The organism is Pseudonocardia halophobica, assembly GCF_027922425.1.
Lineage (GTDB): Bacteria > Actinomycetota > Actinomycetes > Mycobacteriales > Pseudonocardiaceae > Pseudonocardia > Pseudonocardia halophobica.
In genome coordinates, this window is sequence record NZ_BSFQ01000040.1 from 1 (window position 1) to 56468 (window position 56468).

At 75.3% G+C, this 56468-nt stretch carries 53 protein-coding genes and 1 pseudogene (1 of these 54 running past the window's edge); 11 read left to right on the forward strand and 43 right to left on the reverse strand.

Annotation, left to right across the window (positions count from 1 at the left end):
• The 4 genes and pseudogenes from PKE99_RS30695 to PKE99_RS30710 form a co-directional block, all read left to right on the forward strand.
• Positions 1 to 99, forward strand: a pseudogene (locus PKE99_RS30695) (1,4-dihydroxy-2-naphthoyl-CoA synthase); the annotation flags it as partial.
• A gap of 87 nt (positions 100 to 186) precedes the next feature.
• A complete protein-coding gene (gene menE / locus PKE99_RS30700) occupies positions 187 to 1338 on the forward strand; it encodes an o-succinylbenzoate--CoA ligase (protein ID WP_037053022.1) in 1152 nt (383 codons plus the stop codon).
• A 139-nt stretch (positions 1339 to 1477) separates the two neighbouring features.
• Positions 1478 to 3169: a DUF8814 domain-containing protein gene (locus PKE99_RS30705; protein ID WP_156068061.1), complete on the forward strand. Its 1692-nt coding sequence runs from the start codon at positions 1478 to 1480 to the stop codon at positions 3167 to 3169.
• A 9-nt stretch (positions 3170 to 3178) separates the two neighbouring features.
• Positions 3179 to 4060 (forward strand): 1,4-dihydroxy-2-naphthoate polyprenyltransferase, encoded by an 882-nt coding sequence (locus PKE99_RS30710; protein WP_037053020.1) that lies wholly within the window; start codon positions 3179 to 3181, stop codon positions 4058 to 4060.
• Here the strand turns inward: PKE99_RS30710 and PKE99_RS30715 are convergent.
• Positions 4016 to 4447, reverse strand: coding sequence for a DUF4229 domain-containing protein (locus PKE99_RS30715; RefSeq protein WP_063739888.1), 432 nt, complete (start codon positions 4445 to 4447; stop codon positions 4016 to 4018). The genes PKE99_RS30710 and PKE99_RS30715 overlap by 45 nt on opposite strands.
• Positions 4448 to 4776: 329 nt before the next feature.
• Here PKE99_RS30715 and PKE99_RS30720 point away from each other — a divergent pair, with 329 nt between their 5' ends.
• Entirely contained in the window at positions 4777 to 4998 is a 222-nt protein-coding gene (locus PKE99_RS30720; protein ID WP_037053018.1) for a BldC family transcriptional regulator, read from the forward strand.
• Between the two features lie 174 nt (positions 4999 to 5172).
• Positions 5173 to 5400 carry a hypothetical protein gene (locus PKE99_RS30725; RefSeq protein ID WP_037053017.1) on the forward strand — a complete coding sequence of 76 codons (228 nt, stop codon included), beginning with the start codon at positions 5173 to 5175 and terminating at the stop codon, positions 5398 to 5400.
• A gap of 10 nt (positions 5401 to 5410) precedes the next feature.
• Here the strand turns inward: PKE99_RS30725 and PKE99_RS30730 are convergent, their stop codons facing one another.
• From PKE99_RS30730 to hemB, 10 genes are all read right to left on the reverse strand, one after another.
• Positions 5411 to 6709 carry a MinD/ParA family ATP-binding protein gene (locus tag PKE99_RS30730; RefSeq protein WP_156068063.1) on the reverse strand — a complete coding sequence of 433 codons (1299 nt, stop codon included), beginning with the start codon at positions 6707 to 6709 and terminating at the stop codon, positions 5411 to 5413.
• A 702-nt stretch (positions 6710 to 7411) separates the two neighbouring features.
• Positions 7412 to 8431: a c-type cytochrome biogenesis protein CcsB gene (ccsB, locus tag PKE99_RS30735; RefSeq protein ID WP_037053015.1), complete on the reverse strand. Its 1020-nt coding sequence runs from the start codon at positions 8429 to 8431 to the stop codon at positions 7412 to 7414.
• A complete protein-coding gene (gene resB, locus PKE99_RS30740; protein WP_051738232.1) occupies positions 8431 to 10092 on the reverse strand; it encodes a cytochrome c biogenesis protein ResB in 1662 nt (553 codons plus the stop codon). The genes ccsB and resB overlap by 1 nt, the downstream gene beginning before the upstream one ends.
• Positions 10093 to 10132: 40 nt before the next feature.
• Positions 10133 to 10909: a cytochrome c biogenesis CcdA family protein gene (locus PKE99_RS30745; RefSeq protein ID WP_037053014.1), complete on the reverse strand. Its 777-nt coding sequence runs from the start codon at positions 10907 to 10909 to the stop codon at positions 10133 to 10135.
• Between the two features lie 177 nt (positions 10910 to 11086).
• Positions 11087 to 11689: a TlpA family protein disulfide reductase gene (locus tag PKE99_RS30750; RefSeq protein WP_037053011.1), complete on the reverse strand. Its 603-nt coding sequence runs from the start codon at positions 11687 to 11689 to the stop codon at positions 11087 to 11089.
• Entirely contained in the window at positions 11686 to 12366 is a 681-nt protein-coding gene (locus PKE99_RS30755; RefSeq protein ID WP_051738231.1) for a histidine phosphatase family protein, read from the reverse strand. The genes PKE99_RS30750 and PKE99_RS30755 overlap by 4 nt, the downstream gene beginning before the upstream one ends.
• Complete coding sequence (hemL, locus tag PKE99_RS30760; protein WP_425566511.1) at positions 12363 to 13685, reverse strand: glutamate-1-semialdehyde 2,1-aminomutase; 1323 nt, start codon at positions 13683 to 13685, stop codon at positions 12363 to 12365. Before hemL ends, PKE99_RS30755 begins: the two co-directional genes overlap by 4 nt.
• Before the next feature lie 65 nt (positions 13686 to 13750).
• Positions 13751 to 14404, reverse strand: a complete 654-nt coding sequence (locus PKE99_RS30765) for a hypothetical protein (RefSeq protein ID WP_156068060.1) — start codon at positions 14402 to 14404, stop codon at positions 13751 to 13753.
• 17 nt (positions 14405 to 14421) lie between these two features.
• Positions 14422 to 14712 (reverse strand): DUF4282 domain-containing protein, encoded by a 291-nt coding sequence (locus PKE99_RS30770; RefSeq protein ID WP_037053007.1) that lies wholly within the window; start codon positions 14710 to 14712, stop codon positions 14422 to 14424.
• 4 nt (positions 14713 to 14716) lie between these two features.
• On the reverse strand, positions 14717 to 15691 hold the full coding sequence (hemB, locus tag PKE99_RS30775; protein WP_063739887.1) for a porphobilinogen synthase: 975 nt from the start codon (positions 15689 to 15691) through the stop codon (positions 14717 to 14719).
• Positions 15692 to 16037: 346 nt separating this feature from the next.
• Between hemB and PKE99_RS30780 the strand changes: the two genes are divergently transcribed.
• The gene (locus PKE99_RS30780) at positions 16038 to 16958 is read left to right on the forward strand and encodes a hypothetical protein (RefSeq protein WP_051738230.1); all 921 of its coding nucleotides are present in this window, start codon (positions 16038 to 16040) and stop codon (positions 16956 to 16958) included.
• A gap of 619 nt (positions 16959 to 17577) precedes the next feature.
• Here the strand turns inward: PKE99_RS30780 and PKE99_RS30785 are convergent.
• The 8 genes from PKE99_RS30785 to PKE99_RS30820 all read right to left on the reverse strand — a co-directional run bounded on the left by PKE99_RS30785 (position 17578) and on the right by PKE99_RS30820 (position 26872).
• A complete protein-coding gene (locus PKE99_RS30785; RefSeq protein ID WP_037053006.1) occupies positions 17578 to 19119 on the reverse strand; it encodes a bifunctional uroporphyrinogen-III C-methyltransferase/uroporphyrinogen-III synthase in 1542 nt (513 codons plus the stop codon).
• Positions 19116 to 20123, reverse strand: coding sequence for a hydroxymethylbilane synthase (gene hemC / locus PKE99_RS30790; RefSeq protein WP_231498422.1), 1008 nt, complete (start codon positions 20121 to 20123; stop codon positions 19116 to 19118). Before hemC ends, PKE99_RS30785 begins: the two co-directional genes overlap by 4 nt.
• On the reverse strand, positions 20120 to 21547 hold the full coding sequence (locus PKE99_RS30795) for a glutamyl-tRNA reductase (RefSeq protein ID WP_037052998.1): 1428 nt from the start codon (positions 21545 to 21547) through the stop codon (positions 20120 to 20122). Before PKE99_RS30795 ends, hemC begins: the two co-directional genes overlap by 4 nt.
• A complete protein-coding gene (locus PKE99_RS30800; RefSeq protein ID WP_037052996.1) occupies positions 21544 to 22329 on the reverse strand; it encodes a redox-sensing transcriptional repressor Rex in 786 nt (261 codons plus the stop codon). Before PKE99_RS30800 ends, PKE99_RS30795 begins: the two co-directional genes overlap by 4 nt.
• Positions 22330 to 22639: 310 nt before the next feature.
• Complete coding sequence (locus tag PKE99_RS30805; protein ID WP_051738229.1) at positions 22640 to 23311, reverse strand: fasciclin domain-containing protein; 672 nt, start codon at positions 23309 to 23311, stop codon at positions 22640 to 22642.
• A 93-nt stretch (positions 23312 to 23404) separates the two neighbouring features.
• The gene (locus PKE99_RS30810; protein WP_037052994.1) at positions 23405 to 24982 is read right to left on the reverse strand and encodes a molybdopterin-dependent oxidoreductase; all 1578 of its coding nucleotides are present in this window, start codon (positions 24980 to 24982) and stop codon (positions 23405 to 23407) included.
• Positions 24983 to 25022: 40 nt separating this feature from the next.
• Positions 25023 to 25262, reverse strand: coding sequence for a glutaredoxin family protein (locus PKE99_RS30815; protein ID WP_037052991.1), 240 nt, complete (start codon positions 25260 to 25262; stop codon positions 25023 to 25025).
• Positions 25259 to 26872, reverse strand: coding sequence for an AMP-binding protein (locus tag PKE99_RS30820; RefSeq protein ID WP_438865921.1), 1614 nt, complete (start codon positions 26870 to 26872; stop codon positions 25259 to 25261). The genes PKE99_RS30815 and PKE99_RS30820 overlap by 4 nt, the downstream gene beginning before the upstream one ends.
• Positions 26873 to 27499: 627 nt before the next feature.
• Between PKE99_RS30820 and PKE99_RS30825 the strand changes: the two genes are divergently transcribed.
• The 3 genes from PKE99_RS30825 (at position 27500) to PKE99_RS30835 (ending at position 30915) form a co-directional block, all read left to right on the forward strand.
• Entirely contained in the window at positions 27500 to 28117 is a 618-nt protein-coding gene (locus PKE99_RS30825) for a sigma-70 family RNA polymerase sigma factor (RefSeq protein ID WP_037053070.1), read from the forward strand.
• A 193-nt stretch (positions 28118 to 28310) separates the two neighbouring features.
• Positions 28311 to 29699 (forward strand): DUF5667 domain-containing protein, encoded by a 1389-nt coding sequence (locus PKE99_RS30830; RefSeq protein WP_051738228.1) that lies wholly within the window; start codon positions 28311 to 28313, stop codon positions 29697 to 29699.
• A 343-nt stretch (positions 29700 to 30042) separates the two neighbouring features.
• The gene (locus tag PKE99_RS30835; RefSeq protein WP_037053058.1) at positions 30043 to 30915 is read left to right on the forward strand and encodes an HAD family hydrolase; all 873 of its coding nucleotides are present in this window, start codon (positions 30043 to 30045) and stop codon (positions 30913 to 30915) included.
• 10 nt (positions 30916 to 30925) lie between these two features.
• Here the strand turns inward: PKE99_RS30835 and PKE99_RS30840 are convergent, their stop codons facing one another.
• From PKE99_RS30840 to PKE99_RS30925, 18 genes are all read right to left on the reverse strand, one after another.
• Positions 30926 to 32044: a lysophospholipid acyltransferase family protein gene (locus tag PKE99_RS30840; protein ID WP_425566509.1), complete on the reverse strand. Its 1119-nt coding sequence runs from the start codon at positions 32042 to 32044 to the stop codon at positions 30926 to 30928.
• Positions 32045 to 32122: 78 nt separating this feature from the next.
• The gene (locus PKE99_RS30845) at positions 32123 to 33208 is read right to left on the reverse strand and encodes an NAD-dependent epimerase/dehydratase family protein (protein WP_051738227.1); all 1086 of its coding nucleotides are present in this window, start codon (positions 33206 to 33208) and stop codon (positions 32123 to 32125) included.
• 97 nt (positions 33209 to 33305) lie between these two features.
• Positions 33306 to 33407, reverse strand: a complete 102-nt coding sequence (locus tag PKE99_RS30850) for a 30S ribosomal protein bS22 (RefSeq protein WP_010241351.1) — start codon at positions 33405 to 33407, stop codon at positions 33306 to 33308.
• A gap of 246 nt (positions 33408 to 33653) precedes the next feature.
• Positions 33654 to 33887, reverse strand: a complete 234-nt coding sequence (locus tag PKE99_RS30855; RefSeq protein WP_037052988.1) for a helix-turn-helix domain-containing protein — start codon at positions 33885 to 33887, stop codon at positions 33654 to 33656.
• Between the two features lie 172 nt (positions 33888 to 34059).
• Positions 34060 to 34872 (reverse strand): pyrroline-5-carboxylate reductase, encoded by an 813-nt coding sequence (gene proC, locus PKE99_RS30860; RefSeq protein WP_037052984.1) that lies wholly within the window; start codon positions 34870 to 34872, stop codon positions 34060 to 34062.
• Positions 34873 to 34921: 49 nt separating this feature from the next.
• Positions 34922 to 35761, reverse strand: a complete 840-nt coding sequence (locus tag PKE99_RS30865) for a thioesterase family protein (protein WP_037052981.1) — start codon at positions 35759 to 35761, stop codon at positions 34922 to 34924.
• Positions 35762 to 35811: 50 nt separating this feature from the next.
• Positions 35812 to 36672 (reverse strand): sugar phosphate isomerase/epimerase family protein, encoded by an 861-nt coding sequence (locus tag PKE99_RS30870; protein WP_081924696.1) that lies wholly within the window; start codon positions 36670 to 36672, stop codon positions 35812 to 35814.
• Positions 36669 to 38138, reverse strand: coding sequence for a Yip1 family protein (locus tag PKE99_RS30875; protein ID WP_037052978.1), 1470 nt, complete (start codon positions 38136 to 38138; stop codon positions 36669 to 36671). Before PKE99_RS30875 ends, PKE99_RS30870 begins: the two co-directional genes overlap by 4 nt.
• Positions 38135 to 39145: a Ppx/GppA family phosphatase gene (locus PKE99_RS30880; protein ID WP_037052975.1), complete on the reverse strand. Its 1011-nt coding sequence runs from the start codon at positions 39143 to 39145 to the stop codon at positions 38135 to 38137. The genes PKE99_RS30875 and PKE99_RS30880 overlap by 4 nt, the downstream gene beginning before the upstream one ends.
• Before the next feature lie 105 nt (positions 39146 to 39250).
• A complete protein-coding gene (locus PKE99_RS30885) occupies positions 39251 to 41125 on the reverse strand; it encodes a hypothetical protein (RefSeq protein WP_271214947.1) in 1875 nt (624 codons plus the stop codon).
• Positions 41116 to 41739 carry a gas vesicle protein GvpO gene (locus PKE99_RS30890; RefSeq protein ID WP_156068062.1) on the reverse strand — a complete coding sequence of 208 codons (624 nt, stop codon included), beginning with the start codon at positions 41737 to 41739 and terminating at the stop codon, positions 41116 to 41118. Before PKE99_RS30890 ends, PKE99_RS30885 begins: the two co-directional genes overlap by 10 nt.
• Positions 41740 to 41744: 5 nt before the next feature.
• On the reverse strand, positions 41745 to 42053 hold the full coding sequence (gene gvpJ, locus PKE99_RS30895; protein WP_197040871.1) for a gas vesicle protein GvpJ: 309 nt from the start codon (positions 42051 to 42053) through the stop codon (positions 41745 to 41747).
• Between the two features lie 285 nt (positions 42054 to 42338).
• Positions 42339 to 43700: an HNH endonuclease signature motif containing protein gene (locus PKE99_RS30900; RefSeq protein WP_271214948.1), complete on the reverse strand. Its 1362-nt coding sequence runs from the start codon at positions 43698 to 43700 to the stop codon at positions 42339 to 42341.
• A 152-nt stretch (positions 43701 to 43852) separates the two neighbouring features.
• Positions 43853 to 45391, reverse strand: a complete 1539-nt coding sequence (locus tag PKE99_RS30905; protein ID WP_037052969.1) for an FMN-binding glutamate synthase family protein — start codon at positions 45389 to 45391, stop codon at positions 43853 to 43855.
• Between the two features lie 55 nt (positions 45392 to 45446).
• A complete protein-coding gene (locus tag PKE99_RS30910; protein WP_037052966.1) occupies positions 45447 to 46136 on the reverse strand; it encodes a response regulator in 690 nt (229 codons plus the stop codon).
• A gap of 1 nt (position 46137) precedes the next feature.
• Complete coding sequence (locus PKE99_RS30915; protein WP_037052963.1) at positions 46138 to 47346, reverse strand: sensor histidine kinase; 1209 nt, start codon at positions 47344 to 47346, stop codon at positions 46138 to 46140.
• A gap of 162 nt (positions 47347 to 47508) precedes the next feature.
• Positions 47509 to 48243, reverse strand: coding sequence for a phosphoglyceromutase (locus PKE99_RS30920; protein WP_425566508.1), 735 nt, complete (start codon positions 48241 to 48243; stop codon positions 47509 to 47511).
• A gap of 41 nt (positions 48244 to 48284) precedes the next feature.
• Positions 48285 to 48788 carry a MarR family winged helix-turn-helix transcriptional regulator gene (locus PKE99_RS30925; RefSeq protein WP_037052960.1) on the reverse strand — a complete coding sequence of 168 codons (504 nt, stop codon included), beginning with the start codon at positions 48786 to 48788 and terminating at the stop codon, positions 48285 to 48287.
• A gap of 84 nt (positions 48789 to 48872) precedes the next feature.
• On the opposite strand from PKE99_RS30925, the gene PKE99_RS30930 reads away from it, so the two are divergent.
• Positions 48873 to 49373 carry a VOC family protein gene (locus PKE99_RS30930; protein ID WP_037052958.1) on the forward strand — a complete coding sequence of 167 codons (501 nt, stop codon included), beginning with the start codon at positions 48873 to 48875 and terminating at the stop codon, positions 49371 to 49373.
• Positions 49374 to 49388: 15 nt separating this feature from the next.
• Here PKE99_RS30930 and PKE99_RS30935 read toward each other — a convergent pair whose 3' ends face one another.
• The 6 genes from PKE99_RS30935 to PKE99_RS30960 all read right to left on the reverse strand — a co-directional run.
• Positions 49389 to 50150, reverse strand: coding sequence for a GntR family transcriptional regulator (locus PKE99_RS30935; RefSeq protein ID WP_037052954.1), 762 nt, complete (start codon positions 50148 to 50150; stop codon positions 49389 to 49391).
• Positions 50151 to 50231: 81 nt separating this feature from the next.
• A complete protein-coding gene (locus PKE99_RS30940) occupies positions 50232 to 51179 on the reverse strand; it encodes a DUF4349 domain-containing protein (protein WP_051738225.1) in 948 nt (315 codons plus the stop codon).
• A gap of 85 nt (positions 51180 to 51264) precedes the next feature.
• Positions 51265 to 51735, reverse strand: a complete 471-nt coding sequence (locus PKE99_RS30945; protein WP_037053045.1) for a type III secretion system chaperone family protein — start codon at positions 51733 to 51735, stop codon at positions 51265 to 51267.
• A 32-nt stretch (positions 51736 to 51767) separates the two neighbouring features.
• Complete coding sequence (gene mshA / locus PKE99_RS30950) at positions 51768 to 53087, reverse strand: D-inositol-3-phosphate glycosyltransferase (RefSeq protein ID WP_197040870.1); 1320 nt, start codon at positions 53085 to 53087, stop codon at positions 51768 to 51770.
• Between the two features lie 30 nt (positions 53088 to 53117).
• Positions 53118 to 56024, reverse strand: coding sequence for a sacsin N-terminal ATP-binding-like domain-containing protein (locus tag PKE99_RS30955; protein ID WP_051738223.1), 2907 nt, complete (start codon positions 56022 to 56024; stop codon positions 53118 to 53120).
• A gap of 20 nt (positions 56025 to 56044) precedes the next feature.
• Positions 56045 to 56468: the 3' end of a DUF3027 domain-containing protein gene (locus PKE99_RS30960; RefSeq protein ID WP_063739885.1), read on the reverse strand. Its footprint extends 758 nt past the window's final position; the window shows 424 of its 1182 coding nt (coding positions 759-1182); its start codon lies off the right edge, out of view; the stop codon is at positions 56045 to 56047.

A 56468-nucleotide genomic window follows, 5' to 3' on the forward strand; every position in this document is an offset into this window, starting at 1 on the left:
ACCCGCCTGGCCTACATGACCGACGAAGCCGTCGAAGGCCGCGACTCCTTCCTGCAGAAACGCGACCCCGACTGGTCGCCCTACCCCTGGCACTACTAGCGCTGACGCGCCTGTGCGCGGTAAGTGGTGCTCCGGCACCACTTACCGCGCACGGGCCGGAGGGCACGGGGTGGGATCCTAGGGATCATGCGGCCCCTGCACGCACTCCCGCTCGACGGCTCCCCGAAGTCGCTCGACGCCCTCGTCCGCGCCCTCGACGCCGCGCTCGACGGCACCGGCCCGGCCGTGGTGCCGGGCGCGGCGACCGCGCCGGCGCCCGAGGTGCCCGAGGAGGTCGCGGTCGTCATCTCCACCTCGGGGTCCACGGGCACGCCCAAGCACGTGATGCTCAGCTCGGCGGCGCTGACGGCCTCGGCCCGGGCCACCGAGGCGCGGCTCGGCGGGCCCGCCCGCTGGGTGCTGGCACTGCCCGCCGAGCACGTTGCCGGGGTGCAGGTGGTGCTGCGCTCCCTGCTCGCCGGCGCCCCGCCCGTGGTCCAGGACCTGCGGGAGGGCTTCCGGCCCGCCGGGTTCGCCCGCGCCACCGGCCGGCTGCCGCACGGCACCCGCCGCTACACCAGCCTCGTGCCCACCCAGCTCGGCCGGGTCCTCGACGAGGGCGGCGCCGGGATGTACGCCCTCGCGGGCTACGACGCCGTCCTGATCGGCGGGGCGGCGCTCGCCCCGGCCCTGCGTGCGCGGGCCGAGGAGGTCGGCATCCGCGTCGTCACCACGTACGGGATGAGCGAGATGTGCGGCGGGTGCGTCTACGACGGCGTGCCGCTCGACGGCGTGCGGGTCGGGCTCGCCGACGACGGCCGGCTCTCGCTCGGGGGGCCGATGATCGCCGAGGGCTACCTGGGCGACCCGGAGCTCACCGCGGCGTCCTTCGTCGACGGTATGTTCGTGACCGGCGACCTCGGCCAGTGGGTCGGCGACCGGCTCACCGTCCTCGGCCGCGCGGACGACGTGATCGTGACCGGCGGGGAGAAGATCGCGCCGGCTGCGGTGGAGCGGGTCCTCGCGGCCCAGCCCGGCGTCGGCGCGGTGTGCGTGGTGGGCGTGCCGGACTCCGAATGGGGGCAGGCCGTGGTGGCCGCCGTGGTCCCGACGGGGCCCGGACCGGACATCGAGGCGCTCCGCGCGGCCGTCCGGGCGTCGGAGGGCCGCGCCGCCGTCCCCCGACGGGTGCGGCTGCTGCCCGAGCTCCCGCTGCGGGGCGTGGGCAAGCCCGACCGCACCGCGCTCGTCGCCCTCCTCTCCACACCCGATCCGGTGGGAGACCGCCCGAAGCGGTGACGGTTGGTGACACCCCATGGTGGTGCTCACTCTCCGTTGATTGACGGTTACGCCTTCATCCGATTGCCTGCCTTCCCATGCGGCACATCTTCACCTGCCGTCACAGGAACCACACGGGGGACGGGGAGCACGGATGCGGATGAGGTGGCACGCGGGCCTGGTGGTGGCCGCGGCGACGGCACTCGCGGCCGGCGGGGTCGCGCCGGCGGGCGCGAGCGGGGGCGGCTCGTCCACGACGTGGTCTGCGGACCTGGCGTCCGGCGAGGCCGCGGGGGTCACTGACGGCGGCGACGGAGTGCGGCTCGACCCGGCGACGGCCTTCTCCGCCCCGGTCGAGCAGGGCGGGATGACCGAGGACGCCGCACCGGCCGGGGCGGTCCCGACCGGGCTGCTCACGCTCGATCCGCAGGAGCTCGAGCGGCCGACCTCGCGGGTCGACTCGGTCGTCGACGGCGACCTGCCTCCCGGGACGACGGCGTCGGTCGACGTCCGCGGGCGCACCCCGGCGGGCGGCTGGACCGAGTGGATCCCGGCGACGGCCTCGGGCGCGGACTCCGGGAGCGTCACGCTCCCGGGCTCGACCTCCGAGGTGCAGGGCCGGCTCGTGCTCACCGGCACCGCGGAGGGCGCCGCGCCCACCGTGCGCGGGGTGACGCTCACGGCGGCCCCCGCCCCGGCGACCGAGGGCGGGATCGACCTCACGGAGGGCGCCCCGTTCAGCGCCAACGTCTTCGCCACCCGTGAGGGGCTCGTCGGCGGCACGACCTCGAACGGGCACGTGATCACCGAGCGGGACCACTTCGTCGCGCTGCCCTCGCGCCGCGCCCTCTCGCCGCGGGACACCAGCGACTACTCGGTGCGGGTGTGCGCCCCCAACGGGCGCTGCGCGTTCGCGCCGGTGTGGGACGTCGGGCCGTGGAACACCCGGGACGACTACTGGAACCCCGCCGGCGAGCGCCAGGAGTGGAAGGACCTGCCCCGGGGCGTGCCGCAGGCGCAGGCGGCCTTCCGCGACGGCTACAACGGCGGCAACGACCAGTTCGGCCGCAAGCTCGTGAACCCGGCCGGCATCGACCTCGCCGACGGGGTGTTCTGGGACGCCCTCGGGCTCAAGGACAACTCGCAGGTCCAGGTCGACTACCTGTGGACGGGGTCGGTGCGGCTGTCGAAGGTCGAGTCGGACTCCGAGGACGGCACCGCGCAGGTCCGGTCCGCGCCGTCGGACGACGCGGAGGTGGTCGGCGTGGCCGCGGACACCGCCGACGTGCCGGTGCAGTGCGCCACGGGCACCGGGCCGGACGCCTGGCTGCGGATCGGCGACGGGCAGTTCCTCAGCGCCTCCGTGCTGCCGAGGGTCACGGACGTGCCGGTGTGCGAGGACGAGGACGCCGGGAACGCCGCAGTTCCCGGGGACACCGGGGACACGGCGGATGCCGGGGATTCGGCACCGGCCGCCGGCGCTGCCGGTGCGGGTGCCCTGTCCGCGGGTGACGGTTCGGCGAACGCAGGTGCCGGTGCCGTCGGTGCGGGCGCCGGTGGCGCCGACGCAGGAGCAGGCGCTGCCGATGCAGGCGCGGGCGCCGCGAGCGCGGGCGACGGGGCCTCGGGCGGCCCAGGTGCGGCGGGTGCGGTCGGGACGCCGGATCCGGCGGCGCAGGACGCGGCGAGCGCCGAGGTGGGTGGGTCCGCGGCGGTTCGGGCCGGCGCCTCGACGGTCGACGGGGACCCTCGCGCCGTCCCCAGCGGTTCTTCCCCCGCCCCGCCCGTGCCCACCACCGGCTCGACCACGACCGCCGAGGCGCCCCGCCCGGTGTCGACCCCCGGCGACTAGATTCGACTCGTGGCCACGCTGGCGCAGTGGGTCGAGGGTGCTCGGCCGCGGACCCTCCCGACCGCCGTCTCCCCCGTCCTGGTGGGCACCGGGGCCGCCATCGGCTCCGGCACCGTCGAGATCGGCCGCGCGGTCCTCGCGCTGGTCGTCTCGGTCGCCCTGGTGATCGGGGTGAACTTCGCCAACGACTACTCGGACGGCATCCGCGGCACGGACGACGAGCGCGTCGGCCCGCTGCGGCTCGTCGGCTCGAAGCTGGCCAGCCCGGTCGCGGTGCGCAACGCCGCGCTCGTGTGCTTCTCCATCGCCGCGCTGGCCGGGCTGACGCTGGTCTCGCTGAGCCGCACCTGGTGGATGATCGCCGTCGGGGCGGTGTGCATCGCCGGCGCCTGGTTCTACACCGGCGGCCGGAAGCCCTACGGCTACGCGGGGCTGGGCGAGGTCGCCGTCTTCGTCTTCTTCGGGCTCGTGGGCGTGCTCGGCACGGTCGTCACGCAGAGCGGGACGCCCGGGGCGCTCGCGATCGTGGGGGCGGTCGGCGTCGGGCTGCTGACCTGCGCCGTGCTCGTCGCGAACAACCTGCGGGACATCGCGGGCGACGAGGTGGTGGGCAAGCGCACCCTGGCCGTGGTGCTCGGCGACCGCGAGACCCGCCGGTTCTACGCGGCGCTGGTGCTGCTGCCCTTCCTGCTCACGCTCGGCATGGCCGTCCTCAGCTGGCCGGTGCTGCTGGGCCTGCTCGCGCTGCCGCTCGCGATCGGCCCGGTCCGCCGCGTCATGGCGGGCGCCGAGGGCCGCAAGCTCATCCGCGTGCTGCGCGACACCGGCCTGTTGCTGCTGGCCTGGTCAGCGGGGACCGGGATCGGTCTCGCCCTCGGCCTGCTGGTCTGACGGCTTCCCGCCCGGCTCGTCCGCGTCGGCGCGCGTCGCGGGTGCGTCCGGGCCGTCACTCCGCTCGGGCGTGGGCTCGTCGCCACGCAGGCGCGCCCGCAGCGCGTCCCGCTGCGCACCGCGCCGCCGCCCGGACTCGGCCAGCGCGAGGTCCAGCCGGGCCCGCAGCCCGCGGAACACGACCAGCGACAGCGGCAGGGCCACCACCAGCGCCAGCAGGATCGCCAGCAGCAACGGCACACCCGCGAGGGAGAGCAGGGCCGCGATGACCGCGACCAGCCCGAGCCGCGCGACCGTGTAGAGGGCGACCGTGGCCGCCAGGCCGGGGGCCTTCCGGGAGCCCGGGCCGGCCGGGAACTGCGTGTCGGTGTCGGGGCCTGTCGCCATGACGTCGAGGGTACGACCGTGTCCGGCTTGACCGTTCGCCGCTCCGGCCCGACCGACGGGCCGCAGCGGAGGCCCCTCCACACGCCCCCGTCACGCCCCCGGTGGCACGGTGGGAGTCGGCGCAGGGATCACGCGGGGCGCGGAACCGCAGCTCAGGCCGCCCACACCCTGCGCTCAGGCCCCTCTCAGGCGGCCTCCACGGAGCTGACCGGGTTGAACCCCTCTGCCCGTTTTGCCCTTTAAGAGCCCTTTACCTCCGCCCAACCGTTCGAGTACCCGGGGTCCCCGGTGTCACGATGGCCCGGTAATCGACGATGCGGAGGCTTCGGATGTCTGCTCCGACCCAGAACTCGAACGAGCGTCTCCTCACCCCGGGTGAGGTGGCCGCCCTGTTCCGTGTCGATCCCAAGACCGTGACCCGTTGGGCCTCGGCCGGCCGGATCGGCTCGATCCGGACCCCTGGTGGCCACCGCCGCTTCCGGGAGTCCGAGGTGCGCGGCATGCTCGCGGACCTCACCAGCGAGGCCACGATCGGCGCCCAGCGCCACTGAGGTCCCCCCGCCGCCGGCGTCCGCCGGTGGCCCCGGTCCGCGGATCCGGGCCGGCCTCCCGCCCACCCGGATCCGCGCCCTCCGGGCGCACGACCGGCCGCTCCCCTCGAGGAGCGGCCTTCACCCGGGCATCGCCCCTCGCGCCGGTACGCTCGGTACCGGAGGTGGTTGGTGATGCTGTACCTCATCGCGTTCGCCGTCGCGGCCGTCATCGCGCTGCTGCTGTGGCGGGCGATGAGCGCCGACCGGGCGGACGTCCCGCGCGGGACCGGCACGACTCCCCCCGCGGCGCCGCCGCGCCGGACCCGGCCGACCGGGCCGGACGACGACCCGGACTTCCTGCGCAGCCTCGACGAGTCGATGCGCCGCGACGACGACCCGCCGCCGCCCGCGAAGGACTGAGCTCCCGGGCTCAGCTCGGGAAGCCGTCGGCCACCGAGGCCGCGAGCTCCAGCAGCGCCAGCCGTGTCGGCTGCGACAGGCGCTCCAGGTCGACCTCCGCGCCCTCCTCGAGGTGCGGGTCGAACGGGATCTGCACCACGGACCGGCAGCGGCCGGCGAAGTGCTGCGCCACCCGCTCCAGGTCCACCGCGCCCGCCTGTCGGTGCACGTTGTTGATCACGGCGACGGCGTTGCGCACCAGGTCCCCGTGGTCGTGCGCCTCGAGCCAGTCCATGGTCGCCGAGGCGCTGCGGGCGCCGTCGATCGAGCCCGACGACACGATGATCAGCTGGTCGGCCACGCCCAGCACGCCGTACATCGCCGAGTGCATCAGACCGGTGCCGCAGTCCGTGAGCACGATGTTGTAGAAGTGCTCGAGCAGCGTGACCGTGCGGCGGTAGTCGTCCTCGCTGTACGCCTCCGACACCGCCGGGTCCTGCTCGCTCGCCAGCACCTCCAGCCGCGACGGCCCCTGGGAGGTGTAGGCCCGGACGTCGGTGTACCGGCGGATCCGCTGCGCGTCCCGCAGCAGGTGCCGCACGGTCGCGCTGGTCTCCAGCGGGATCTTCTGGCTGAGCGTGCCGCGGTCCGGGTTGGCGTCGACCGCCACGACCCGGTCGCCCCGCAGCGAGGCGAACGTCGCGCCGAGGGTGGCGGTGATCGTCGTCTTGCCGACGCCGCCCTTGAGGCTCAGCGTCGCGATCTTGTGGCAGCCGAGCAGGGGCTGGTTGATCCGCGTGGTCAGCTCGCGCTCGCGGATGTCCTGGGGGCTCTCGCCGGGGTTGATGAGCCGCCCGGTGAGCAGGTAGAGGAAGCGCCGCCAGCCGGTGCGCGGCGGCCGCCGCCTACTGGGCTTGAGCAGCCGCGCGGTGGACAGGTCGGCGAGGTCGGCGTCCGAGTCCGCCCGGGCCTGCTGGGCCTCCTGGGCGGCGACGGCGCCGGGGTCGGTCCAGCGCCCGACGTCCCGGATCGGCCGGTTGGGGCCGGTGGGCGGGCCGAGCGGCACGCCCCGCGGGGGTGTGCGGCCCTCCTGGGGCACGACCCGGCGCTCGCGGGCGGGCCGCTGCTCGGAGGTGCGCCACTGCGGCGGGCCGGACGGAGGGCTCGCCTGCTCGGTCTCCCGGGGCTCGGCGGGCGGGGCGGCGTGGGGCGCCGCACTCCGCGGAGCGCCGTTCGGAACCGGGCCGTGAGTCGCGCCGTTCGGAGCCGCGCCGTGGGGAGCCGCGCCGTGGGAAGGGGCGCCGTTCGGAGCCGTGCCGTTCGACGGGATCCCGTTCGGCGCGGCACCGTTGGTGCCCGTGCCGTTCGCGCCCGTGCTGTGGGAGGCGGGGCTGTGGGAGGCGGGGCCGTGGGACGGGGCGTGCGTCGGCGTGCCGTTCGGCGGCGCGCCCGCGGGGTCCGCGTCCGGGACCGATCGGTGCTGCTCCGGCCCCGTTCGCTGAGCGGGCGGCTCGGCGTGCCGGGGCTCGGGACGCTGCTCGGGACCGTGCCCAGGGCGCTGCTCGGGGCCCTGTCCGGGGCCCTGGTCGCGTCGCTGCTCCGGCCGCTGCTCGGGGCGCTGATCCTGCTCGGCGTGCCGGCCCTCCGCCCCGCCCGGGGCGGGGTAGGGCCCGGCCTCGTCGAGCTCGCTCTCGAGCTCGAGCAGGTCGGAGCCCCAGCCGGCGTCGTCGGGCACCACGCCCCACGTCTCGTCCCGCCGGGCGCCCAGCCCGGGGTGCTGCGCGTGCGCCCCGCCCTGCTGTTCCTCGCGCCGCTCGTCCCGCCGCTCCTCGGGGGCCTGCCGCTGCGAGCGCTGGGCGTTCTGCGCCCACCGCTCCCGGACGTAGCGGCCCACGGAACCGTCGGGGTACTCGTCGGGCCCGGTCTGACTCACGGTTGCCGACGGTAGTCGCGCGAACCGCGTCGGTCGAGGTGATGAGGTGCGGCTCGCCCGGTAGGGCGGGCGGAGCGCCCGTTCAGCCCCACTCCGGGGTCACCCCAGCCCCGCGTACGAGTGCAGGCCCGCCACCACCATGTTGATGAAGAACAGGTTGAAGATGATCGCGGCCAGGCCGAGGATGTTGATCCACGCCGCGCCGACGTGCCGCCAGCCGGCCGTCGCCCGGGCGTGCAGGTACGCCGCGTAGATCACCCACGCCACGAACGCGACCGTCTCCTTGGGGTCCCAGCCCCAGAACCGGCCCCAGGCCGCCTCGGCCCAGATCGCGCCGGCGATGACCGCGAAGGTGTACATCGGGAACGCGACGACGGTCACCCGGTACGCGAGCCGGTCCAGCACGTCGGCCTCAGGCAGCTTCGCCGTGAAACCGGCCGGCTTCCCGGCCCGCTTCATCAGGTACAGGATGCTCGCCACGCCCGGCACGAAGAACAGCCCCGAGGCCAGCGTGACCGTGGTGACGTGCACGGCCAGCCAGTACGACCGCAGCGCCGGGACGACGGGCGCGGCCTGCGCGTAGAGCACCGTGCCGGCCAGGAACATCAGGATCAGCACCGGGGCCAGCACGAACACGCCGAGCTTGCGCAGCCCGCGGGTGCGCTTCGAGGTCCGCTGCAGCACGACCAGCCACGCCACCATCGCCGCGAGGCAGACCGCGGAGGTGAACTCGTACATGTTGCCGAGCGGCCAGCGCGTGGTCGCGAGCCCGCGCAGCACGATCGACCCGAGGTGCAGCAGGACGGCGAGGATGGTGAGCGAGACGCCCATCCGGCCGAAGCGGTCGGCCCGGGACCGGGAGGGCTTTGGCGCCTTCGCCGCGGGCGGCGGGACGTCCGCGTTCTCCTCGCTGACCACGCCGAGGTCCGCGCTGCCCGTGCCGCGGGCGCCGACGGCGGCGGGCTCGTGCGCCGCCTCGGTCTCGGCGACCGCCGTACGCACCCGCGCCCGGCTCGACACGTACTCGACGGCGTAGAACACCATCGCGAGCACGTAGACCGTGAGCGCTCCCTTGAACAGCAGGTCGCTGTACTCGGAGAGCATCGGATCGACCGGCATCAGTCTCCACCGTTCCTCGTCGTCGGCGCCGCCGCGTCCGTCGGCCCCAGCAGGTCCGCCCGCAGGCGGTCGAACTCCTCGCCGTACCCCGCCCGGTCGGTCCGGGCCAGCCCGCCCAGCTCGACCCGGCTGCGCGCCCGGCCGTCGGGCCCGTCGTCGGCCGGCACCACGCGCACCCAGAACCGCCGCCGCTTGATCGACAGCGACAGGCCCAGCCCGAGCAGGACCAGGATCGCGAACACCAGCACCGTGACCTGGCCGGGGTCGTGGCTGACCTGCAACGCCACCCACTGGGTGACGTCGTCGAACCGGATCCGGGTGCCGTCGTCGAGCGTGATCTCCTGGCCCGGGACCATGTTCTCCCGCGCGACCCGGACCAGCTCGCCGGAGTCGACCTTCGACTGGTCGATCGAGAAGATCGACTGGCCGCGGCCGTCGTCGAGGCCGAGGTCGCCGCGCATGACGTCGACGGCCGCCTCGGGCGCGAGCAGGTCGGGGTAGGTCGAGGTGACGACCTGGCCGCCCGAGCTCGTCGGCGCGAACAGCCCGGTGATCGCGATCGAGCTCTTCTGCCGGGTGGCGTCGTCGGCGATGCCGGGGCGCTCGAACTTGGTGGCGCCCTGGGACAGGTAGGTCGTGGTGTCCACCGGCTGCCACTGGATCTCGCCGGTGCGCTGCTGCCCGTCCGGCCAGGTCACCGTGAAGCGCGGGGCGTAACCGTGGTTGAGCAGGTAGACGCGCTCGCCGTCGAGGCGCAGCGGGTGGTTCACCGCCAGCGTGTCCGGACGCCACGTGGCGGTGTCGCCGGACCGGACGTCGTCGGCGGTCTGGTAGCCGAGCTCGGCGGTGTACTGCTCGGGCTGGCCGTTGGGCAGGTACTCCGCGGTGAAGGAGTCGACCTTGATGCAGAAGGGCGCGAGATCGGTGCCGTCGACGCGCAGGCCCGGGTTGAACGAGTCGTAGCCCAGGATCGAGGTGTTGCAGAACTGGCCGCCGTTCGCCAGCACGATGACCTGGCCCTCGTACCCGAACAGCTTGCCGACGGCGATCCCGACGAGCAGCCCGACCAGGCTCATGTGGAAGACGAGGTTGCCGGTCTCGCGCAGGAAGCCGCGCTCGGCCGAGACGCTCCGGGCGCCACTCTCGTCCCGCTCGGCCCGCCGCCAGCCCTTCAGCACGGTCCGGACCCGCCCGAGGACCTCGTCGGGCGTGCCGTCGACGACGCCCTCGGCGTGGTGCGGCATGCGGGCGAGGTTCCGCGGGGTGGCGACGGGCTTCTGCCGCATCGCGCGCAGGTACTCCAGCGACCGCGGGGTGAGGCACCCGACGAGCGAGATCATCAGCAGCAGGTAGATCGCGGCGAACCAGGGCGTGGCGAAGATCTCGAAGGCGCCGACCTTGTCCAGCAGCGGGGCGAGCCGCGGGTAGTCGGCGAAGTACTGGTCGACGAGCTGCTGGTTGAGCGACCGCTGCGGCAGCAGCGCGCCCGGCAGCGAGGCCAGGGCCAGCAGGAACAGCAGCACCAGGGCGGTGCGCATGCTGGTGAGGCCGCGCCAGGCGTTGCGCAGCAGGGCGAGGACGGCGCGCCCGCCGCCGGGCCTGCGGGGTGGCTGCGGCGGGGACTCGGGTGCGGCGGGGGGCGCGGTGGGCGGGCTGCTCATCGGCGGTCACTCATGGCAGAGTCGATCATGTCTGCGGGGCTCACAGGGCGGGGGTGAATCCGGCGACGGCGACCTGGAGCTGCGCGAGCAGGCTCCCCCACAGCCCGCTGACCAGGAGCGCACCCACGGCCACCATCAGCACGCCGCCGGCGATCTGGATCGTGCGGGTGTGCCGGCGCAGCCAGCCCAGCGCGGAGACCGCGCGGGAGGCACCGAGGGCGATGACGACGAACGGCAGGCCGAGCCCGGCGCAGTAGGCCAGGGTGAGCACGACCCCGCGCAGCGATCCGCCGCCGGTACCGGCGGCGACCGCGACCACGCCGGCCAGCGTGGGGCCGATGCAGGGCACCCAACCGAGGCCGAACACCGCGCCCAGCAGCGGCGCGCCCCAGAGCCCGAGCTTCGGGACCCAGTGCACCCGGCGCTCGTTCTGCAGCACCGGGATCAGCCCGACGAAGGCCAGCCCCATCACGATCATCACGATCCCGCCGACCCGCTGGAGGACCGCCTCGTTGCGCACCAGGACGTCGGCCAGCCAGACGACGCCGACCAGGATCGCCCCGAACACCACGGTGAACCCGGCGACGAACAGGGCGGCGGCCCCGGCGACCCGGAACCGGCCGCGGCGGTGCTCGCGGGCCTCCTCGCGCGAGACGGGCGGGGCGTCGGCGCCGACCAGCCCGGCCAGGTAGGCGAGGTAGCCGGGGACCAGCGGGACCACGCAGGGGGACGCGAAGCTGACGGCCCCCGCGAGAACGGCGACCACCGCTGCGACGAGCAGCGGGCCGCTGACCGCGAGGGTGGTCGACGCATCCATCACCGGACAGGGTATGTGCTGGACCCACGCACGGGCGCGTCGGGTTCTACAAGTCGTAGTGGAACCGCTCACCGCGTTATGGATCCATACTGCGCCCGAGCCGCACTCCTGAACGCATCATGGATCCATACTGCGCCCGAGCCGCACTCCTGGACGCGTCATGGATCCGTAGTGCGATCAGGAGCCGGGCGTCGACGGGGCGGGTTCCTCCGCGGCGATCCGCTGCACGGTGCCCAGCAGGTCCGACGGGCGGATCTGCGTGAGGTAGACCGCGGCCACCCGGTGCTGCCGGTCCAGCACGATCGTCGACGGCACCACGTTGCGCGGGTAGCCGGACAGCGCGGCGAGCACGCGGCCGGGCTGGTCGAAGATCGAGTCGTAGGTCAGGTTCCGGTCGCGGACGAAGTCGCGGGCCGCGTCCCGGTCGTCGCGCACGTCGATGCCGAGCATCGCGACGCCGGCATCCTTCGTCTGCTGGGCCACGAACTCCAGGTCGGGGGCCTCGGCTCGGCACGGCCCGCACCACGAGCCCCAGATGTTGAGCACCACGACCTGGCCCGCGTAGTCCTGCAGCCCGACCGTCCGCCCGTCGTGGAGCAGCGACTCCCCCGACAGCTCCGGGACGACCCCGCGCGACGCCGGCGGGTCGTACATGATCGTCGTCTGCCCGTCGGGCGCGACGAACGTGAACTCCTGCTGGCCGTTCGAGACGGCGTCCTTGCTGGTGGAGCAGCCCGCCAGGACGAGCAGCCCCAGCAGCAGCGGCAGGATCCGTCTCATGCGCCCGTCGCCGTCGGGTCGCTCGACCCGGCCGGCTCGCTGTAGCGCAGCCCGGTCACCGTGGTGCCGGTGAACTCGACGCTGGTCAGCGAGGCCAGCGCGCACTGCCGCGAGCGCGGGTCGTGCCAGAGCCGCTGGCCCAGCAGGTAGCGGCGCAGCGTCCAGATCGGCAGCTGGTGGGACACGCACACGGCCTCGTGCCCCTCCGCCAGCGCGCGGGCGCGGTGCACGGCGCCGAACATCCGGTGGGCGATCTTGAGGTACGGCTCGCCCCAGGACGGGGTGAACGGGTCCCGCATGAGCCGCCAGTTCGCCGGCCGGCGGAGCGCGCCGTCGCCGACGCCGAACCGCTCCCCCTCGAACAGGTTCCCGGACTCGATCAGGCCGTCCTCGGTCACGATGTCCAGGCCGTGCGACTTCGCGATCGGCGTGGCCGTCTCCTGCGCCCGCTGCAGGGGCGAGGCGACGACGGCGGCGATGTCCTCGTCGGCCAGCGCGTCGGCCACCAGCTCGGCCTGCGCGCGGCCGTCGTCGGACAACCGGAAGCCCGGGATGCGCCCGTAGAGGATGCCGTCGGGGTTGTGCACCTTGCCGTGCCGGAGCAGGTGGACGACGGTCCGGGGCCCGGTGGCCTCGGGCGAGGTGCGGTCCCCGCCGGGGAAGGGCTGGGTGCTCACGCCGGCTGCACCGCGGCGGCCGCCGCCCGCGCCGCGTCGGGCAGCGCCTTCTCGATCACGGCGAAGGTGTCGTCGTCGAGCGCGGCCGACACGAACCAGGCCTCGAAGTTGCTGGGCGGCGCGTAGACCCCGCGCTCCAGCAGGGCGTGGAAGAAGGGCGGGAAGCGCCAGGTCTGCGCGGCCTTCGCGGTGTCGTAGTCCACGACCTCGTCCTCGGTGAAGAAGATCGAGAACATGTTCCCGGCCGTCTGGACGCGGTGTGGCACGCCCGCCTCGCGGAGCGCGCCGCCGATCATGCCGACCAGGCGCTCGGCGTTGGCGTCGAGCGCGTCGTAGACGGCCTTGTCGGCCTGGCGCAGGGTGGCGAGCCCGGCGGCGACGGCGACGGGGTTCCCGGACAGCGTGCCCGCCTGGTAGACGGGCCCGGCCGGGGCGAGGTGGGCCATGTGCGCGGCCGGCCCGCCGAAGGCGGCGGCCGGCAGCCCGCCGGACATGACCTTGCCGAAGGTGTAGAGGTCGCCGGCCACGCCCTCGAGCCCGAACCAGCCGGCGGGCGAAACGCGGAAGCCGGTCATCACCTCGTCGATCACCAGCAGGGCGCCGTGCTCGCGGGTGATGTCGCGCAGCCCCTGGTTGAAGCCCGGGCGCGGCGCGACGGCGCCCATGTTGCCCGCCGCGGCCTCGGTGATCACGCAGGCGATCTCGCTGCCCCGCTCGGCGAAGACCTGCCGGACCGCCTCCAGGTCGTTGTACGGCACGACGACGGTGTCGCCGGCCTGCGCGCCGGTGACCCCCGGGCTGGTGGGCAGGCCCAGGGTGGCGACGCCCGAGCCGGCCTGGGCGAGCAGCGCGTCGACGTGGCCGTGGTAGCAGCCGGCGAACTTCACGACGACCGTGCGCCCGGTGATGCCGCGGGCCAGCCGGATCGCGCTCATCACGGCCTCGGTGCCCGAGTTCACCAGCCGCACCTGCTCGACCGGCGCGACCCGGTCGATGATCGCCTCGGCCAGCTCGATCTCGGCCGGCGTCGGCGCGCCGAACGAGAGGCCGGAGCCGGCGGCCGAGCGCACGGCGTCGACGACGGCGGGGTGCGCGTGCCCGAGGATCATCGGGCCCCACGAGGAGACCAGGTCGACGTAGCGGAGGCCGTCCGCGTCCGTCAGCCAGGGCCCCTGGGCCGAGACCATGAAGCGCGGCGTGCCGCCGACCGAGTTGAACGCGCGGACCGGCGAGTTGACGCCGCCCGGGATCACCTCGGCGGCGCGGGCGAACAGGCCCGCGGAGACCTCGGGCGTGATCGGGGTGAAGGGGGCACTCACGGCCTCCAGTCTCACATCCGCGCCGCGCACCGGCCCGCGGGGTCGGCCTCTCCGTCCGGCGCCGGTCAGCGCCGCGCGGCGAACCACTCCGCGGACGGGCGCAGGAACATCAGCACCACGCCGGCGACGGCGAGCACCACCGGCGCGAGCACGACCAGCGACGACGCGCCGCCACCGAGGTTGAGCAGCAGGAACCCGCAGAACAGGACGGTGAGCGCGGTGGTGGCGATGCGCCCCCACGACTTGCCGGCGAACGCGGCGACCGCCATGCCGATGTAGACGAGGGCGAGCACCGCGACCAGCGCGAGCAGCAGCCGGACCGCCTGCAGGAACTGGTCGAACGACACGTTGTACTGCGTGAGCATGGCGTCGAGCCCCAGCTCCGGCGGGAACATGTCCTGGCTGATCGGCACGAACAACCCGAGCACGCCGAACACCAGGAACGGCACCGCGCTCAGCACGAGCAGGACCAGCGCGCCGATCATCGTGGCCGGTCGCCGGACCTGCCGCGGCTCCTCGGCCGCCGGGGCAGGGTCCGGCGAGTACGGGCTGTAGGCGTACTGAGCGGACTGCGCGGCGTCGCCGTAGGGCGTGTTCGGCGGCGGCCCGCCCTGGGGGCCGCCGTGCGGGTACGGGTTCTGCGGGTACTGCGCGTACTGACCCGTCGAGGGTCCGCTCGGGTAGTAGCGGGGTCCCTCACCCTGGCTGCCGGTGCTCACGGTGACCACGGTACCGGTCAGCCCCGGCGGTGGACGTCCTCCGACAGACGGACCACCGCCGCCACGAACTCCAGCGTCACCCGCAGCAGGAGCAGCGCGAACACGGCGACCACCCCGCCGGCGACGAGCGCCGCCACGCCCAGCCCGAAGCCCCGCACGAAGAACCCGATGACGCCCGCGACATAGCACAGCGCGGTCAGCACGATGCCCACGACGTAGACGAACTTGACGACCGACGGCGTCGCGAACCGCTCGAAGTTCAGGTCGGTGAGGGCGCCGAGGACGCCGGGCTCCTGGTGGGTCCGCATGGATCTAGTCCAGCAGACCCGCGACCTCGGTCGCCCAGTAGGTGAGCACCACGTCCGCGCCGGCGCGGCGCAGCGAGGTGAGCGTCTCGACGATCGTCCGCTCCCGCTCCAGCCAGCCCTGCGCGGCGGCGGCCTCGATCATCGCGTACTCGCCGGAGACCTGGTACGCGGCGACCGGGACGTCGGCGCTGTCGGCGACGGTCCGCAGCACGTCGAGGTACGGCAGGGCCGGCTTGACCATCACCATGTCCGCGCCCTCCTCGAGGTCGAGCGCGAGCTCGCGCAGCGCCTCCCGGAGGTTCGCGCCGTCCTGCTGGTAGGTCTTGCGGTCGCCCTTCAGCTGGCTCTCGACGGCCTCGCGGAACGGCCCGTAGAACGCGCTGGCGTACTTCGCGGTGTAGGCGAGGATGCCGGTGTCGGCGAAGCCGGCCTCGTCGAGTGCCTCGCGGATCACGCCGACCTGGCCGTCCATCATCCCGCTGGGCCCCACGACGTGGGCGCCGGACTCGGCCTGCACCACGCCCATCCGTGCGTAGACCTCGAGGGTGGCGTCGTTGTCGACGCACCCGCGCTCGTCGACGACGCCGCAGTGGCCGTGGTCGGTGAACTCGTCCAGGCAGAGGTCGGACATGATCACCGTGGAGTCGCCCAGCTCCGCCCGCAGGTCCCGCAGCGCGACGTTGAGGATCCCCTCCGGATCGGTCGCCCCGGACCCGACGGCGTCGTGGTGCTGCGGGACGCCGAACAGCATGATCCCGCCGACGCCCGCCTGCACGGCCTCGGTGGCCGCCTTGCGCAGGGTGTCCCGGCTGTGCTGGACGACCCCCGGCATCGACGAGATCGGCACCGGCTCCGCGGCGCCCTCCTTGACGAACATCGGCAGGACCAGGTGCCGGGGCCGCAGCTCGGTCTCGGCCACCAGCCTGCGCAGCGCCGGGGTGGAACGCAGCCGGCGGGGACGCTGGGCGGGATAGGCCATGGGGTCAGGGTACGACCGGGAGGGGACGGGCCGTCGCGCGGTCCCGGGGCGCTGTGGGGCCCGGCCGACCTGCACGAACGGCTCTGTCGTGCGGACCTGGCGCACGGAAGTGCCGTTCGTGCGGAGGGGGTGGAGAGGCGCTGGGTGGGCGGGCGTGGCGGCTCGGTCGCGGCGTGCGACGAGGTCGGCCCGCGGCCCGGCCCGTCCGGCCGGGGCGTGCGGAGGAAGATCGACTGTTGCCGCAGGTCCAGCCCCATGACGCCGGGCGGAGCAGTGCGTCGACCGGGGACCCCGCGAGGGTGGGGCCGGTGACGGAGAGTGTCACCCGATGCGGCATCCTGCGCGCGTGACCAAAGCGGGACGCAGCGTCATCGCCCTCCTTCTCGATCGATCCAGCTCGCTCGGCCCGCTCCGCGACGACGTGCGTGCCGCGACCGCCGACCTCCTCGCGCACCAGGCCGGGCTGCCCGGTGAGGTCGAGGTCTACCTGACCACCACCGGCCGTCGCGCCGGCAAGCTCCGCGGGGGCATCCCGGCCACCGACGCGGCCGTGCCGAAGCTCCGCGGCCGCGGCACCGAGGCGGTCCGCGACTCGCTCGGCGCCCTGGTCAGCGGCCTCGGCCGGTCCCTCGCCGGCATGCCGGAGCAGGAGCGCCCCACCCGGGTGTTCGTCGTGCTCGTCACCGGCGGCACCGACGCGGGCAGCGCCACCTGGGGTCCCGACGAGCTGCGCGACCTCATCGCCGTGCAGGAGCGGGACTACGCCTGGGAGGTCGTCACGGTCACCGTCGCCGAGCACGCCGGGCTCGCGCCGTGGGGCGCCGGGCACCGGTCGCTGGGCGTGGCCCCGCGGGGCGACTGCGTCCGCGCCGCGATCGCCGCCGCGTCGGAGTACATCGGCCGCGCCCGGGCCGCCGGCCCGTGGGAGCCGGTCGCCGGGATCTCGCAGGAGGAGCGGTGGGCGGCCTACCCGCCGGACTTCCACGCGGTCCCCGAGGCGCCCGCCGAGGCGCCCGCTGCGGCGCCCGCTGCGGCCGCCACCGAGGCCGTCGCGGAGGCACCGGTCGAGGCCGCCACCGAGATCACCGCTCCGGCCCCGGTCGAGGCCACGGCCGGCACCACCCCCGCCGCGCAGGTCGACGACGCCCCCACCGAGGCCATCCCGGTCCTCACCGCGCAGCGCCTGGCCGAGGCCGACCGCGCTGCTGCCGCGGAGCGTCGCCGCTGGTGGGACCGCTTCCGCAAGCCCGCCACCGTCGGCTCCTGACGTCCGGCTCGCGGGCGGGACCGCCCGCCCGCGAGCCGCGTCCCGCCCCCGGCGACACCGGCGCCGGCACGATCCGTCCGATCGGCACTCGGTGACACCGGCGCCAGCAAGATCGATCTCGGCGTCACGGGAGGGTTGCCCGGACGACGCTCCCGTACCTCTCGTCCGCCGTGATTGGCGGGTCTGCTGCGGTGATCGATCCGATCGTCACGCGAACGTCGCCGCCGCAGCGCTCGCGTCCCGGTCGCAACGATCATGTGCTGGGCGGGTCTGCTGCGGTGATCGATCCGATCGTCACGCGAACGTCGCCGCCGCAGCGCTCGCGTCCCGGTCGCAACGATCATGTGCTGGGCGGGCCTGCCGCCGTGATCGATCCGGGCGTCACGGCAGCGTTCCCAGTGAAGCGCTCGCGTCCCGGTCGCAACGATCATGCGGTGGTCGGGGCTGCCGCCGTCGTTGACCCCGACAACCGCTCGGCCGCGGTCCCTGCGCCCCGCACACACCGTCGGCCCCTCGCACCCATCGCGGAACGTGTGTGCGAGGGGCCGACCCTGTGCGCGAGACCCGAGAACGCAGAGGGGGCCGCACCCGACCCGGGTGCGGCCCCCTCTGTCACCGATCAGCGGCGGCGCGCCTTCACCTTCTTCGGCGGCGGCAGCGCGCCCTCGGCGCGCAGCTTGGCGGCGTGCGCGGCCAGGGCGTCGACCAGGGTGGGCACCCGGGCCTCCTCCGGCTGGACGTCGACGCGCAGGCCGAACTCCCGCGCCGTCTCGGCGGTGGCCGGGCCGATGCAGGCCACCAGCGTGCGCGCATGCGGCTTGCCCGCGATGCCCACCAGGTTCCGGACGGTCGACGACGAGGTGAAGCACACCGCGTCGAACCCGCCGGTCTTGATGGCCTCGCGGATCGGCGCGGGCGGCGGGGCGGCGCGCACGGTCCGGTAGGCGGTCACGTCGTCGATCTCCCAGCCGCGCTCGGTCAGGCCGGCGGCGAGGGTCTCGGTGGCGATGTCGGCCCGCGGCAGCAGGACGCGGTCGACCGGGTCGAGGATGTCGTCGTGCGGCGGGAACAGCTCGAGCAGGCCCTCCGAGGTGGAGCTCTGCGCCTCGTTCACGTCCGGCACCAGCTCGGGCACGATGCCGAACTCGCGCACCTTCTCGGCGGTCGCGGTGCCGACGCAGGCGATCTTCACGCCGGAGAAGGCGCGGGCGTCGAGACCGAACTCGGCGAACTTCTCCCAGATCGCGCGCACCGCGTTGGTCGAGGTGAAGACGACCCAGGCGTAGCGGCCGTCGACCAGGCCCTTGACCGCGCGCTCCATCTGCGTGGGCGAGCGCGGCGGCTCGACGGCGATGGTCGGGACCTCCTCGGGGATGGCCCCGTGCATCCGCAGCCGGTCGCTCATCACGCCCGCCTGGTCCTTGGTGCGCGGCACCAGGACCCGCCAGCCGTACAGCGCGCGGGACTCCCACCAGGACAGGTCCGCCCGGGAGGCGACCTCGGCGCCCATGGTGAGGACCAGCGAGCCCTCGAGGTCGGCGGCGTCGGAGGCCATCGACCCGATGGTCGTGGTGACCGTCTTCTGCGTGGACTCCGTGCCGTGCGCGGTGACCGCGACGGGGGTGTCCGCCGGGCGGCCCTGCGCGGTGAGCGCGGACGCGACCTCGGCGAGGTGCGCGGCGGCCGCCTGCAGCACGAGCGTGCCGGGCGCGCCGGCCAGCGCGGCCCAGTCGACGCCGGCGCGGACGTCGGCCTCGACGTGCGCGGACCCGAGCGGGACGCCCGCATAGGCGGGGACGGCGGTGCCGGCCGCGACGCCGGGCACGACGTCGAACGCCACGCCCTCCGCGGCCACGGCGCGCGCCTCGGCCACCACGGCGTCGAGGGTCAGCGGGTCGCCGGCGACGAGGCGCACGACCGGGCGCCCGGCGCGGGCCTCGGCGAGGAGGTCGCCCGCGACGTCCGCGGGCTGCCCGACGGCCGGCCGGACCTCGGCGCCCTCGGCGACCAGCGCGAGGACGGCCTCGGGCACGTCCGGGTCGTTGACGACCAGCGGCGCGGAGGCGAGCACCTCCTTGGCGCGCACGGTCAGCAGGCCGGGATCACCCGGGCCGCTGCCCACGAAGGCGATCCGACCGGCGGTCGGCGGTGTGCGAGTCATTCTCCAGCTCCCGATCCAGCGGTTCCCGAGGCACCGCGCGCTGCCGGCCGCGGCAGGTCGTCGGCGCCCATGTCGAGCAGCTCGTGCGCGAGGGAGGCCCCGAGCTTCTCGGCGTTGTCCATGTCCCCGGTGGCGGACGCACGCAGCAGCGCGCCCTCGCCCACCTCTCCGATCCCCACGACCGCGCGCAGCGACAGCCGCTCCACCACGCGGCCGGCGTCGTCGAGGTCCTCGACGACGTCCGCGTGCGCGGCCACCGGTGCGCTGCAGCCGGCCTCGAGGGTCGCGAGCACCGCGCGCTCGGCGGTGACCGCCGCGCGCACGCCCGCGTCGTCGAGCGTCGCGGCGAGGAAGCGGGCCAGCTCCTCGTCCTCCGCCCGGCACTCGATCGCCAGTGCGCCCTGTGCGGGGGCGGGCAGCATCTGCAGGGGGTCGAGCAGCTCGCTAGCCTCCCCCACGCGACCGAGCCTGCGCAACCCCGCGGCCGCGACGACGACGCCGTCGAGCTCGCCCGAGGTCACCTTGCCGATCCGGGTGTCCACGTTGCCCCGGATCGGGACGACCTCCAGCCCCAGCCCGAGCGCGTGCAGCTGCACGGCCCGCCGCGGCGAGCCGGTGCCGATCCGCGACCCGGCGGACAGCTCGCCGAGCACCCGGCCGTCCCGGGCCACCAGCGCGTCGCGCGGGTCCTCGCGCGCCGGCACCGCGGCCAGGGTCAGCCGCGGGTCCGGCGTGGTCGGCAGGTCCTTGTAGGAGTGCACGGCGACGTCGACCTCGCCGGCCACCAGCGCCTCCCGCAGCTGCGAGACGAACACCCCGACGCCGAGCTGGGCGATCGGCGCCGACGAGCGGTCGCCCGTGGTGTGCACGTCGACGAGCTCGGCGGGCCGCCCGGCAGCGCGGATCAGGTCCGCGACCTGGCCGGACTGGGCCACGGCGAGCTTGCTCGGCCGGGTGCCGACGCGGAGGGTGCGGGGGGCGGTGCGGTCGGACACGTCGCTCACCGGTCGCCCTCGGTGCCCAGGCCGGCGTCGGCGCCCTCGGGGCCCACCCGGCGCAGCGGCGCCTCGAGGGCCGCGGCGACGTCGTGGCCGCTGAGGGGCTGGTCCACGGTGCCCGCGACGGCGGCGGGCTTCTGCGGGTCGAGCTCGAACAGCGTGCGCAGCGCGGCGGCGTAGCTGTCCCCGTCCGGGCCCTCGGCCAGCTTCTTGACCTGCACGGTCGGGGTGTGCAGCAGCTTGTCGACGACGCGCCGGACGGTCCGGGTGAACTCGTCCCGGACGTCGTCGGACAGCTCGGGCAGCCGCGACGACAGCCGCAACAGCTCGGCGTCGACCACCTCGGAGGCGCGCCGGCGCAGCGCGGTGACGGTCGGCGTGACCTCCGCGGACCGCTGCGCGGCCAGGTAGTTCTGGGCCTCCTCGGCCACCAGGTCGCGGGCGGCGGCCACGGCGTCGGCGGCCCCGCCCGGGTCCTCGCGCACGAGCCGGCGCTGCAGCGCGATGAGGTCGACGACGGTCACGCCCTCGATCTCGGCGACGGCCGGGTCGACGTCCCTGGGCAGGCCGAGGTCGCACACCACGAGCGGGCGGGTGCGGCCGGCCGTGCCGGCCTCGACCGCGGCGCGCTCCACGACGGTGCCGATCGCGCCGGTGCAGGCGACCAGCAGGTCGGCGTCGGCCACGGCGGCGGGCAGCTCGTCGAGCAGCCCGGCGCGGGCCGGGACGCCCTGCTCGGCGCTCTTCTGCGCGAGCCGCTCGGCCCGCTCGACGGACCGGTTGAGCACGGTGATCCCGGTGGCGCCGGCGCGGCGGAGATGGGCGGCGGCCAGCGCGCCCATCGCCCCGGCCCCGACGATCACGGCGCGGGCGCCGGTCAGCTCGCCGTCGGCGTACCCGAGGACGGTCGACGCGTCCCGCAGCGCCTCGGACACCACGGAGGCGCCCGCGGCGTCGATGCCCGTGCTGGCGTGCACCCGCTTGCCCACGCGCAGCGCCTGCTGGGCGAGCTCGTGCAGGACACGGCCGACGGTCCCGGCCTCGTCCGCCGTCGCGTAGGCCTGACGCAGCTGGCCGAGGATCTGCGACTCGCCGACGACCATCGAGTCCAGCCCGGCGGCGACCGAGAACAGGTGCTGCACGGCCGAGCCGGCGTAGTGCACGAAGAAGTGCTCGGTGAGGTCCTGCAGCGGCAGGCCGGAGTGCCGGCCGAGCACCTCGGAGACGTCCGCGAGCCCGCCGTGGAAGGCGTCGACCACCGCGTAGACCTCGACCCGGTTGCAGGTCGAGAGCAGGGTCACCTCGCTCACGTGCGGGCACCGCACCATCTCGTCGAGGAGCTTGGGCACGTCGTCCGCGGACACCGCGACCTTCTCCAGGACGTCGACGGGCGCACTCCGGTGCGAGAGGCCCACGACGAGAACACTCATGAGAGCGGCACCGCCGATCCGTTGCGACCGTTCACGACCCGGGCGACGGCCGGGACGTCTGTGCTGATACCCCCGGCGGCGGCGTTCCCACGTCCCGCGACGTGGAAGGCCAGCACCTGCAGCTCGACGGCGAGGTCCACCTTGCGGACCTCGACCTCCTCGGGGACCTGCAGGACCGTGGGGGCGAAGTTGAGGATGGAGCGCACGCCCGCCGCGACCAGCTGGTCGCACACGCTCTGCGCGGCCTGCGCCGGGGTCGCGATCATGCCGATCGTGACGCCCGCGGCGGGGCACTCCGTGGGGATGTCGCGCACGTGCTTCACGACGATCCCGTTGATCTTGATCCCGACGAGGTCGGGGTCGACGTCGAACAGCGCGGTCACGGGGAAGCCGCGGCCGCCGAAGCCGCCGTACCCCGCCAGCGCGTGGCCGAGGTTGCCGACGCCGACGAGCGCCACGGCCTGCGGGTGGTCGAGCCCGAGCACCCGCTCGAGCTCGTGCTGCAGCGAGGCCACGTCGTACCCCACGCCGCGGATGCCGTAGCTGCCGATGTGGCTGAGGTCCTTACGCAGCTTCGCGGAGTTGACGCCGGCGACGGACGCGAGCTCCTCGCTGGAGACGGTCTCGGCGCCGCCCTCGGCGAGCTGGCCGAGCACCCGCAGGTACACCGCGAGCCGGGTGACCGTCGCCTCCGGGATGGCCTTGAGGGCGCGGCCGGAGGAGTTCTCGGGGGTGTCGGGGGTCTCGGCGGTCGAGGAGTCGGCCTGCGGCGGCAACGTCACGCGGCGGCTCCTCGGGCGTCGTGCTCGTCCTGATGGGGCCGCGGCCGGGACGGCGGCGGCCTGCGCGACCGGGGCTGCCCGCCCGGACTGGAGCCGGTCGGGTCGTTCGGTGGCGACGCCCGTCCACGGTAGTCGCTCGTGAAGGCGTGCACAAAGTTGCGATCTTGGTCCCGGACGTGCTCCGGGCGCGCCCGGCGCGCGCGGACCGGTGGTCGTCCGGTACCGGCCGTTCACCGCGCCGGACCGCCCCGCACGTGTCGTACGACACGCCCGGGGCGGTGACGGTCCGGGGTGCGCCCCGGGTGCCGGGTCAGGCCTGCGGCAGGAGCACCGAGTCGATCATGAAGACCGTCCCGTTCCCGGTCGGGATGTTCCCGCAGAGGACGTTCGCGGGGGTGCCGGAGCCGCCCGCGACGGTCATCTCCTCGCCCGTACCGCCGATCCGCACCGTGCCGCCCGCGAGCTCGGTCGAGGTACCGGCGGCCCGCAGCTCCTCGGCGCTCTGCCGGGTGCCGGACACGTGGTACTGCACCAGCCCGGCGAGCCGGGCCGGGTCGGCCTGCAGGGCCGCGAGCTGCTCCGGGGAGAGCTTGGCGAAGGCCTCGTTCGTCGGGGCGAAGAGCGTGACGCCGGGCGCGGCGTTGAGCGCCTCGGTGAGGTTCGCCCGGCCGATCAGCGCGGTCAGCGTGGTGAGCTGCGGGTTCGTCTCGACGGCGGCCGCGACCGGGGCCAGCGACATGCTGGACAGGGAGCCGGGGTCGTCGCCGGTGGGCAGCGAGGCGCAGCCCGGGCCGAAGACCTCCAGGGCGTTCGTGCTGCCCGGGCCCGGCGTCGGGGTCAGCGGACCCTTCGCGGCGACGGTGGGCACGGGCGGCACGTCCGTCGCGGTGGACGGTTCCTGGGCGGGCGCGGAACACGCCCCCAGCACGACGACGGCGGCGGCGACCGCTCCGAGGGTGACCAGACGCTGGATGCTGCGCACGACATCTCTCCTTCCCGGGGTCTGCCCATGCCTAACGTGTCCGCCGCCGGCACGCCCGCCCGGCGCGATCACGATCAGGTCTCGGCCGCCCGGTCAGGCCGCGGAGAAGATCATCGCCGGCCAGCCCGTCGCCCCGTCGGGCAGCACGTCGGCGCGCTGCTCGGTCTGCAGGTCGCCCAGGCCGTCCGTGGCCCGGGCGCGGACGGTGTGGCTGCCCGGACCCACCTCGACCGTGCCGCGCCACATCCGCCAGGTGTTCCCGCCGACCTCCGCGGCCAGCTGCGCCTCGGTCCACGGGCCGCCGTCGACGCTGATCTCGACCCGCGAGATGCCGCGCGGCTGGGACCAGGCGATGCCGGCGACGGTCACCCGTCCGGCCGGCACCTGCGAGAACCCGCGGGGCAGGTCGATGCGGCACTCCGTCTTGATCGGCCCGCGCTCGCCCCAGCCGCGCCGCACCCAGTAGGAGCCGCGGTCGGCGAACGAGGTCAGCTCGAGGTCGGTGACCCACTTGGTGGCCGAGACGTAGCCGTACAGCCCGGGCACGACCATCCGCACCGGGAAGCCGTGCTCGGCGGGCAGCGCCTCGCCGTTCATCCCCAGCGCCAGCAGCGCCCCGCGCCCCGGCTCGAGGACCACGCCGGTCGGGGTGCCGGCCGTCCAGCCGTCCGTGCTGGTGGAGAGGATCTGGTCGGCGCCGGGCAGCGGGCCCGCCTCGCGGAGCACGTCCGCGAGCTCGACGCCGACGAACCGGGCCGTCGAGACGAGGTCGCCGCCGACCTCGTTGGACACGCAGGTCATCGTGATCGTCCGCTCGACGAGCGGGCGGGCGAACAGGTCGTCGACGGTCAGCGTGAGCTCCCGCGCGACGCGGCCGTGCACGCGGAGGCTCCAGTCCTCGGCGCGCAGCTGCGGCACCCGCAGGGCCGTGTCGATCCGGTAGAACTCCGGGTTCGGCGTGACGAACCGCGTGGTGCCCAGCTCGGCGGCGAAGTCCGTGCCGGGCGGCAGCGGGGCCTCGCGGACGACGGTCGCGGCGGCGAGCCGCTGGGTGAGCCGGGTCCGCGAGTCGACGGTCCCGCGCCCGAGGGCCACGCCCACCCCGCCGGCCGCCAGCGCACCGACCCCGACCGCGGCCGAGGCCCCGATCAGCACCGTCCGCCGCGGGAGCCCGCGCACGCCCGGCGCCGCGGGGGCCACCGCCGCGGCGAGGGCGAGCCGGTGCAGCGTGCGCACCACCCACAGGCCCGCCGCGGCCGCGGCGAGCGGCGCGACCAGGTCCGCCGGCGCGAACGCCGGACCGAGGACGACGGCGACGATCCCCGCCAGCCCGAGCACCCCGATCACGACCTGCGCCGGCACCGACGAGCGGCGCGACGCGAGCCCGGCGGCCACCGCGACCAGCAGCAGCACCACGGCCATCCCGGCGAGCAGCACCGGCTTGTCCGCGGTGCCGAAGGCCGACTTCGCGAACTCGACGACCGGCGGCGGCGCCAGGCGGACCACCGCGTCCCCGACCGCGAGATAGGGCGACGACGTGGGCGACAGCAGCCCGGCGGCGAGCTGGCCCACCCCGAGCGCCGCGCCCACGGCGAGCACCGCGACCGCGGCGGCGACGGGACGCGACAGGACCGGGGCGGCGGGACGGGCGAGGGTGTGGCTCACGTCCATGGTTCGCCCCCGGGGCGGGTGGAGGTTCGGCCCGGTGCGGTCAGCGGGTGAGGGCGGTGCGGAACCGCTCCTCCTCCACCCGGTAGTAGCCGTGCTGCTTCCCGTCGATGAGGATCACCGGGACCATGTCGCCGTACTCGGCGCGCAGCTCCGGGTCGGCGTCGACGTCCTCGGTGCGCCACTCCACGCCCAGCTCGCCGCAGATCCGCGCGACGTCCGCCTCGGCGACCTCGCACAGGTGGCAGTTCGCCCTGCTCAGCACGGTGACCGTCCGGCTCATGCCGTCCCCGTCCCCGCCAGCACCCGCCGGGCGATCTTGCCCGTCGGCGTGCGCGGCAGCTCGTCGACGAACGCGATCACGGTGGGCCGCTTGAAGCGGGCCAGCCGGGTCGCGCAGTACTCCCGGACGGACTCCTCGTCCGGGCTCGTGCCCGGCGCGGGCACGATCACGGCCTTGACGGCGGCGCCCGTCCGATCGTCCGGCACGCCGACGACCGCGACCTCGGCCACCTCGTCCATCCCGGCGAGGACCTCCTCGACCTCGCGGGGGTAGACGTTGAACCCGTTGACGATGATGAGGTCCGTCGACCGGTCCACGAGGTGCAGGTCCCCGTCCGCGTCGAGGTAGCCGACGTCCGCGGTCCGGAACCAGCCCTCCGCGTCGGGCCCGCCCGCGCCGTCCGGCCAGTAGCCGGAGAAGAGGTTGGGGCCGCGCAGCGCGACCAGCCCGGTGTCCTCCTCCGGGTCGGAGAAGACGTCCGCGGTGTCGCCCTCCTCGCCCTCCTCGGCGGCGCGCCCGGCGAGCGGCTCGCCCTCGGCGTCGACCAGGCGCAGCTCGACGCCCGGGATCGGCCTGCCGACCGACCCCGGCTTGCTGTGCCCCGGGATGTTGCAGGTGACGACCGGGCCGGCCTCGGACAGCCCGTAGCCCTCGAGCACCTCCGTCCCGGTGGCCTCGCGGAAGGCGGTGAGCCAGGCCGGCGGCAGCGGGGCGCCGCCGGAGGTGCAGATGCGCACCCCCTCGAGCGCGGAACGCAGGTCCTCGGCCGGGACGTCGAGCAGGGCGCGGTAGAGCGACGGGACGCCGGCCACCGCGCTGACCCGGTGGTCGCGCAGGATCCGCGGGGTGGCGGCGGCGTCGAACCGCTCGGTGAGCACGGCGGTCGCGCCGGCCCAGCAGACCTGCAGGAGGCCGGCGGCCAGGCCGAAGCTGTGGAAGAGCGGCAGCGCCAGCAGGACCCGGTCGGCCGGGGTGACGGGCGCGGGTCGCAGCGCGGCGGTCTGCGCCCGGTTGGCCAGCAGCGCGCGGTGCGACAGCTGCACGCCGCGCGGGCGGCCGGTGGTGCCGGACGTGTAGATGAGGAGCGCGATCGCCTCGCCGCCCGGCGCCTCGGGCACCGGGGCGCCGGGCGCCTCCGGCTCGGCGGGCGGCGGCGCGAGCACCGGCACGCCGGCCTCCCGGGCGACGTCGGCCGCGACCCCCGCGTCGGCGACGACGGCGGCGGGCGGGGCGACGTCGAGGACCACGGCGACCTCGCGGGCCACCGACCGCTGGCCGACGGGGACGGCGATCGCCCCGGCACGCAGCACGCCGAACAGGGCGACGCAGAAGCCGGCACCGTTGGGCAGCACGAGCACGACCCGGTCCCCGGGGCCGATCCCGGCGGCGGCGAGCCGCGCGGCCTCCGCGTCGGCGGCGGCGTCGAGCTCCGCCCAGGTCAGCGTGCGCCCGGCGGTGACGTCGACGACCGCGGGCTGGCCGGGCTCGCGGCGCGCCGCCCGCCGGACCAGCTCACCCAGGTGCTCGACGTCGGGCCCGGGGCCGGGGCCCCGGGTGGTGGAAGGCTGCACGCGCCGAGTCTGGCAGACGGCGCGGCCGCCCTCGCGCATGACGTGAAGTCCGGCCGAGCGCAACCCCCGTGCGCCCGGCGGCAGGTCGACACGCCGTCACGCGGCGCGTCGACCGAACACGCTGCGCCACGACCACGTTGACCGCGCGTGACCGTCCGCTCACCGGATAAGGCATTCGGCGAGCGGTGGCACCCGTCTGGGCGCCGAGCGGCTGCCCTAGAGTCCGCCCCCACAACCTGCCAACGCCGGACCGCCGGGTTCGGCACGAGTTCTCACCCAAGGGAGTGGCATGCAGCCTGTTGCCAGCGCACCGCGGGTCCTCCCGCGCTGCCCTGTCCGACACCGGGTGCACCGGGCTTCATGACCTCCTCGATGCGTCCCGACGGGCTGCTCCCCACGGAGCGGTTCGGGCCCTCGCACCCGACCGGTGCGGACCCGGCCCCCTCCTCCTGGTCGGACCTGCCCCGGCAGGCCCGGTCCGTCGGCTCCACGACCCACCGCCCGGCACCCGCCGCTCCCCCGTCCGCGCCCGACCCGACCGCCCCGGCCGACGGCCGGACCCCGGACGGCCGGCCGACCCGACAGCAGGCGCCCGTGACAGCTCCCCCCGTCGCCCGTCCCCACGCCGTCCCGCCGCCGGCGGGACCACCGCCGTCGGGTCCCCCCGTGGGCCCGCCGCCGCGCCCGGCCGAGCCCGCGCCGGAGGCGGCCGAGCCGCGCCCGGACGCCGAGCCGGACGGCGGCGGCTCCTGGACCCTGGTCAAGGCCTGCCAGGCCGGCGACCAGAACGCCTTCAAGGAGCTGTACGCGCGCTACCACGAGGTCGTCTTCCGGTACGTGCTGTTCCGGCTCGGCGACCGCACGCTGGCCGAGGACCTCACCCAGGAGACGTTCCTGCGCGCGCTGCGCCGGATCGGCTCGGTGAGCTACCAGGGCCGGGACATCGGCGCCTGGTTCGTCACGATCGCGCGCAACCTGATCTTCGACCACGTCAAGTCCAGCCGGTACCGGCTCGAGTCGACGACCGCCGACATGGTCGAGCACTCCCCCAGCACGCACGGGCCGGAGCAGCAGGTCATCGAGAACGCCACGAACTCCGAGCTGCTCAAGGCGATCGAGAAGCTCAACCCCGACCAGCAGGACTGCATCCGCATGCGGTTCCTGCAGGGGCTGTCGGTCGCCGAGACCGCGCAGCGGATGAACCGGGCCGAGGGGGCCGTGAAGGCGCTGCAGCACCGCGCCGTCCGCCGCCTGGCGCAGCTCCTCCCCGAGGGGTTGCGGTGAGCGGCGCCTATATCGCGAACTACATGCTTGTCGTTACGGATGCGACGAGTGAGCCACACCAAGCGGTGAACGGTCCTTGTGCCGTAACCGACGACCGCCCGTCTCGTTGTGTGGGTGAACGTCGGCAGAGCGCGAGGTCCCGATCGGGCCGGACGCTGACGAACAGTGCAGGGATGCAGTGAGGACGGCGAACATGCCCGCGGGACGATGGGGCTCGGACGACGAGTGGTGGGGCGAGGAACAGCTCGACCCCCGATTCGCGCCGGACGACGATCTTGAGCACGAGCTGGCCCTCGCGGCCGCGCTCGATCGCAGCCGTACCGACCTGAGCCCGGACGACGAGACCGCCGAGCGCATGCGCTCGAACTTCTTCGCCGCCCTGGAGAAGGAGTGGGGCGCGCCGGAGGAGTCCGCCACGGAGCGGACCACCCGGATCGACCCGGTCCCGGCGGACGCGCTGGAGCAGACCAGCGACCTCACCGCCGCGCTGCGGCCGGAGGGCCCCGAGGGCGCGACCCGCTCCGGTTCCTCCGGTGAGCGCACCGTGGCGGCCCCGTCCGCGGTGGGCGCCGGCCCCCGGCGGTCGAGGCGGGGCCCGCGGCACGTGCTGCCCACCGACCACCCGGACAACCCCGGCCGCGCCGGCGGGTCCCGCGGCCCGGGCGGGCGGCGGCCGAGCCTGCGCAAGCGGGTCGCCCTCGTCGGCGGCGCCGCCGCGCTCGCACTGGTCGCCCTCACCGGCGGCACGGCGATGATGAGCCGCGACGCGCTGCCGGGCGACAGCCTCTACGCGGTCAAGCTCGCGACCGAGTCCACCGGCACCGCGTTCACCTTCGGCGACGCGGCCAAGGCCCAGCGCCACCTCGACCTGGCCGCGACCCGGCTGGACGAGGTGCGGGCACTGCAGCAGGCCGTCCGCGCGCCGTCCGCCGACACCTACGAGTCCGCGCTCACCGCGTTCGACGACGCGGCCAGCGAGGGCTCGCGGATGATGCTGTCCGGCGCCCAGCCGCCGACCGACACCGGCCTCGGCGACCTCGACGCCTGGGCGCAGAAGCAGGCCCGGGCGATCGAGGCCCTGCGGACCTCCGGCGGCGAGATCCCGGGCGCCGACCGATCGGCGCGGCTGGTGGAGCGCATGTCCGAGCGGGCCGCGGCCCTGCAGGCCCGGATGGGCTGCAGCGAGGTCAGCGACGGCGTCGACGACCTCGGCCCGATCCCGGCCACCGGCCCCTGCGTCCCGGTCGCGTCGAACGCCGGCCAGGGCGGCGGCGCGGTCGACGAGCCGGTCCCGAACGGCAGCCCGCAGTCCGCGCGCACCAGCCCGGCCGCGCCGTCGGACAGCACCGGCCCGCAGCCGTCGGGCGACCCGAGCGCGACCGAGAACGGGCTGCTGCCGGACGGCGTCCTGCCCGGCACCGGCGACGCGGGTGCGACGAGCACCACGACGAGCGGCTCGGAGAAGTCCAGCAGCACGGAGCAGAGCTCGTCCGACGCACCGAGCGGCGGCGGGGGCGGGGTCCTGCCCCCGATCACGCTGCCGCCGCTGCTGCCCGGCCTCGGGCCGATCACCATCGGCTGAGCGGCGGACGGCCCGACGACGGAGCGGGGCCGCGCGGTGACACACCGTGCGGCCCCGGTTCCGCGTCCGGAGGCCGTTTCGCGCCGGTACGGTCGGGGTCGCCCAGTAGGCTGGACGCGCGGTGCCCGACCGGTCACGGACCGGTCGGACCGGCGGACGGATCGGCACGGCGGGCACGGACCGGCGCGAGCGCGGACCGGGAGGCCCCCAGGTGGTAGGACCCGAGGTGGTTGTGGAGCACGGTGAGCCGCAGGGTGCGGGCGGGGCGGACCGGAACGGCGCCGCCGACCCGCTTCGGAACGGTGCCCACGGTGAGGTGGCGGGCGTCACCGAGACGACCGACGTGATCGAGGAGGCCACGGCCCTCGACCGCGCGCAGCGGGCGGGCGAGGCCGCCGCGGCCGCCGCCGTGGCCGCCGGTGAGCCCCCGCCGTCCGCGGCGGCCGACGTGGACCTCACCGCGGCCGCGTTCTTCGACGTCGACAACACGATGATGGTCGGCGCCTCGATCTTCCACTTCGCCCGCGGGCTGGCCGCCCGCAAGTTCTTCACCACCTCCGACCTCGCCGGCTTCGCCTGGCAGCAGCTCAAGTTCCGGATCGGCGGGCGCGAGGACAAGAACGGCATCGCCGGGCACCGGGACACCGCGCTGTCCTTCGTGGCGGGCCGCCCCGTCGACGAGGTCGTGTCGCTCGGCGAGGAGATCTACGACGAGCTGATGGCGGACCGGATCTGGGCCGGCACCCGCGCGCTCGCCCAGATGCACCTCGACGCCGGGCAGCGGGTCTGGCTGGTCACGGCGACGCCCGTCGAGCTGGCCCTGATCATCGCCCGGCGGCTCGGCCTGACCGGGGCGCTCGGCACGGTCGCCGAGAGCGTCGACGGGCACTACACCGGGCGGCTGGTCGGCGAGATCCTGCACGGCCCGGCGAAGGCCCATGCGGTGCGCGCGCTGGCGGCCACCGAGGGCCTGGACCTGCGGCGCTGCACCGCCTACTCGGACTCGGTGAACGACGTGCCGATGCTGTCCGCGGTCGGCACCGCCGTGGCCGTCAACCCGGACTCCGAGCTGCGGGACGTCGCCAAGGACCGCGGGTGGCAGATCCGGGACTTCCGCAGCGGGCGCAAGGTGGCCCGGATCGGGGTGCCCTCGGTGCTGGGCGCCGGCGCGCTGGCCGGGGCGGTCGCCGCCGGCGTGGCGTACCGGCGGCGCTGAGCGCCCCGGCTCAGCCCAGGAACACGTTGCGCCGCTGGCTGAGCAGCCGGTAGAGAGTGTGCTGGATGGTCTCGCGCACCTGGTCGGTCAGGTTGAACACGAGCATCGGGTCCTCGGCGTCGGCCGGGGTGTAGGCGTCGAGCGAGATCGGCTCGCCGAACTCGATGTACCACTTCGACGGCAGCGGGACGAGACCCAGCGGGCCGAGCAGCGGGAAGGTCGGCGTGATCGGGAAGTACGGCGCGCCGAGCAGCCGGGCCAGCGGCGCGATGTCGCCGATCTTCGGGTAGGTCTCCTCCGCGCCGACGATCGAGCACGGGATGATCGGCACGCCGGTGCGCAGCGCGGCCGAGACGAACCCGCCGCGGCCGAAGCGCTGCAGCTTGTACCGGTCCTTGAAGGGCTTGCCGATGCCCTTGAAGCCCTCCGGGAACACCCCGACGAGCTCGCCGGAGGACATCAGCCGCTCCGCGTCGGCGTTGCAGGCGAGGGTGGCGCCGTTCTTGCGGGCCAGCTCACCCACCACCGGCAGCTTGAACATGAGGTCCGCGCCCAGCAGCCGCAGCCGGCGGGCGGCCGGGTGCTCGTCGTGCAGCGCCTGGATGGTCATCAGCGCGTCGAGCGGGAGGGTTCCCGAATGGTTGGCGACGACGAGCGCGCCGCCGGTGTCCGGGACGTGGTGCAGGCCGATCGTCTCGACCCGGAACCAGCGCTCGTAGAGCGGGCGCAGCGCGGGCGCGAGCACCTTGTCGGCGAGGTCGGCGTCGAAGCCGAACTCGTCGACCGAGTAGTCGCCGGAGAGGCGGCGGCGCAGGAAGCGCAGCACCTCCTCGAGCCCGACCTCCCAGGCCGGGGGCTCCGGGTCCGGCACGGCCGCGACGGGCGGCACCGCGGCGCCGCCGCTCCCGTCCTCGTCGAGCCCCGGGCGCGGGCGGGGCGTGGTCGTGGCCGGACGACGGGTGCGGCCCGGCTCACGCCCGGTCTCGCGCCCCGGCTCGCGTGCCTCCGTGCCCGCGCGGGTGCGCGCGCCCGGGCGGCTCCCGCCCCGGTCGCGGCCCTCCCCGAGCCGCCACCGGGTGCGTCCCCCGGTCTCGTCCGCCCGCAACGGGATGACGCGCGCTTCCGGCACCCGAACCCCCTCCGAACCTGCGCCGTTGTCCGATTTCCCCGACCGCCGCACCATGCCCTACCCCCGGCCCGTGGCCCGCTAGCGCAGCATCCGCGCGGCCTGCAGGACCGTCCGCTCCGCCGCCTCGATCCGCTCCGCCCCGAGGACCGGCCGGAGCGCGCGGCCGCGGACGTAGTCGTCGAAGGCCTGGACGGTGGTCCAACGAGGGTGGAAGCCGAAGCGTTCCTTCAACCTCGTCGTGTCCACCACCCGGCCGAAGTTGAGGAACCGCATCTGCTCCGGCGAGTAGTCGACGACGCGGGTGCCGCGCAGGAACCGCCCGACCGGCCCGACCAGCGGCGCCGGGACCCCGGCCTGCACCCGGCCGGCCCGGCGGATGGCCTGGGAGAGCATGAGCACCCCGTCGGCCGCGACGTTGTAGACCCCGGGGTGCTCCTCCACGGCGGCCCGCTCGAGCACGGCGAGCGCGTCCTCCTCGTGCAGGAACTGCAGCCGCGGGTCGAAGCCGAGGATCGTCGGGACGACCGGCAGCGAGAAGTAGCGGGTCAGCACCGTCTCGATGCGCGGGCCGACGTAGTTGCAGAAGCGCAGGACGCTGGTCGTGACGTCCGGCCGGCGGCGGGCGAAGCCGCGCAGGTAGCCCTCGATCTCGGCGGCGTCCTTGGCGTACCCGCCGGAGGGGAGGTCCTTCGGCGTCATCGACTCGTCGAACAGCGCGGGGTCGCGCGAGCCGGAGCCGTAGACGGCGGTGGTGGACTTGAGGACGACGCGCCGCACCCGCTCCGACTTCTGGCAGGCGGCGAGGAGCTGCATCGTCCCGATGACGTTCATCTCCTTCATCGCCGTGCGGCCGCCGGACGAGCCGGGCCCGGCGGAGAGGGCGGCGTGCACCACGGTGTCGACGCCGGCGCCGGAGATGACCTTGGCGATGAGCGGGTTGCGGATGTCCGCGCGGACGAACTCCGCGCGGCCCATGCGGCGCAACATGTCCCGGGACGGCGGGACGGTGTCCACGCCGAGCACCCGCTCGATCGCGGGGTTCGCGGCGAGCCGTGCGGCCAGGTTGCCGCCGAGGAAGCGGCTGACACCTGTCACCAGCACGACGGAGGGAGCGCCGCCACCGCTGCTGCGGTCGGCGTCGCGGGGAGATCCCGTGCGCGTCACGGACCCGACCTCGTTCGTCGTGCGACCAGGGACCCCGGGTGCGACCCGGGCCGGTGGACCCCGGCCCGCCCCTGCGGGGGACGGGCGGGGTCACACCTCACTTGCCGAGCTTGCGACGCTGCACGCGGGTCTTGCGGAGCAGCTTGCGGTGCTTCTTCTTGGACATGCGCTTGCGACGCTTCTTGATGACCGAGCCCATGCGCCGGTACCTCCTGTGCTCACTGCTTCGCTCGCGGCCGGGAGCCGGCCCGAGAGGGTGTGTCCCCGCCGCGCGGCGGTCGCGCGCACGCGGGTGCACACGGCGAGACGATGACCGGTCGCCGATCCTACCCGGCGCCCGGCGGGGCGACCCGCCAGGGCGGGTCGCGGACCACCGGGGGTGACCCGGCGGTCGGTGCGGATGTCCGTTGCGCGGGCGTCCGCTCGGTGCGGGTACCCGCTCCGCTCAGCCCGCGTCGAAGTACGCGTGCCGCAGGTAGTCCTCGACGGCGCGCTTCGGGACGCGGAACGAACGACCCACCCGGGCCGCGGGGAGCTCCCCACCGTGCACCAGCCGGTACACGGTCATCTTGGAGACCCGCATCATGGCGGCGACCTCCGCCACGGTGAGGAACTGCACCGCGGCGATGTTGTCGATGCGTTCGGGCTGCCCTGAATGCCCTGGCTGCTGCGTGGCCATCCGGACACCGCCTTCCCTGGAGAAGTCCCACGTTCCCGCCCGGGGTCCTCGTCCCCCGCGCGGCGTGTTCCCCGTGAGGATAGCGGTGCCGGTGTGACGCCTTCGACACACCATGCCACTCGGGCAGGGAATTCAGCCGCGCGTCAGGGTGACACGTGATCCTTCGTTCGGGTCAACGGTTCTGCACCGAGCGTCCCAGCTCCACCGAGCGGTCCCGCGCGGCCTCGATCGCGTCGATCAGGGCCGCCCGGACGCCGTGCCGCTCCAGCTCGCGGATGGCCGCGATGGTCGTCCCGGCCGGGGAGGTGACGGCCTCGCGGAGCAGCACCGGGTGGTCGTCGGACTCGCGGAGCATGGTGGCCGCGCCGAAGGCGGACTGGACGATCAGGTCGGCGGCGACGGCGCGCGGCAGGCCGAGCAGTATCCCGGCGTCGATCATGGCCTCGACCAGGTAGAAGAAGTACGCCGGGCCGGAGCCGGACAGCGCGGTCACGGCGTCCTGCTGGGCCTCGGGGACCCGCACCACGCGGCCCACCGAGCCGAGCATCTCCTCGGCCAGCGCGAGGTGCTCGGCGCTGGCGTGGCTGCCGCCGGAGACCGCGCTCATCGCCTCGCCGACGACCATCGGGGTGTTCGGCATGACCCGCACGACCGGCGTCCCCTCGGGCAGGCCGCCCTCGAACAGCGCGGTCGGCAGGCCGGCGCACAGCGAGACGACGAGCGTCCCCGGGGTCAGCGCCGCCTTCAGCTCGGTGAGGACCGGGGCGATGTCCTGCGGCTTGACCGCGACCACCACGACGTCGGCCTTGGCCGCGGCGCCCGCCACGTCGGCCGAGTCCACCCCGAGGCGCCCGGACAGCTCGGCGGCCCGCTCCGGGTGCCGCTCGGTGAACACCAGGTCCGCCGCGGGCCGGCCCGCCGCGAGCAGCCCCGAGAGGAGCGCCTCGCCGATCTTGCCGGCGCCCAGAACCGCGATACGTGTCATGGATCGACGGTAACCGCCGGAATCCGGGCTGGTCGGGGAGGGTGCGCGGCTATCGGCGCGGGAGCGGGGAGAGCGCGAGCTGGCGGGCCTGGCAGACCACCCGGCCCGTCGCGTCGCGGACGGTGCAGTCCTCGTCGAACCAGGTCCCGGCGATCATCTGCGAGCGCGACTCCAGCGCCAGCCAGCCCGGCGCCGGCCGCGCCCGCAGCATCGCGGTGAGCTGCACGGTCGGCGCCCAGCCGCGCCCGCCGCCCCGGTTGAACACGGTCGGCGGCAGCGCGTCCCCGGCGAGCAGCGCGAACAACGGGTCCGGGTCCTCCCCGCGCGGCCGCATCCAGCCCCGCACCACCGGGTCCGCGGTCTCCTTGCGCAGGAAGGCCATCGTGGCCGGGTCGTAGCGCGCCTCGGTGGCGGCGGCCAGCCCCTCGCCGGGGGTCCGGACGTCCGGCACGAAGTCGATCGCGTCCGCCGGCGGCTCCAGCGGCATCGGGGACTCGGCCAGCCAGCTCGGGTCGGCGTCGGGCAGTGCTCCCGCCGTGACGGTGGCCGAGAGCAGGAGCCTGCCGTTCTGGGTCATCCGGGCGGCGGCGACCGACGCCTGCCTGCCCAGCTTCAGCACGTCCGTCTCGAGCTCCACCGTGCCCAGCTCCGGGGCGCGCAGGAACTCCGTCCCGACGACCACCGGGTCGAGCTCGGTGTCCCCGCCGTGCTCGGCGTTCAGCCTCGCGATCGCCGCCTTGGTCAGCAGGACCATCAGCAGGCCGCCGTGGGCCTTGCCGCCGATGGAGAACAGCGTGCCGAGCTCCGCGGTGAAGCGGCCCCCGCCCTCGTCGGTCAGCACGGTGGACGCCGCGAACGGCCGATCGACGGTCACATCGGTGGGAGCCATGAAACGGTCGTATCACGCCGGACGCGCTCCGGCGGTGTGACGCGCGCCGCTCAGCCCTGCGGGGCGGGCTCCGGCAGGGGCGTCTGCTCCGGGATGGTCGGGATGGTCAACACCGGCGGAACCGGTGCGACCAGGTGCAGGCGCGCGTAGACCAGGGCCTCGGCCAGCATCGCCGACCGCTGGTCCCGGGTCCGGCAGCGCCGCGTGCTCACCTCCAGGACCACCACGCCCTCGCTCGCGAACCGGCCCGTCGCCAGCCGCTCGCACACCTCGGCGCAGGGCTGCGTGCCGCGCCCGGGGATCAGGTGCTCGTCCCGCGGGCCGCCGGAGCCGTCCGTCAGGTGCAGGTGGACCAGCCCGTCCCCCATGCGGTCGAGCATGGCCAGCGCGTCCGACCCGGCGGCTGCGGTGTGCGAGAGGTCGAGCGTGTAGAAGCTGTGGCCGACGGCGGTCGGGTCGAAACCGGGGGCGTAGGGCACGGTGCGGACCCGGCCCCGCGACACCGGGAACATGTTCTCGACGGCGAGCCGCACGCCCGACCGCTCCCCCGCCCGGGCCACCTCGTCGGCGAACACCGCGGCGTAGCGCCTCTGCCAGCGGAACGGCGGGTGCAGCACGACGGTCCGCGCCCCGAACCGCTCCGCGGCCGCGACGGACCGGCGGATCCGGGCGATCGGGTCCGACCCCCACACCCGCTGCGTGACGGCCAGGCAGGGTGCGTGCACGGCCAGCACCGGCACCCCGTACCGCTCCGCGAGCCGCTCGACGGCCCGGGCGTCCTGCGACACCGGGTCCGTCCAGACCATCAGCTCGACGCCGTCGTAGCCCAGCTCCGCGGCCAGCTCGAACGCCGCCGCGGCGGGCTCCGGGTAGACCGAGGCGGTGGACAGGGCGACCGGCGGGGAGGTCACCGTTCCAGGAGTACCAGGATCGCGGGCGAGACGGTCAACAGCAGGCCCACACCCACCGCGAAGGCGGTGGTGCGCAGGTCGTCGTTGCGCAGCAGGGCGCGGACCCCGAGCACCAGGCCGACCGTGATGATCACCGCGGCGGCCAGGGCGACCACCGGCAGGTTGAACCAGAGGTACCGGAAGCCGACCCAGACCGCGGCGCCGACCAGGGCGCCCGCGATCCACTGGCCGATGACGACGGCCCAGCCCTGCGGCGTGCCCTCGCCCTCCTCCTCGTCCTCCTCGTCGGGCTCGACCGGCGCACGCCTGCCCAGGCCCGCCGGGGCGTGGTAGGTGTCGTCGTCGTCCTCGTCGTCGAGGGCAGGCGCACCCAGCTGGGTGGGCGGTCCGGCGTCGTCGTCGTCCTCGTCGTGGAGGGGCGGGGCGCCGAACTGGGTGGGCGGGCCTGCGTCCTCGTCGTCGTGGACGGGCCGGCCGCCGAGCTGGATGGGCGGACCCCCGTAGACGGAGCCGAACGGGGCGGTCAGCGGCTCGTCCTGCGGCGCGCGGACGCGGCCGAGCTGCTCGGTACCCGGCTCCCCCGGTCGCCCGGGGCGACCGTTCGGGGCCCAGGGGGACCGTTCGGGTGCACCGGTACGTCCCGCCTCGGTGGGCAGGCCGACGGTGCCGGCCGACGCCGTGTTCGCGGCCCAGCCGCCCTGCGCGGGCGGGTCGGGCCGGTGGGGGGCGCGGCCGAAGTCGGGCTCGTTCGCTGCCGCGGCGGGTGGGCCGGGGCGGTCCTGGACGCTCGCGCCGGACTGGCCGGGGCCGTTCTGGCCTGGGCCGTTCTGGTTCGCGTTCTGCCAGGTGCGTGGCTGGCCGAGGCCGGTAGGGGCACCGTTCTGGGGGGCGCCGTTCTGGCTCGGGGCGCCCCGGCCGAAACCGTTCTGCGCGTCCTGTCCGGCCGGGCCGAAGCCGTTCTGGCCGGGGCGCTGCGGACCGGCCTGACCGGGACCGAAGCCGTTGGGACCGGCGCCGGGGCGCGCGAAGCCGTTCTGCGGGGCGTCGTCGTCGGGGCGGCCGAAGCCGCGCGGGGCGAACCCGCCCGGGGCCGCGCCGTTCGGCCGGGCACCCGGGCCGAACCCGGTGCCCCGGTCGTCGCCGGACTCCTCCTCGGCGTCGCGCTCGAGGCGCGGGCCGCCCTGGCGGCCGCGCTCCCAGGCGCTGCCCGCCGGCTGGGCGGTGCGCCAGGGCTCGGCGGGGGCAGCCGGGGCCTCCGGGGCCGGTTCGGCACGCCACGCCTGTGTACCGCCGTGGCGGCCGGGGACGCCCGGGCCCTCCGCAGCGGGAGGACCGCCCGCCGCCTCGGCGCCCGCGTCGTCGGCCTCGCGGCGCCGTCGACGCCGCCCGGACGCCGATCCCCCGCCGTTCTCGGCGAGCAGCTCGGCGACCGTGCGCTGTCTCGGCTGGTCGGTCTCTGAACTCATCCGCTACACCGTGCCTCGTACGACGTCAAGCGTCCAAGTGATCCGGGCGCGTCGTGCGCCGAGCGGTCGTCCCTGGTCGACCCGTCGAGGGTGTCGAGCCGCCGGAGGATCACTCCCTCGCGCAACGCCCACGGGCAGAGATCGAGTTCGGTGATCTTCAGGGCCCGCATCGCGGCCTCCGCGACGACCGCCCCGGCGACGAGCTGGTGTGCCCGGCTCGGGCTCACGCCCTCCAGCTCCGCGAGGTCCCCGGACGACATCCGGCTGATGAACGACCCGAGCTGCCGCAGCCCCGCGTGGGTCAGCACCCGCCGGGCCCGGATGCCCGCGCCGGAGGGCGCCGCACCCGTCAGGCGGGCCAGGGACCGGAAGGTCTTCGAGGTGCCGACGACCAGGTCCGGCTCCCCCAGCTTCCGCAGCTCGCGCGCGACCGGCGCGAGATCGGCGTCGACCTTCTCCCGCAGCGCCTCGACCTCGCGGCGGGACGGCGGGTCCCCGGTGAACCACTCGCGGGTCAGCCGGCCCGCCCCGAGCGGCAGCGACGCGGCCGCCGCCGGGTGCTCGTCGCGGCCCGCCGCGAGCTCCAGTGAGCCCCCGCCGATGTCGAGGCACAGCAGCCGCCCGGCCGACCAGCCGTACCAGCGGCGGACGGCGAGGAACGTGTAGCGCGCCTCGTCCTCGCCCGGCAGCACCTCGAGGGCGACCCCGGTGTCGGCGCGGACCTTCGCCAGCACGGCGGCGGAGTTCGTCGCGTCCCGCAGTGCGGAGGTGGCGAAGGCCAGCAGGTCGTCGCACCCCAGCTCGGCGGCGGAGTCCCGCGCGGTGTGCACCGCGGCGATCAGCGAGTCGACGCCGATCCTGCTCAGCGCGCCGTCCGGTTGCAGGTGCTCGGCCAGCCGCAATTCGGCCTTCTGCGAGGTCGCGGGGGTCGGGTGGCCTCCCCTGTGGGCGTCCACCACCAGCAGGTGCACGGTGTTGGAGCCGACGTCGAGCACACCCAGTCGCACGCGATCAGGTTACCGGCCCGTGCCTCCCCCGTACCCGCACCGTGACCGGACCCGCTGATCGGGTGGGCCGGGGGCGGCGGTGGCGCCGCCCCCGACGCCCGGGAATCACCCGTCGGCCGCCGCGCGCGCCTTGCCCCGACGGGACTTGCCGCCACGCGTGGACTTCGCTCGCTTCTTCGATCGCTTGGCCCCACCCTCGCCCGGGTCGTCCGTGGAGTCGGTTGCGTCCTCGGCGGCGGGGCTGTCGGCGGAATCGTCGGCGGAGTCGTCGGGACCGTCCGAGGAGCCCTCGTCCGCGGCGGCCGCGTTCAGCGCCTCGACCATCGCGTCGGCGACCACGCGAACCTCCTCGTCGGACATCCCGTCGGGATCCTCGTCGCCCTCGGCCTCGTCCTCGGCGCCCTGGTCGGCCTCGTCCTCCAGGCCCTCGTCGGCCTCGTCCTCCAGGCCCCCGTCGGCCTCGTCCTCCAGGCCCCCGTCGGCCTCGTCCTCCAGGCCCTCGTCGTCTACGTCGTCGGCACCCTCGTCGGCCTCAGCCTCGGCACCCTCGTCAGCCTCGTCCTCCAGGCCCTCGTCGTCTATGTCGTCGGCACCCTCGTCGGCGTCAGCCTCGGCACCCTCGTAAGCCTCGTCCTGCGGGCCCTCGTCAGCCTCGGCGTCCAGTTCGTCGTCGGCTTCGTACTCGGCTTCGTCCTCGACGCCCTCGTCAGCTTCGTCCTCGGTACCGTCGTCGGCTTCGTACTCGGCTTCGTCCTCGGCACCCTCGTCGGCCTCAGCCTCGACGTCCTCGTCGGCCTCGTCGTCCAGGCCCTCGCCGGATTCGTCCTCGGCACGGTCGTCCGCTTCGTCCTCGACGTCCTCGTCGGCCTCAGCCTCGACACCCTCGTCGGTCTCGTCCTCCGGGCCCTCGTCAGCCTCGTCGTCCAAGCCTTCGTCGGCTTCGTCCCCGACGCCCTCGTCAGCTTCGTCCTCGACACCGTCGTCGGCTTCGTACTCGGCTTCGTCCTCGAGGCCCTCGTCAGCTTCGTCCTCGACGGCCTCGTCCGCTTCGTCTTCCGCACCCTCGTCGGCCTCAGCCTCGACACCCTCGTCAGCCTCGTCCTCCGGGCCCTCGTCGACCTCGTCCTCCGCGCCCTCGTCGACCTCGTCCTCCGGGCCCTCGTCGACCTCGTCCTCCGCGCCCTCGTCAGCCTCGTCGTCCAGGCCCTCGCCCGCTTCGTCCTCGGCGCCCTCGTCGGCCTCGGCCTCGGCACCGTCGTCGCCCTCGGCCTCGGCACCCTCGTCGGCCTCGGCGTCCAGCGCGTCGTCGCTCTCGGCCTCGTCGTCCTCGTCGTCGACGGCTCCCGCGGCCTCGGCGTCGAGCACCCAGTCCGCGTCGGGCGGTGTCTTGTCCTCGGCGCCCCCGTCCGCCTCGGCCGCAGGCTCCTCGTCGCCCTCGGCCTCGGCGCTCTCCGCGGCCTCGTCGGCCTCCGCGTCCGCGCCCTCGTCGGCCCCGCTCTCGGGCGACTCGGTCTCGGTGTCGAGCGGGAAGATGACCTCCGGCTGGGCGTCGTCGTCCGCGCCCGAGTCCGCCGGCCCGCGCTCGTCCTGCCCGCCCCCGTCCGACGCGGCCGAGCCCGGCTCCGAGGCCGCGATGACGGCGCGGACCAGCTCCTGCTGGGCCTTGAGCAGCTTCTGCAGGGTCTCGAAGACCTCGTCGTTGAACGCGATCATCGCGTCCTGGATCCGCTCGGACGAGCCGGACGGGGCCGGTCCGGATCCAGCGGCGGGTTGTGCTGACGACATCGTCGCCTCCTCCTCGCGTGGGTGCTGTCGGGCGGGCGGATCCCCCACCGCTCGCCCGCGCCAACCCCGGGCACCGCGATCGCGGAGAAAAGACTCCGGTCGCCTCGCGAGGACGTGCCGATCAGGGGACGTGACGGGGCCGATCGGCGGGGCGGAGGCCGTGGCGGACGCCTCGGCGCCGCGCGTCACCGCCACGGCCGGTCGACCTGACCGCGCGTGTAGCGCCGGACCCGCCGGTACGACAGCAGGTCGCCGTCGGGCCGGACGAGCACCTCGTAGATCGCGAGGATGTCCGCCGAGTCCGGGATGCGGTGCGTCTCGACGACCTCGACGCCGACGCACCAGTTGCCGTCCCGCGGCTCGATCGAGACCACGCTCTCCGGGTGCCGCCCGGTCAGCACCCGGACGTGCTCCGCCGCCCGGCGTGCCACCCGGACGATGGACCCGCCCGGCCGGTCGCCGCCGGAGCCGTCGGTGCGCCCCTTCCGCGCCGCACCGTCCTGCCCGCCGGGCTCCTCCTCGCCGGGCTCCTCCTCGCCGGGCTCCTCCTCGCCGGGCTCCTCCTCGCCGGGCTCCTCCTCGCCGGGCTCCTCCTCGCCGGTCTCCTCCTCGCCGGTCTCCTCCTCGCCGGTCGCCGTACCCGTGGCCTCCTCCTCGGCGCCGTCGTCGGTGGGTTCCTCCTCCGCGGTGTCCGCGCCGTCGTCCTCCCGGACCTCCTCCGACGCCGGCGCGGCCTTCTCGGCCCGCGCGGACCTCGTCCGGGCGCTCCGTCGACGGCGCGGCGTCGTCGGGTTCTCGTCGTCGGCCATCACGCTCACCCCTCGTCCTCGGCGTCGTACCCGGCGTCGTCCTCGCCGTCCCGGTCCCCGGCGGGCAGGCGGCGCCGTGCACTCGTGCCGTACAGATACAGGCGATCGGTCGCCTCCGCGTACTGCAGGAACGTGTCGACGCTCGCGACCACGATCCGGATGTCGATCGTGAGGATCTCGAGTCCGAGCAGGGAGACCCGCACGAACACGTCGATCACGAGGCCACGGTCGAGGATGAGCTCGACGACGTCGGCGAGGTTCGAGTCGTTCCGGTGCCGGTGGACCGGTGAACCGGCCGAACGCGTGGTCGTCACGGACACGGGCCACCTCCGCTCCGGGACGTCCGGGCGCGCGCACCGGGCCGCGTCGCTCGCTCCGGGATCACACCCACCGCTGACCTGACCACGGGCTCTCCCTTCACCGGCGGAGGAGCCGGGCACCCCTCCGGGACCGGCCGTCCGGGTACCCGATCCGGTCCCGAAAGCCTCGGCGAAGCGTGGACGCTCGGCGAATTGCGACGTCTGGCGTCCACCAGGCTGCGCCGGCAGGCCGCCGAGGGAGACCGTGAATGGGCCAGGTCGACGAACGTCCGGCCTGCCTCACGCGAGGGGCCGCACAGGAAGAGGGAGCGGCCCCGTGTCACCCCACGGGCTGCAGGAGCGGGGGTGGTTTCGCCGGGGTGTCCGGCTGCGGTCGATCCAGCTCGGCGGGAGGAACTCGGGCAGCCCGTCGACCATCCGGACTTCCCAGTGGGAGTGGTGGATCAGCCGGTGGTGGACGGTGCAGAGCATGACGAGGTTGCCCAGGCTGGTCGGGCCGCCGTGTTGCCATTCGCGCACGTGGTGGATGTCGCACCAGGAGGGTGGGCGGTCGCAGCCGGGGAAGGCGCAGCCGCGGTCGCGCACGGTCACGGCGCGGCGCAGCCCGTCGGGGACGGTGCGGGAGAGGCGGCCGATGTCGAGTGGAACGCCGGTGCCGTCGAGGACGACGGGGATGACCGCCGCGTCACACGCCAACTGACGCAGGGTCTGCGGGGTGAGCTGGCCGCCGAACTCCAGCGAGGCGCTCGCCGCGCGGCGCTCCAGGTCCTCCAGCCGCACCGTGACGGTCAACTGGGGTCGGCGGCCGCCGGTCTCGGGCAGCCGCCCGCGGGACAGCACCTGGGCGCACACCTCGGCGAGGGCTTCGGCCTGCCGCTCGGCGGCACTGCGTTGGTCGTCGGCGTCGCGCGGGGCGGCGCCGGCATCCACGGCGGCGGCGATGGCGTCGAAGAGTGCGGCGTCGTCGTAACGGCCGGACAGTTTGCCGCCGGGGCGGGTGCGGAAGCGCGAGAGCCGCAGTTCGTTGAGCTGCGCGGGTGGGGTGTCGTCGGGTTCGGCGCCGTCCTGGTCGAGGAGCTCGAGGAGCTGGGTGCCCCAGGTGTGCAGCTCGGAGGGCGTGGAGATCGCGGCTTTGGCGGCCAGTTGCACCTCGGCGCCGGCCCAGGTCTCGGGGTCGAGTCGGCGGGCGGGGCCGCCGTCGAGCAGCCGGGCGATGACCTCGACGTGGCGGAGGGCGGCCTCGCCGGAGGCGAACACGGTCGCGGTGGCGGGCAGCCGGGCGGGCAGGGCCGTGCCGTCGAGCCCGATCTCCTCACAGACGTGCTCCGCGGCAATCACACGGCGCCGGGCTTCGAAGCGTTCCCATCCGAGTAGGTCGGAGAGCGCGCCGGTGGGCGAGCGGTAGCCGCGCTCGGAGAAGGTCCCACGCCGGTGCAGGTCCCGGAGCGCGTCGACCATCGCCCGGTCCAGGCTCCGTCGGGCCTCCTGTAGGCGTTGAGCCCGGCGATCACGTCGTCGGCAGCAGCGTGGGGTCCGGCGGCATCGGCCAGCTGCGCGATCGCCTCTCGAAGGCGGTCGCGCGCGGTGCCGACGGGCCCTGCGTCCATGTCTCGATTCTACGAGAACATGTGTTCGAAAGATCGGCCATCATCGCAGTTCAACGACCGCTTGCCGCTCGGCCGCATGACTGATGCGGACCGTCGAATTCGGACCGACCACTCGTCGCATCCCGCTCGCCGTTCCTCGCGAGAGCGCAGAACCATGGCGTCCCCGGGACGGCGGCGTCCGGGCGGTCAGCTGGGAGCGGGCCGGCCCTTGCGCAGCAACGCGACGATCTCCTCCTGGTCCGGGCCCGACGGCAGCCCCCAGCCCGGCCGGTAGTCGTACACCTCGCCCAGGCCCCGGGCGACGGTCTGGCCGTCGAGGATCTCGACGTCGTCCGTGGTGATCAACGCGGGATGCTCGACGCCCGCGGCCTCGGCGACCTTGCCCAGGTCGCGGCGCAGGGTCAGGACGTAGTTGGCCAGCCGCGCCGACTTGAGCGTCGGATCGAGGCCGTGGGCCAGCCAACGGTTCTGCGTGGCGACCCCCGTGGGGCAGGTGTCCGTGTGGCACTTCTGGGCCTGGATGCAGCCGATGGCGAGCATGGCCTCGCGCGCGACGTTGACCATGTCGACCCCGAGCGCGAACGCGACGACGGCGTTGTCCGGCAGCCCGAGCTTCCCCGCCCCGACGAAGACCACCTGCTCGTGCAGGCCGCGCAGCGCGAACTCCCGGTACACGCGGCTGAACCCGAGCCGGAACGGCAGCGCGACCGAGTCGGTGAACACCAGCGGGGACGCGCCGGTGCCGCCCTCGCCGCCGTCGACGGTCACGAAGTCGACCCCGCGCCCGGTCCGGGTCATCAGGTCGGTGAGCTCCGTCCAGAACTCCAGGTCGCCGACGGCGGACTTGATCCCCACCGGCAGGCCGGTCTCGTCGGCCAGCATCTCGACCCAGTCCAGCAGCTCGTCCGTGTCCCGGAACGCCGTGTGCCGCGAGGGGCTCACGCAGTCCTTCCCGATCGGGATCCCGCGGACCGCGGCGATCTCCGCCGTGACCTTCACCCCGGGCAGCAGTCCGCCCAGACCCGGCTTGGCACCCTGGCTCAGCTTGATCTCCAGCGCCCGCACCGGTGCCGCGGCGACGCCGTCCTTGAGCCGCTGCAGGTCGAACCGGCCCTGCTCGTCGCGGCAGCCGAAGTAGGCGGTGCCGATCTGCCAGACCAGCTCGCCGCCGCACCGGTGCTGCGCGGCGATCCCGCCTTCGCCCGTGTTCTGCAGGCACCCCGCGGCCGCCGCCCCGCGGTTGAGCGCCTCGATCGCCCGGCCGGACAGCGACCCGTAGCTCATCCCGGAGATGTTCACGGCCGAGTCGGGCCGGAAGGCCGCGCGCCGGCCGCGGGCGGCGCCGAGGACCTTCGCACACGGCAGCCACACCGAGTCGTCGCCCTGGGGGTGCGGGTGCGCGGGCGCGGTCCGGCCGAACGTGCGGTGCTTGATGATCACGTAGCCGGGGGTGTGCTCGACGTCGTTGTCGGTGCCGAACCCGAAGTAGTTGTTCTCGAGCTTGGCCGACGCGTAGACCCACCGGCGCTGGTCCCGGCTGAAGGGGCGCTCCTCGTCGTTGCCCGCCACGACGTACTGGCGCAGCTCCGGCCCGACCGCCTCGATCAGGTACCGGCCGTGGCCGAGCACCGGGAAGTTCCGCAGCAGCGCATGCCGCCGCTGGACCAGGTCGTGCGCCGCGATGCCCAACCCGGCCGCCCACGGAACCCACCGGCCCCATCCCACGGAGCGAAGTGTGCACCGTCCGGGGGCGGTCCGCAGATCCTGCGGACCCGGACCCTCAGCTCTCGAACTTGTACCCCAGCCCCCGCACCGTCACGAGGTGCTGCGGGGCGCTGGGGTCCTTCTCCACCTTGGCGCGCAGGCGCTTGACGTGGACGTCGAGGGTCTTGGTGTCGCCCACGTAGTCCGCGCCCCACACCCGGTCGATGAGCTGGCCGCGGGTGAGCACCCGGCCGGCGTTGCGCAGCAGGTACTCGAGGAGGTCGAACTCCTTGAGCGGCAGGGCGACGTCCGTGCCGTCGACCGACACCACGTGCCGCTCGACGTCCATGCGAACCGGGCCCGCCTCGAGCACGCCGGCGCCGTCGGCGTCGCCGGTGCCGTTCTCGCCGCCGCGGCGCAGGACGGCGCGCACCCGGGCGATGAGCTCGCGGGCGGAGTACGGCTTGGTCACGTAGTCGTCGGCGCCCAGCTCCAGGCCGACGACCTTGTCGATCTCGCTGTCCCGTGCGGTCACCATGATCACCGGGACGGCCGAGCGCGAGCGCAGGGCCTTGCACACGTCCGTGCCGCTCATGCCGGGGAGCATGAGGTCGAGCAGCACGATGTCGGCGCCGTTGCGGTCGAACTCCTCGAGGGCCTCCTGGCCGGTCGTCGCGACGGCGGCGGTGAAGCCCTCCTTGCGCAGCAGGAACGCGAGCGGGTCGGCGAAGGACTCCTCGTCCTCGACGATCAGCACCCTGGTCATCTCATCCTCCAGCTCGGCCGGTCGCCCCGGCCGGGTCTCGGTCGGTGGCCGGGTCCACCGCGTGGTCCTCCGGGGAGGAGGCCGGCACGGCGGCACCGGTGGCGGGGAGCCGCATGGTGAAGGTCGATCCGGTGCCGGGGCGGCTCCACAGCCGCACCTCGCCACCGTGGTTCGCGAGGACGTGCTTGACGATCGCCAGGCCGAGCCCGGTGCCGCCGGTCGCGCGGGAGCGGGCCGGGTCGACCCGGAAGAACCGCTCGAACACGCGGACCTGGTGCTCCGGCGCGATGCCGATGCCGCGGTCGGTCACGGCGATCTCGACCCAGCCGTCCTCGAGCCGGCGGGACACCGAGACCGACGCGTCGGGCGGCGAGTAGGCCACGGCGTTCTCGAGGAGGTTCGACAGGGCCGTGACCAGCAGCGTCCGGTCCCCGGCCACCTCGAGGCCGGAGGGCTCGTCGACGGTGATCTCGATGCCGGCCGACTCGGCGGAGAGCCGCGAGCGGCCGAGGGCCTCGGCGACGACGTCGTCGACGTCCACGTCCTCGAGGTCGGGCAGCGCCTCGGCCCCGGTCAGCCGGGACAGCGCGATCAGCTCGGTGACGAGCGCGCCGAGCCGGGTCGACTCGCGCAGGATCTTGCCGGCGAAGCGGTTCACCGACTCGGGGTCGTCGACCGAGTCGAGCACCGCCTCGGCCAGCAGCCCGACCGCGCCCACCGGCGTCTTCAGCTCGTGGCTCACGTTGGCCACGAAGTCCCGCCGGGTGGCCTCGAGGCGCACGGCGTCGGACATGTCCGCGGCCTCGACGAGGGTGAACCCGTCGCCCAGGGGCCGCACCACGGCGACAACGGCGGCGGGCTGGCGGCCGCGCACCTCCAGCGGGGCGAGGTCCACCTCGACGTCGGTCGAGCCCTCGAGCACCTTCTGGCAGGCCGCCCAGGCGCGGGGGTCGGGCCGGCCGGCCCGGACCACGCCGAGCTCGGCGGACCGCCGGTTGTGCAGGACGACGTCGCCGGTGCCGGAGAGCACGGCGAGCCCGGAGCCGGTCGACCGGAAGACGCGCTGGAGGAGCTCGGCCAGCGTCGGCACCCGCCGGCCGTCCGGCCGGGGCCGGGCGGGCCGGGCGCGGCGGCGGCCGATCAGGACACCGGCCCACAACCCGGCGGCGAGGGCGACGGCGACCAGCACGACGGACGCCACTGCGTTCACACCGGCATCGTAGGCGGCCCGACCAGGGCCGACGCCAGCTCCACGGGCCCCGAGTGAGCCGCCTGACTACCCGGACGAGGAGTTTTCCGCCCCCGTTCACGGCCCGTTCACCCCACGGGGGAGGGACCGGCTCAGCTCCGATGTTCGCTCCGCAAGCTCCGCTCAGCGGCCCTGGTTCGCGACCCCCTGGATGGCCTCCTCGGCCGCCTCCGGGTCGAGGTACTCACCGCCGGGCACCGTGGGCTTCAGGTCGTCGTCGAGCTCGTAGCGCAGCGGGATGCCGGTGGGGATGTTGAGCCCGGCGATGTCGGTGTCGGAGATGCCGTCGAGCTCCTTGACGAGCGCGCGCAGCGAGTTGCCGTGCGCGGCGACGAGCACGACCTTGCCCGCGCGCAGGTCGGGCACGATCGCCTCGTCCCAGTACGGCAGCATCCGCGCCACGACGTCGGCGAGGCACTCGGTCAGCGGGGCCTGGATGCCGGAGTAGCGGGCGTCGCCGTCCTGCGACCACTCCGAGCCCTTGTCGATCGGCGGCGGCGGCACGTCGTAGCTGCGCCGCCAGACCATGAACTGCTCGTCGCCGAACTCCTCGCGGATCTGCTTCTTGTCCTTGCCCTGCAGCGCGCCGTAGTGGCGCTCGTTGAGCCGCCAGTCGCGGCGGACCGGGATCCAGTGCCGGTCGGCGACGTCGAGCGCGAGGTTCGCGGTGTTGATCGCCCGGCGCAGCACCGACGTGTGCACGACGTCCGGGAGCAGGCCCTTCTCCTTCATCAGCTCGCCGCCGCGGCGGGCCTCGGCCTCGCCGACCTCCGAGAGCGGGACGTCGACCCAGCCCGTGAAGAGGTTCCTCAGGTTCCAGTCGCTCTGACCGTGGCGCAGCAGCACGAGTGTGGGCATGCGCGACAGCTTGCCAAACGGGTGCGGGTCGGCGCTGTCCGTCAGGCCTGTCGGTCCGGGCACACTCCGGGCAACGGCACCGCCTCGGGATCCCGGGTGAGCCGGCCGAGCATCGCGCGGGCGATCTCCTCGAGCTGGGTGACCTGCTCGGGGCTCAGCGCGTCGAACAGGTTCTCGCGGACCGTCCGGACGTGTCCCGGGGCCGCCGCGCGCAATGCCGCGTACCCCTCCTCGGTGAGGGTGCAGAAGGTGCTGCGCCGGTCGTCCGGGCAGGGACGGCGGCACACCCATCCCTTCCGCTCCAGCCGGGTCACGGCGTGGCTGAGCCTGCTCTGGCTGCTCTGCGTGGCCGCGGCCAGCTCGCTCATCCGCAACGTGTGCTCGTGCGCGTCGGAGAGCATCGCGAGGATCAGGTAGTAGGCGTGCGGCATGCCCGACTCGCGTTGCAGCTGCCGGTCGAGCGCACCGTCGAGCAGCGTGGTGGCCGCGACGTACGCCAGCCACGCCCGCAGCTCGGCGGGTGAGAGCCAGCGGGTGTCGTCCATGCGGACGAGCGTACGCCGATTCGCTTGAACATTCATCTGTCGGCAGGCTACGGTGTGATTGAAGTTTCACAGAAAGGCAGGCCCATGCCCGTCCAGCGCCTCAACCACGCCGTGCTCTACGTCCGCGACGTCGACCGTAGCGTCGCCTTCTACACCGAGGCCCTCGGCTTCCGGGTCGTCTCGTCCGTGCCCGGACGGGCGGCGTTCCTGCAGGCGGAGGGCTCGTCCAACGACCACGACCTCGGCCTGTTCGGGATCGGTGCGACCGCCGGGGACACCACGGCCGGTCACGGCGCCGTCGGCCTCTACCACCTGGCGTGGGAGGTCGACACCCTCGCCGAGCTCGACCGGATCCGCGGCGTGCTGCGCGAGCACGGCGCGCTCGTCGGCGCGTCGGACCACGGCAGCACCAAGGCGCTCTACGCGAAGGACCCGGACGGGCTGGAGTTCGAGGTCAGCTGGCTGGTGCCGGCGGAGCTGCTCGGCCCGGACACCGGGATGCGCACCGGGCCGCTCGACCTCGAGGGCGAGATCGCGCGCTACGGCGCCGGGACCCGGGGCGGGGTCGGCGTCTCCGTGCCGTGACGGAGCCGTGACGGGTCAGCTCGCCGGCGCGCCGACGAGGTAGCCGTCCCGGGCGCTGAACTGCGCGGTCAGCGTGAACCGGTCGCCGCGGACGAGCGTGTGCCGCCACTCCACGGCCCGCCCGGCGGAGCTGCCGAGGCGCTCGATCGCGAGCGCGGCCACCCCGGCGTCGACCCCCAGCAGGCGGCGCTCCTCGGCCGTCGGGACGACCGCGCGGATGTTCTCGCGGCCGCCCGCGACCCGGATCCCGCAGAGCCGCTCCAGCTCGGGGTAGACGCCCGTGTGGGTGAAGTCGACGTCGAGCAGCGGGGCCGCGACCTCCTCGGGCAGCCACACCCGGTCGACGGCCAGCGGCTCGCCCTCCGCGAGCCGCAGCCGCTCGAGGTGCACCAGCGGCGTCGACTCCTCCAGCCCGAGCCGCGCCGCGACGACCCCGTCCGCCCGGACGTCGAGCGTCCGGACGACGCTGCGCTGCTCGCGGCCGGTCGACTCGACGGCGGAGAAGAGGCTGTAGAGCGAGCCGAGCTGCTGCTCGATCTCCAACGGCGCGGCCAGCCGCGGTGCCCGGCCCCGCCCGGCCACGACGACGCCCTCCTCGCGCAGCCGCCGCAGCGCCTCGCGCACGGTGTGCCGGCTGACCCCGTACTCGCCGACGAGGGCGAGCTCGCCGGGGAAGGAGTGGTCGAACTCGTGCGCGTCGAGCCGCGCGCGCAGGTCCGCCAGCAGCTGGGCCCACAGCGGCTCGGCACCCTTGCGCACCAGGGGGCGCGCGGCCATCGCGTCCTCCCGGATCGACCGTCGGCGTTCGACCGAGGGTAACCCGCGGGTGACGGGGCCCGGCCGGGGAGGCAGCCGGTCTCACCCCGCTCCGGGGGCGTCCGCGGGCGGCGTCGGCCGGCGGCGGTGCCGGTACACCCGGCGGCCGAGCAGGACGAGCCCGGCGAGGACGACCACCACCGGCAGCATCGGCACCGCGAACCCGAGCGCGGCCAGCGACACCCGGCCGATCGCCCGCAGCCCCTCCCAGCCGACGGCGAGGCCGCCGAGGAAGCCCGACGGACCGGGGCCGGCCACCGGCGGGACCGCCAGCAGCGCGACCTCGACGGTCGCCAGCGCCACCTGGTCCTGCAGCACCGCGAGCCGCCGTTGCAGCGACTCCAGGTCGGCCTCGCGCGCGGCCAGCTCGGACTCGATCGAGACGATCTCACCGATCGTCGTCGCGCGGTCGAGCAGCGCGCGGACCCGCGCGACGCTCGCCCGTTGCGCCGCGACGCGCCCCTCCAGGTCCGCGACCGGGGCGCTGACGTCCTCGGCCCGGCTCGTGCGGGAGGTCACGGTCCCGAGACCGGCGAGGCGCTCGGTGACGGCGTCGAGGCGGTCGGCCGGCACGCGCAGGGTGAACCCGGCCGAGCCGCTGCCCGCGCGCTCGTCGGCCACGAACCCGCCGGCGGCGGCGGCCGCGCGCCGGACCTCGGCGGCCGCGGCCACGGGGTCGCCGACCTGCACGGCCAGCTCGGCGGTGCGGACGACGTCGCGTCCCGGGGCGACGTCGGTCAGCGGGGCGGTCCCCGGCGCACCGGCGGCGGCGCCCGCGGAGTCGGCCGGCGGGACCGAGCGAACGGACCCGGGGGCGGACTCACTGCTCGACGCGGGGCCTCCGTCGGGCGCCACCGCGATCCCGGGCCGGGCCGTGCTCTCCGTCGATCCCGACGCACCGCCGGTCTCCCGCAGCGCCACGCCCGTCACCACCGACGCGGACGCCAGCACCACCACGCCCGCCGCCACCCAGACCGCCCACCTGCGCATCTCCCGCCCTCCTCCGTCGTCGGAAGGAGGACGGACGACAGCCGCGATCCGGTTGCACGCGCCCCTGAGCCGGGCGAGCGGGGCCTCAGTCGATGAGGTGCTCGAAGGCCTTGAGGTTGGCCAGCGACTCGCCCCGCTCCGTCCGCCACGCGTACTCGCGGCGGATGGAGGTGGCGAAGCCGAGCTCGAGGAAGGTGTTGAAGTCGCCGTCGGCGGCCTCGAGAACCTGGCCGAGGACCCGGTCGAGCTCGTCCGCGCTCACGGCGACGAACGGGATCCGGCCGACCAGGTGGATGTCGCCGACCCGGTCGAGCGCGTAGTGCACGCCGTAGAGGCGGGCGTTGCGCTGCAGCATGAAGCGGTAGACGCCCTCGTGGTTCTCGTCCGGCTGACGGCAGACGAAGGCCTGCACGAAGACGGTCTGCTCCCGCACGACCAGCCAGGTCGGGGTGTTGAGCCGGTTCGTGCCCTCCAGCGTGACGAGGTACTGGCCCGCCTCGCGCCGGTGGTACCCGACCTCCAGCTCGTCGAGCGCCTTCCCGACCGCCGCGTCGATCTCGGCGGGATCCGTCTTCTCCGTCGCTGCGCTCACCCCTCGATGATGCCCGCGACCAGCCGGTCCCGCAGCCGGGCCCGGTACTCGCGGGTGGCGTCGGCGTAGGTGGCCAGCAGGGCGTCCGTGGTGCGCTCCCAGGAGAACTCCCGGGCGTGCGTCACGGCGCCGCGGGCGAGCCGCTCGCGGCGGGCGGGGTCGAGCGCGACGGCGGCCAGCGCGGAGGCCCACTGCCCGGCACCGTGGCCGGGGACCAGCAGCCCCGACCGGCCGTCGGCGACGGCCACCGGCAGGCCCCCGACGTCGGCCGCGACGACCGGGGTCCCGCACGCCTGCGCCTCCAGCGCGACCAGCCCGAACGACTCGTTGTGGCTCGGCACGGCGATGACGTCGGCGGCCCGGTAGACCCGCCCCAGCGCCGGTCCGGCCTGCGGGGGCAGGAACCGCACGACGTCCGTGATGCCCAGGTGTGCGGCCAGCTCCTGCAGGGCGGTCGGCTCGGTCAGCCCGCTGCCCGACGGGCCGCCGACGACCAGCACGACCAGCCGCTCGCGCAGCGCGGGGTCGCGGCGGAGCATCTCGGCGGCGGCCCGGAGCAGCACGTCCGGGGCCTTCAGCGGCTGGATCCGCCCGACGAACCCCAGCACGACGGCGTCGTGCCGCAGCCCGAGCGCCTCCCGCGCCTCGCACCGGGAGGCGGGGCGGAAGCGGTCGAGGTCGACGCCCGGCGGGATGGCGACCGTACGCAGCGGGTCGGCCTCGCACAGCTCGACGAGCTGGCGCACCTCGGTGTCGGTGTTCGCGACGAGCCGGTCCGCCTCCGCCACCACCTGGTCCTCGCCGATCACGCGGACCATCGGCTCCGGCTGGTCGCCCTCCGCGAGCGCGGCGTTCTTGACCCGGGCGAGGGTGTGCGCGGAATGCACCAGCGGCACGCCCCAGCGGTCCCGGGCGAGCCACCCGACCTGGCCGGAGAGCCAGTAGTGGGAGTGGATCACGCCGTACCAGCCGGGCTCGTGGTGCGCCTCGGTGCGCAGCACGCCGGCGGTGAAGGCGCACAGCTGCCCGGGCAGGTCGTTCTTGCCGAGGCCCTCGAACGGCCCTGCCGCGATGTGCCGGACGAGCACCCCGGGAGCGAGCTCCGCGACCGGCGGCTGCTCCGACGACGTGGCCCTGGTGAAGATCTCGACGGGGATGCCGCGCTGCGCCATGCGCGTGGCGGTCTCGGAGATGTAGACATTCATCCCGCCGGCGTCGCCCGTGCCGGGCTGCTCCAGCGGGGAGGTGTGGACCGAGAGGATGGCGACGCGTCCCCGGACGGGCGGGGGCGTGTGCGAGTCGGCTCGGTTTCTCACATGCTTCTTCCTAGCACGAGGGCGGGGTGGTCACCCGTCCTCGCCGACCCGTCCGGCCAGGGTCAGCAGGGCCCGCACGGCGTCCGCGGCGTGCACCCGTCCGGCCGCATCGATCCAGGTCGGGACGCTCCGGCGGCCCCTCCCGGGGCGGCTGAGGTCGACCTCGAGGGTGTCGTGCAGCCACAGCTCACCCACGGGGACCGGCAGGCCCGCTGTGCGGCAGGCCACCACCACCTCGGGCAGGGCCGACCAGCGCACCGGCCGCCCGTCGCCGACGACCTCCCCCGCCACCACGTCGGAGGCGAGCGGCAGGTCCAGGATCTCGGCCAGCGCGTGCGGCTCCCCGCCGACGATCAGGTCGTGTGCCGGCAGCACCGCGGCGGCCCACGGCGCGTCGAGCACCACGGCCGCGTCGACGCTCACGACCGTGCCCGCGAGCGAGCGGACCCGGTCGGGAAGGTCGAGCGCGTCGACGTCGACGGCCCCCTCCGCGACGGCCGCGGCCAGCACCGCGTGTGCGTCGGCCGCGAGTGCGGCGTCGACGGTGCGCCCGCCGTCGGCGAGCCGGTCGAGCAGGTCCGCGGCCTCGTCCGTGGTCCCGACGGCCAGCTCCGCGCGGACGCCGATCGCGGCGAGCAGGCGCTCGTCGAGCCCGGCCGGGACCGGGTCGTAGAGGCCCGCGAGGCGCTCGGCGCCCGGCAACCGCCAGTGCCCGGGCTCGTGCCCGCCGAGCAGGGCGTTCCGGGCGAGCCACCAGCCGGTGTAGCCGCCCGGCTCCAGCACGGCGGCCCGCGTCTCCGGGCGGCCGGCGAGCAGCGCCAGCGCGGCGGGCCAGGCGTCGTCGGCGACCAGGTCGAGGTCCCGGACCCCGGTGACCCGGGTGGGTTCGGCGCCCTCGTCCCACCAGAGGTCCTCGTCGTGCAGGTCGTGGTCCGGCCCCGTCGGCTCGTCGTCGACGACGACGGCGAACCCGTCGAGCACCCCGGACGCGACGAGCGCCTCCCGCGGGATCCGCGCGGCCCACGCCGGGTCGAGGACGCCGATCGGCGCCTCCGCGTCGAACAGCGGCCGGACCGCGGCGTCGGGGAGCATCAGCTCGTCGGCGCGCGACGGCAGGCCCTCCGCGTCCGGGAGCGCGAGCGCACCGAACCCGGGCGCGACGGTGACGGCGAGCAGGCCGAGCACGGCCTCGGCGAGGGGCGCGGTGTCCAGGCCGGCGTCGGCGTCGTCGAGCGAGCGGTCGACGGCCTCGCGCAGCGCGGGATGGTCGAGCAGCGCACCGGGATCGGTGGCGGTGGCCCCGAGCCGCTCCAGCAGCGGGTGGACCGCGTCCGGATCGGCGACGTGCAGGCCGGGCAGGGCGAGCTCGGCGACGGCCCGGGTGCCGGTGTCGAGGCCGGACCCCGGGAGCAGGACGCTCGGCGGACCGGCGACCAGGCGCCCGTCGAGCAGCGGGACCGGGAGGGCGCGCAGCTCCTCGGTCAGCCCGGGCACGGTCTCGACGGCGGGCTCCAGGGCGGCGTACAGCCCGCACCACCAGCGCGGCTCCCGCTCCACGCCGTGCAGCCGCTCCGCCAGGCCGGCGGCGCCGACCCGGCCGACCCCGAGCTCGCCGAGCGCCACCGACTGCCGGGGCTCGACGGCGGCGAGCCGCCCGAACGCGGGATCGGCGGCGGCGAGCAGGGCGGGCAGGTCCGGGGCGCCGGGCAGGTCGAGCCATTCGGCGCGACGCGGCACGAGGTCTGCGGTTTCCGATGGGGCCCCGGGGGTCGCGGCGGGCAGCCAGGCGCCCTCGGCCAGGGCGTCGACGACGGCCGCGCGCAACCGGCCGTCGAGCTCGGAGAGCGGGAAACCGGGCGCGGGCACGAGGTCGAGCCGGCGCTCGGGAGCGACGGCCCGGACAAGGTCGAGGTAGGCCGCGGCGGCCGCGGCGAGCACCGCGTCCGCGGTGGGTCCGGTCCGGACGCGGCGCCGGTCCGGGTCCAACGGCAGGTCGGCGATCAGCCGGGCGGGCAGCCCGAGCCGCTCGACGGCGGCCGTCGGCGCGTGCAGGACCTCACCGGAGTCCGGGCCGAGCGGGGCGGGCTCGCCCAGGACGTCGACCGGCAGCGCCCAGCAGACCCCGCGCTCGCGGCGGTACCGCTCCTCCACCGCCGCGCCGGGCTCGGTCGTGACGCTGCTGCGGACCACGCGGAAGCGCCGGTCGCCGACGATCGTGATCCCGTCGACCTCCTCGCGCCGCAGCACCGTGGGCTCCCCGGCCGGCGGCGCGAGGACGACCTCGGCGAGGTCCGGCAACGCGAGCAGGAGGTCCGGGGCCGCGGCGCGGGCGCGTTCGAGCAGGTCGGCGGGGTCGAGGCCGGGGCGCACCGGGAGCCGGACCTCGGTGGCGTACCCGGCGGGCGGGCCCGGCTCGTCGGGCTCGACGGGCCAGACCAGGCGCAGCACGGGCACGTGCCCGCCGCGCCGGGTCAGCTCGGCGGCGGGGCCGGGCAGCTCGCGCACGGCGGCGGCGGTGTCGGCCGCGGAGAACTGCACGCCGGTGCCGGGCGCGATGGCCAGACGGGGAGCGTCGGAGACCGGGAGCACCGCCGCGAAGCCGACGCCGAAGCGCCCGGCCGCGCCGGGGTCGTCGCGTTTGGCGGAGGCGCGCAGCGAGGCGAGCGCCGCGACCCCGTCCGCATCGAGCGGGGCGCCGGTGTTCGCGACGCGCAGTTCCCCGGCGACCGCGGTGAGGTGCAGCCGGCCGGGCACACCGGCGGCGCGCGCGGCGTCGGCGGCGTTCTGGGCGAGCTCGACGAACCAGGTCTCGGCGTAGCCGCCGAGGACGAGGTCCTCCTCCGCGTTGGCGTCCTCGCGGAAGCGGGTCGGCGAGTCGGACCAGGCCGCGAGCAGCGCGGCGCGGAGCGGGGCCGTGCCGAACGGATCCGTGCCCACGAGATCCGCGGGGGCCTCGATCAGGAGGTCACGCCCTCGTCGGACCCGGGGGACGCGGGGGACGCGGCCTCGGCGGTGTCGGCGGTGTCGGCGGCGGCGGTGTCGGCAGCGGTCTCGGCGGTGGCGGCCTCACCAGCGGCCCCGACCACCTCGTCCGGCGCCGCGACCTCCTCCACCGCCTCGTCCGTGTCGGTCACGGCGGCGGTGGCGGCGGGTGCCTCGGCGGCGTCGGCGACCGCGGCGGGCGCGTCTGCGGCCGCGGGCGAGACGGCCTCCTGCGGCGTCTCCTCCTCCACGACCACCCCGGTGTCGGCGGCCTCGGCGGTCGCGGCCTCCGTGGCGGGCGCCTCGGCCGGTGCATCGGCGGCCGGCTCGGCCTCCGCCTCCGCCGGCGCCGCGGTGCCAGTGGAGATCCGCTCCAGGTCCACCCCGTCGTCGTAGACC

What these genes read in the sequence shown, in the direction of transcription:
- menE (WP_037053022.1), top strand. Translation starts at nt 187, where the DNA reads ATGCGGCCCCTGCACGCACTCCCGCTCGACGGCTCCCCGAAGTCGCTC.
- PKE99_RS30705 (WP_156068061.1), top strand. Translation starts at nt 1,478, where the DNA reads ATGAGGTGGCACGCGGGCCTGGTGGTGGCCGCGGCGACGGCACTCGCG.
- PKE99_RS30715 (WP_063739888.1), bottom strand. Translation starts at nt 4,447, where the DNA reads ATGGCGACAGGCCCCGACACCGACACGCAGTTCCCGGCCGGCCCGGGC.
- PKE99_RS30720 (WP_037053018.1), top strand. Translation starts at nt 4,777, where the DNA reads ATGTCTGCTCCGACCCAGAACTCGAACGAGCGTCTCCTCACCCCGGGT.
- PKE99_RS30725 (WP_037053017.1), top strand. Translation starts at nt 5,173, where the DNA reads ATGCTGTACCTCATCGCGTTCGCCGTCGCGGCCGTCATCGCGCTGCTG.
- ccsB (WP_037053015.1), bottom strand. Translation starts at nt 8,431, where the DNA reads ATGCCGGTCGATCCGATGCTCTCCGAGTACAGCGACCTGCTGTTCAAG.
- resB (WP_051738232.1), bottom strand. Translation starts at nt 10,092, where the DNA reads ATGAGCAGCCCGCCCACCGCGCCCCCCGCCGCACCCGAGTCCCCGCCG.
- PKE99_RS30745 (WP_037053014.1), bottom strand. Translation starts at nt 10,909, where the DNA reads ATGGATGCGTCGACCACCCTCGCGGTCAGCGGCCCGCTGCTCGTCGCA.
- PKE99_RS30750 (WP_037053011.1), bottom strand. Translation starts at nt 11,689, where the DNA reads ATGAGACGGATCCTGCCGCTGCTGCTGGGGCTGCTCGTCCTGGCGGGC.
- PKE99_RS30770 (WP_037053007.1), bottom strand. Translation starts at nt 14,712, where the DNA reads ATGCGGACCCACCAGGAGCCCGGCGTCCTCGGCGCCCTCACCGACCTG.
- hemB (WP_063739887.1), bottom strand. Translation starts at nt 15,691, where the DNA reads ATGGCCTATCCCGCCCAGCGTCCCCGCCGGCTGCGTTCCACCCCGGCG.
- PKE99_RS30785 (WP_037053006.1), bottom strand. Translation starts at nt 19,119, where the DNA reads ATGACTCGCACACCGCCGACCGCCGGTCGGATCGCCTTCGTGGGCAGC.
- PKE99_RS30795 (WP_037052998.1), bottom strand. Translation starts at nt 21,547, where the DNA reads ATGAGTGTTCTCGTCGTGGGCCTCTCGCACCGGAGTGCGCCCGTCGAC.
- PKE99_RS30810 (WP_037052994.1), bottom strand. Translation starts at nt 24,982, where the DNA reads ATGGACGTGAGCCACACCCTCGCCCGTCCCGCCGCCCCGGTCCTGTCG.
- PKE99_RS30815 (WP_037052991.1), bottom strand. Translation starts at nt 25,262, where the DNA reads ATGAGCCGGACGGTCACCGTGCTGAGCAGGGCGAACTGCCACCTGTGC.
- PKE99_RS30820 (WP_438865921.1), bottom strand. Translation starts at nt 26,872, where the DNA reads ATGCGCGAGGGCGGCCGCGCCGTCTGCCAGACTCGGCGCGTGCAGCCT.
- PKE99_RS30830 (WP_051738228.1), top strand. Translation starts at nt 28,311, where the DNA reads ATGCCCGCGGGACGATGGGGCTCGGACGACGAGTGGTGGGGCGAGGAA.
- PKE99_RS30850 (WP_010241351.1), bottom strand. Translation starts at nt 33,407, where the DNA reads ATGGGCTCGGTCATCAAGAAGCGTCGCAAGCGCATGTCCAAGAAGAAG.
- PKE99_RS30855 (WP_037052988.1), bottom strand. Translation starts at nt 33,887, where the DNA reads ATGGCCACGCAGCAGCCAGGGCATTCAGGGCAGCCCGAACGCATCGAC.
- proC (WP_037052984.1), bottom strand. Translation starts at nt 34,872, where the DNA reads ATGACACGTATCGCGGTTCTGGGCGCCGGCAAGATCGGCGAGGCGCTC.
- PKE99_RS30865 (WP_037052981.1), bottom strand. Translation starts at nt 35,761, where the DNA reads ATGGCTCCCACCGATGTGACCGTCGATCGGCCGTTCGCGGCGTCCACC.
- PKE99_RS30875 (WP_037052978.1), bottom strand. Translation starts at nt 38,138, where the DNA reads ATGAGTTCAGAGACCGACCAGCCGAGACAGCGCACGGTCGCCGAGCTG.
- PKE99_RS30890 (WP_156068062.1), bottom strand. Translation starts at nt 41,739, where the DNA reads ATGGCCGACGACGAGAACCCGACGACGCCGCGCCGTCGACGGAGCGCC.
- PKE99_RS30910 (WP_037052966.1), bottom strand. Translation starts at nt 46,136, where the DNA reads ATGACCAGGGTGCTGATCGTCGAGGACGAGGAGTCCTTCGCCGACCCG.
- PKE99_RS30920 (WP_425566508.1), bottom strand. Translation starts at nt 48,243, where the DNA reads ATGCCCACACTCGTGCTGCTGCGCCACGGTCAGAGCGACTGGAACCTG.
- PKE99_RS30925 (WP_037052960.1), bottom strand. Translation starts at nt 48,788, where the DNA reads ATGGACGACACCCGCTGGCTCTCACCCGCCGAGCTGCGGGCGTGGCTG.
- PKE99_RS30930 (WP_037052958.1), top strand. Translation starts at nt 48,873, where the DNA reads ATGCCCGTCCAGCGCCTCAACCACGCCGTGCTCTACGTCCGCGACGTC.
- PKE99_RS30935 (WP_037052954.1), bottom strand. Translation starts at nt 50,150, where the DNA reads ATGGCCGCGCGCCCCCTGGTGCGCAAGGGTGCCGAGCCGCTGTGGGCC.
- PKE99_RS30940 (WP_051738225.1), bottom strand. Translation starts at nt 51,179, where the DNA reads ATGCGCAGGTGGGCGGTCTGGGTGGCGGCGGGCGTGGTGGTGCTGGCG.